Annotated in this window: 53 protein-coding genes and 1 pseudogene (2 of these 54 only partly in view); 35 read left to right on the top strand and 19 right to left on the bottom strand. The window is 74.9% G+C overall.

The window, feature by feature from the left end:
• From ACU610_RS12985 to ACU610_RS12955, 7 genes are all read left to right on the top strand, one after another.
• A protein-coding gene (locus ACU610_RS12985; protein WP_446768125.1) for a DUF6282 family protein crosses the window boundary here: on the top strand, positions 1–270 show its end. Its footprint begins 582 nt before the window's first position; only the last 270 of its 852 coding nucleotides appear in the window; its start codon lies beyond the left edge, outside the window; its stop codon occupies positions 268–270.
• A complete protein-coding gene (locus ACU610_RS12980; protein ID WP_446768124.1) occupies positions 267–2465 on the top strand; it encodes an Ldh family oxidoreductase in 2199 nt (732 codons plus the stop codon). The genes ACU610_RS12985 and ACU610_RS12980 overlap by 4 nt, the downstream gene beginning before the upstream one ends.
• Positions 2458–3792, top strand: a complete 1335-nt coding sequence (locus ACU610_RS12975; protein ID WP_446768123.1) for an MFS transporter — start codon at positions 2458–2460, stop codon at positions 3790–3792. The genes ACU610_RS12980 and ACU610_RS12975 overlap by 8 nt, the downstream gene beginning before the upstream one ends.
• Entirely contained in the window at positions 3789–4472 is a 684-nt protein-coding gene (locus ACU610_RS12970; RefSeq protein WP_446768122.1) for an RraA family protein, read from the top strand. Before ACU610_RS12975 ends, ACU610_RS12970 begins: the two co-directional genes overlap by 4 nt.
• The gene (locus ACU610_RS12965) at positions 4469–5350 is read left to right on the top strand and encodes a DUF1932 domain-containing protein (RefSeq protein WP_446768121.1); all 882 of its coding nucleotides are present in this window, start codon (positions 4469–4471) and stop codon (positions 5348–5350) included. Before ACU610_RS12970 ends, ACU610_RS12965 begins: the two co-directional genes overlap by 4 nt.
• Positions 5351–5419: 69 nt before the next feature.
• Entirely contained in the window at positions 5420–5857 is a 438-nt protein-coding gene (locus tag ACU610_RS12960) for a hypothetical protein (RefSeq protein ID WP_446768120.1), read from the top strand.
• Positions 5858–5931: 74 nt separating this feature from the next.
• Entirely contained in the window at positions 5932–6654 is a 723-nt protein-coding gene (locus ACU610_RS12955; RefSeq protein WP_446768119.1) for an MBL fold metallo-hydrolase, read from the top strand.
• A 15-nt stretch (positions 6655–6669) separates the two neighbouring features.
• Here the strand turns inward: ACU610_RS12955 and ACU610_RS12950 are convergent, their stop codons facing one another.
• Positions 6670–7896, bottom strand: coding sequence for an MFS transporter (locus tag ACU610_RS12950; RefSeq protein WP_446768118.1), 1227 nt, complete (start codon positions 7894–7896; stop codon positions 6670–6672).
• 10 nt (positions 7897–7906) lie between these two features.
• Complete coding sequence (lhgO, locus tag ACU610_RS12945; RefSeq protein ID WP_446768117.1) at positions 7907–9118, bottom strand: L-2-hydroxyglutarate oxidase; 1212 nt, start codon at positions 9116–9118, stop codon at positions 7907–7909.
• Between the two features lie 140 nt (positions 9119–9258).
• On the opposite strand from lhgO (ACU610_RS12945), the gene ACU610_RS12940 reads away from it, so the two are divergent.
• From ACU610_RS12940 to ACU610_RS12925, 4 genes are all read left to right on the top strand, one after another.
• The gene (locus ACU610_RS12940) at positions 9259–10146 is read left to right on the top strand and encodes a dihydrodipicolinate synthase family protein (RefSeq protein ID WP_446768116.1); all 888 of its coding nucleotides are present in this window, start codon (positions 9259–9261) and stop codon (positions 10144–10146) included.
• Between the two features lie 71 nt (positions 10147–10217).
• Complete coding sequence (locus ACU610_RS12935) at positions 10218–11072, top strand: fumarylacetoacetate hydrolase family protein (protein WP_446768115.1); 855 nt, start codon at positions 10218–10220, stop codon at positions 11070–11072.
• A gap of 41 nt (positions 11073–11113) precedes the next feature.
• Complete coding sequence (locus tag ACU610_RS12930; protein ID WP_446768114.1) at positions 11114–11902, top strand: SDR family oxidoreductase; 789 nt, start codon at positions 11114–11116, stop codon at positions 11900–11902.
• Entirely contained in the window at positions 11902–12678 is a 777-nt protein-coding gene (locus ACU610_RS12925; RefSeq protein ID WP_446768113.1) for a fumarylacetoacetate hydrolase family protein, read from the top strand. Before ACU610_RS12930 ends, ACU610_RS12925 begins: the two co-directional genes overlap by 1 nt.
• A 628-nt stretch (positions 12679–13306) precedes the next feature.
• On the opposite strand, the gene ACU610_RS12920 is transcribed toward ACU610_RS12925, so the two are convergent.
• Both ACU610_RS12920 and ACU610_RS12915 read right to left on the bottom strand, forming a co-directional pair.
• Complete coding sequence (locus ACU610_RS12920) at positions 13307–14623, bottom strand: citrate synthase (RefSeq protein ID WP_446768112.1); 1317 nt, start codon at positions 14621–14623, stop codon at positions 13307–13309.
• A 66-nt stretch (positions 14624–14689) separates the two neighbouring features.
• A complete protein-coding gene (locus tag ACU610_RS12915) occupies positions 14690–15526 on the bottom strand; it encodes an IclR family transcriptional regulator (protein ID WP_446768111.1) in 837 nt (278 codons plus the stop codon).
• A gap of 143 nt (positions 15527–15669) precedes the next feature.
• On the opposite strand from ACU610_RS12915, the gene ACU610_RS12910 reads away from it, so the two are divergent.
• The 9 genes from ACU610_RS12910 to lhgO (ACU610_RS12870) are packed head-to-tail and all read left to right on the top strand — an operon-like array spanning position 15670 to position 24139.
• Positions 15670–16884 (top strand): CaiB/BaiF CoA transferase family protein, encoded by a 1215-nt coding sequence (locus ACU610_RS12910; protein WP_446768110.1) that lies wholly within the window; start codon positions 15670–15672, stop codon positions 16882–16884.
• 2 nt (positions 16885–16886) lie between these two features.
• The gene (locus ACU610_RS12905) at positions 16887–17669 is read left to right on the top strand and encodes an enoyl-CoA hydratase-related protein (protein WP_446768109.1); all 783 of its coding nucleotides are present in this window, start codon (positions 16887–16889) and stop codon (positions 17667–17669) included.
• A complete protein-coding gene (locus tag ACU610_RS12900; RefSeq protein ID WP_446768108.1) occupies positions 17666–18136 on the top strand; it encodes a PaaI family thioesterase in 471 nt (156 codons plus the stop codon). The genes ACU610_RS12905 and ACU610_RS12900 overlap by 4 nt, the downstream gene beginning before the upstream one ends.
• A gap of 32 nt (positions 18137–18168) precedes the next feature.
• Positions 18169–19152 (top strand): Bug family tripartite tricarboxylate transporter substrate binding protein, encoded by a 984-nt coding sequence (locus ACU610_RS12895; RefSeq protein WP_446768107.1) that lies wholly within the window; start codon positions 18169–18171, stop codon positions 19150–19152.
• Complete coding sequence (locus ACU610_RS12890) at positions 19149–19691, top strand: tripartite tricarboxylate transporter TctB family protein (protein ID WP_446768106.1); 543 nt, start codon at positions 19149–19151, stop codon at positions 19689–19691. Before ACU610_RS12895 ends, ACU610_RS12890 begins: the two co-directional genes overlap by 4 nt.
• Before the next feature lie 17 nt (positions 19692–19708).
• The gene (locus tag ACU610_RS12885) at positions 19709–21283 is read left to right on the top strand and encodes a tripartite tricarboxylate transporter permease (RefSeq protein ID WP_446768105.1); all 1575 of its coding nucleotides are present in this window, start codon (positions 19709–19711) and stop codon (positions 21281–21283) included.
• 11 nt (positions 21284–21294) lie between these two features.
• The gene (locus ACU610_RS12880; RefSeq protein ID WP_446768104.1) at positions 21295–21780 is read left to right on the top strand and encodes an AbrB family transcriptional regulator; all 486 of its coding nucleotides are present in this window, start codon (positions 21295–21297) and stop codon (positions 21778–21780) included.
• Complete coding sequence (locus tag ACU610_RS12875; protein WP_446768103.1) at positions 21777–22913, top strand: CaiB/BaiF CoA transferase family protein; 1137 nt, start codon at positions 21777–21779, stop codon at positions 22911–22913. Before ACU610_RS12880 ends, ACU610_RS12875 begins: the two co-directional genes overlap by 4 nt.
• Positions 22910–24139: an L-2-hydroxyglutarate oxidase gene (gene lhgO, locus ACU610_RS12870; RefSeq protein WP_446768102.1), complete on the top strand. Its 1230-nt coding sequence runs from the start codon at positions 22910–22912 to the stop codon at positions 24137–24139. The genes ACU610_RS12875 and lhgO (ACU610_RS12870) overlap by 4 nt, the downstream gene beginning before the upstream one ends.
• Positions 24140–24416: 277 nt before the next feature.
• Here lhgO (ACU610_RS12870) and ACU610_RS12865 read toward each other — a convergent pair whose 3' ends face one another.
• Complete coding sequence (locus tag ACU610_RS12865) at positions 24417–25091, bottom strand: TetR/AcrR family transcriptional regulator (protein ID WP_446768101.1); 675 nt, start codon at positions 25089–25091, stop codon at positions 24417–24419.
• Between the two features lie 92 nt (positions 25092–25183).
• On the opposite strand from ACU610_RS12865, the gene ACU610_RS12860 reads away from it, so the two are divergent.
• The 7 genes and pseudogenes from ACU610_RS12860 (at position 25184) to ACU610_RS12830 (ending at position 33870) form a co-directional block, all read left to right on the top strand.
• Positions 25184–27328 (top strand): acetate--CoA ligase family protein, encoded by a 2145-nt coding sequence (locus ACU610_RS12860; protein WP_446768100.1) that lies wholly within the window; start codon positions 25184–25186, stop codon positions 27326–27328.
• A 49-nt stretch (positions 27329–27377) separates the two neighbouring features.
• Complete coding sequence (locus ACU610_RS12855) at positions 27378–28115, top strand: enoyl-CoA hydratase/isomerase family protein (protein WP_446768099.1); 738 nt, start codon at positions 27378–27380, stop codon at positions 28113–28115.
• 63 nt (positions 28116–28178) lie between these two features.
• The gene (locus tag ACU610_RS12850) at positions 28179–29312 is read left to right on the top strand and encodes an acyl-CoA dehydrogenase family protein (protein ID WP_446768098.1); all 1134 of its coding nucleotides are present in this window, start codon (positions 28179–28181) and stop codon (positions 29310–29312) included.
• Positions 29309–30373, top strand: a complete 1065-nt coding sequence (locus ACU610_RS12845; RefSeq protein WP_446768097.1) for an acyl-CoA dehydrogenase family protein — start codon at positions 29309–29311, stop codon at positions 30371–30373. The genes ACU610_RS12850 and ACU610_RS12845 overlap by 4 nt, the downstream gene beginning before the upstream one ends.
• Positions 30259–31785: pseudogene (locus ACU610_RS12840) on the top strand (UGSC family (seleno)protein). The gene ACU610_RS12845 and the pseudogene ACU610_RS12840 overlap by 115 nt, the downstream one beginning before the upstream one ends.
• Positions 31782–32843 carry a hypothetical protein gene (locus tag ACU610_RS12835; RefSeq protein ID WP_446768096.1) on the top strand — a complete coding sequence of 354 codons (1062 nt, stop codon included), beginning with the start codon at positions 31782–31784 and terminating at the stop codon, positions 32841–32843. The pseudogene ACU610_RS12840 and the gene ACU610_RS12835 overlap by 4 nt, the downstream one beginning before the upstream one ends.
• Positions 32836–33870, top strand: a complete 1035-nt coding sequence (locus ACU610_RS12830; RefSeq protein ID WP_446768095.1) for a hypothetical protein — start codon at positions 32836–32838, stop codon at positions 33868–33870. The genes ACU610_RS12835 and ACU610_RS12830 overlap by 8 nt, the downstream gene beginning before the upstream one ends.
• 163 nt (positions 33871–34033) lie before the next feature.
• Here ACU610_RS12830 and ACU610_RS12825 read toward each other — a convergent pair whose 3' ends face one another.
• Positions 34034–35134 (bottom strand): transglycosylase domain-containing protein, encoded by a 1101-nt coding sequence (locus ACU610_RS12825; protein WP_446768094.1) that lies wholly within the window; start codon positions 35132–35134, stop codon positions 34034–34036.
• 106 nt (positions 35135–35240) lie between these two features.
• On the opposite strand from ACU610_RS12825, the gene ACU610_RS12820 reads away from it, so the two are divergent.
• The gene (locus tag ACU610_RS12820; protein ID WP_446768093.1) at positions 35241–35834 is read left to right on the top strand and encodes a TIGR03086 family metal-binding protein; all 594 of its coding nucleotides are present in this window, start codon (positions 35241–35243) and stop codon (positions 35832–35834) included.
• A 34-nt stretch (positions 35835–35868) separates the two neighbouring features.
• On the opposite strand, the gene ACU610_RS12815 is transcribed toward ACU610_RS12820, so the two are convergent.
• Positions 35869–36651 (bottom strand): alpha/beta fold hydrolase, encoded by a 783-nt coding sequence (locus ACU610_RS12815; RefSeq protein ID WP_446768092.1) that lies wholly within the window; start codon positions 36649–36651, stop codon positions 35869–35871.
• Positions 36652–36778: 127 nt separating this feature from the next.
• On the opposite strand from ACU610_RS12815, the gene ACU610_RS12810 reads away from it, so the two are divergent.
• Complete coding sequence (locus tag ACU610_RS12810) at positions 36779–37138, top strand: hypothetical protein (protein ID WP_446768091.1); 360 nt, start codon at positions 36779–36781, stop codon at positions 37136–37138.
• Positions 37139–37284: 146 nt separating this feature from the next.
• Here ACU610_RS12810 and ACU610_RS12805 read toward each other — a convergent pair whose 3' ends face one another.
• Positions 37285–38412 (bottom strand): hypothetical protein, encoded by a 1128-nt coding sequence (locus tag ACU610_RS12805; protein ID WP_446768090.1) that lies wholly within the window; start codon positions 38410–38412, stop codon positions 37285–37287.
• A 187-nt stretch (positions 38413–38599) separates the two neighbouring features.
• On the opposite strand from ACU610_RS12805, the gene ACU610_RS12800 reads away from it, so the two are divergent.
• Positions 38600–40006, top strand: a complete 1407-nt coding sequence (locus ACU610_RS12800) for a DUF4407 domain-containing protein (RefSeq protein WP_446768089.1) — start codon at positions 38600–38602, stop codon at positions 40004–40006.
• Between the two features lie 247 nt (positions 40007–40253).
• Positions 40254–43547 (top strand): DEAD/DEAH box helicase, encoded by a 3294-nt coding sequence (locus tag ACU610_RS12795; protein WP_446768088.1) that lies wholly within the window; start codon positions 40254–40256, stop codon positions 43545–43547.
• A 64-nt stretch (positions 43548–43611) separates the two neighbouring features.
• Here ACU610_RS12795 and ACU610_RS12790 read toward each other — a convergent pair whose 3' ends face one another.
• Both ACU610_RS12790 and ACU610_RS12785 read right to left on the bottom strand, forming a co-directional pair.
• Complete coding sequence (locus tag ACU610_RS12790) at positions 43612–43995, bottom strand: type II toxin-antitoxin system VapC family toxin (protein ID WP_446768087.1); 384 nt, start codon at positions 43993–43995, stop codon at positions 43612–43614.
• A complete protein-coding gene (locus ACU610_RS12785) occupies positions 43992–44213 on the bottom strand; it encodes a FitA-like ribbon-helix-helix domain-containing protein (RefSeq protein ID WP_446768086.1) in 222 nt (73 codons plus the stop codon). Before ACU610_RS12785 ends, ACU610_RS12790 begins: the two co-directional genes overlap by 4 nt.
• Before the next feature lie 291 nt (positions 44214–44504).
• On the opposite strand from ACU610_RS12785, the gene ACU610_RS12780 reads away from it, so the two are divergent.
• The gene (locus tag ACU610_RS12780) at positions 44505–44951 is read left to right on the top strand and encodes a hypothetical protein (protein ID WP_446768085.1); all 447 of its coding nucleotides are present in this window, start codon (positions 44505–44507) and stop codon (positions 44949–44951) included.
• Positions 44952–44957: 6 nt separating this feature from the next.
• On the opposite strand, the gene ACU610_RS12775 is transcribed toward ACU610_RS12780, so the two are convergent.
• The 3 genes from ACU610_RS12775 to ACU610_RS12765 all read right to left on the bottom strand — a co-directional run bounded on the left by ACU610_RS12775 (position 44958) and on the right by ACU610_RS12765 (position 47525).
• Entirely contained in the window at positions 44958–45254 is a 297-nt protein-coding gene (locus ACU610_RS12775) for a hypothetical protein (protein WP_446768084.1), read from the bottom strand.
• A gap of 8 nt (positions 45255–45262) precedes the next feature.
• Entirely contained in the window at positions 45263–46096 is an 834-nt protein-coding gene (locus ACU610_RS12770) for a hypothetical protein (RefSeq protein ID WP_446768083.1), read from the bottom strand.
• A 91-nt stretch (positions 46097–46187) separates the two neighbouring features.
• Entirely contained in the window at positions 46188–47525 is a 1338-nt protein-coding gene (locus tag ACU610_RS12765; RefSeq protein ID WP_446768082.1) for an ABC1 kinase family protein, read from the bottom strand.
• A gap of 242 nt (positions 47526–47767) precedes the next feature.
• Here ACU610_RS12765 and ACU610_RS12760 point away from each other — a divergent pair, with 242 nt between their 5' ends.
• Positions 47768–48193, top strand: coding sequence for a nuclear transport factor 2 family protein (locus tag ACU610_RS12760; RefSeq protein ID WP_446768081.1), 426 nt, complete (start codon positions 47768–47770; stop codon positions 48191–48193).
• 72 nt (positions 48194–48265) lie between these two features.
• On the opposite strand, the gene ACU610_RS12755 is transcribed toward ACU610_RS12760, so the two are convergent.
• Positions 48266–48691 carry a type II toxin-antitoxin system VapC family toxin gene (locus ACU610_RS12755; protein ID WP_446768080.1) on the bottom strand — a complete coding sequence of 142 codons (426 nt, stop codon included), beginning with the start codon at positions 48689–48691 and terminating at the stop codon, positions 48266–48268.
• Positions 48688–48945, bottom strand: a complete 258-nt coding sequence (locus ACU610_RS12750; RefSeq protein ID WP_446768079.1) for a type II toxin-antitoxin system Phd/YefM family antitoxin — start codon at positions 48943–48945, stop codon at positions 48688–48690. Before ACU610_RS12750 ends, ACU610_RS12755 begins: the two co-directional genes overlap by 4 nt.
• A 273-nt stretch (positions 48946–49218) precedes the next feature.
• On the opposite strand from ACU610_RS12750, the gene ACU610_RS12745 reads away from it, so the two are divergent.
• Together ACU610_RS12745 and ACU610_RS12740 are read left to right on the top strand one after the other, a co-directional pair.
• Positions 49219–50025: an SAM-dependent methyltransferase gene (locus ACU610_RS12745; protein ID WP_446768078.1), complete on the top strand. Its 807-nt coding sequence runs from the start codon at positions 49219–49221 to the stop codon at positions 50023–50025.
• Complete coding sequence (locus ACU610_RS12740; protein ID WP_446768077.1) at positions 50022–52193, top strand: putative bifunctional diguanylate cyclase/phosphodiesterase; 2172 nt, start codon at positions 50022–50024, stop codon at positions 52191–52193. Before ACU610_RS12745 ends, ACU610_RS12740 begins: the two co-directional genes overlap by 4 nt.
• A 266-nt stretch (positions 52194–52459) precedes the next feature.
• On the opposite strand, the gene ACU610_RS12735 is transcribed toward ACU610_RS12740, so the two are convergent.
• From ACU610_RS12735 to ACU610_RS12720, 4 genes are all read right to left on the bottom strand, one after another.
• Positions 52460–54013, bottom strand: a complete 1554-nt coding sequence (locus ACU610_RS12735; RefSeq protein WP_446768076.1) for an HNH endonuclease — start codon at positions 54011–54013, stop codon at positions 52460–52462.
• A gap of 484 nt (positions 54014–54497) precedes the next feature.
• Positions 54498–54947, bottom strand: a complete 450-nt coding sequence (locus ACU610_RS12730; protein WP_446768075.1) for a nucleotidyltransferase family protein — start codon at positions 54945–54947, stop codon at positions 54498–54500.
• 38 nt (positions 54948–54985) lie between these two features.
• Positions 54986–56530, bottom strand: a complete 1545-nt coding sequence (locus tag ACU610_RS12725; protein WP_446768074.1) for a long-chain-fatty-acid--CoA ligase — start codon at positions 56528–56530, stop codon at positions 54986–54988.
• Positions 56531–56631: 101 nt separating this feature from the next.
• Positions 56632–57247, bottom strand: partial view of a polyhydroxyalkanoate depolymerase gene (locus ACU610_RS12720; RefSeq protein ID WP_446768073.1) — the 3' portion only. 629 nt of this gene lie beyond the right edge of the window; 616 of the gene's 1245 nt are visible here — the last part of the coding sequence; the start codon falls outside the window, past its right edge; its stop codon occupies positions 56632–56634.

Raw genomic sequence — 57247 nt, 5'->3', positions numbered from 1 at the left:
GCCGCCGCACCGGAGCTTGCCCGCCTCGGCGTGGTGCTGGAGCTGGGCATCCTCCCCGATCTCCTCACCCCCGACGGGCCGCGGTCGACCACGCTCGGCGAGGTCTACCCGCACGACCAGCTGGCCTTCGGTGGCGACCTCGGCCACGCCGAGCACCCGACGATGGCCGAGGCGCTGCCCGGCTGGCTGGCCGAGCTGGAGGCCTGCCTGGGCGAGGCGGACACCGAGCGGGCGCTGACGACGGTCGGCCGCGAGCTGGTGCTGCGGTGATCCGGGTCGCGCTCCTGCCGGGGGACGGCGTCGGCGCGGAGGTGCTCGACGGGCCGGCGCGGCTGCTGCACCGGCTGGCCGAGCAGGGGGTGGTCGAGGTGACCGGTCCCTGGCCGGTCGGCGCCCGGGCCGCCGCGGCGACCGGCGACGTCCTGCCCGCGGAGACGCTCGCCGCCTGCGACGCCGCCGACGCGCTCCTGCTCGGCGCGGTGGGGGAGGACCCGCGCGTGCCGGCCGAGGTGTGCCCGCGCCCGGAGGCGGCGCTGCACCGGCTGCGGGAGCGCTACGACCTGCGCGTCTCGGTCCGCGACATCCCGTTCCCCGACGGCCGGGAGCTCACCGTCGTCCGCAACCTCATCGGCGGCTCCTACGGCGGCGCCGACGACCGCCTGCTCCGGCCCGACGGCAGCGAGGCCGCCGACGTGCTGCGGCTGACCCGGGAGCGGGTGGCCGAGGTCGTGCACCTGGCCTGCGACGAGCTGGAGCGGCGGGGCGGCGGACGGCTCGTCTCGGTGGACAAGGCCAACCTCTACGCCACCGGCCGGCTCTGGCGGCAGGTCGCCACCGAGGTCGCCCGCGAGCGGGGCGTGGCCGTCGAGCACCGCTACGTCGACCGGGCGGCCTTCGAGCTGGGCTCCGGGGCCGAGGTCCCCGACGTCCTGGTGACCGAGGGGCTGCTCGGCGACGTCCTGTCCGACCTCGCCGCGGGCCGGGCCGGCTCCCCGGCGCTGTGCGGCTCGGCCTCGGTCCACCCCGGGGAGCCCGCGCGCGGCCGCTGCGTCGGGCTGTTCGAGCCGGCGCACGGCTCGGCGCCGCGGCGGGCGCTGCGCGACGAGGTCGACCCGCTCGGTGGCTTCCTCGCGCTGGCGGCCCTGCTCCGGCACTTCCCCGCGACCCGGGAGGCCGGGGACCGGGTGCGGGCCGCGGTCGACGTGGTGCTGCGCTCGGGCCCGTGGACCTACGACCTGGCGCCGGAGGGCGTGGCGGCGGCGTCGACCCGGGAGGTGGCCGACGCGGTCCTCGCCGCATTCGGGTCGGGGGAGTCGTCGACCGCCGCGTCCCCGTCCGCCGAGCCGGCCGGGGTCGAGGCCGTGGAGGTGCTCGAGGAACCGGCGGTGCGCGTGCCCGCCGACGTCCTGGAGGCGTGGACGGTCGAGGTGCTCGAGGCCGTCGGGGTCCGACCGTCCCATGCCCGCGACACCGCGCGGGTGCTCGCCTACGCCGACCTGTCGGGCATCGACTCGCACGGCATCGCCCGGCTGCCCGCCTACGTCGGCGCGATCGGCACCGGCGTCATCGCCGTCGACGGCGAGCCGAGCGTGCACTCCGACGGTGGCGCGGTCGCGCTGGTCGACGGCCACAACCTGCTCGGGCACCCGGTCACCACCCTCGCGTTCGACGAGGCGGTCCAGCGGGCGCGGCGGTACGGCGTCGGCTGGGTCAACGTGCGCGGCAGCAGCCACCACGGCGCCAGCGGCTGCTACGTGTACGACGCGGCGAGGCTCGGACTGGTGGGGCTGGCGGCGACCAACACCGGGCCGATCGTCGCGCCCACCGGCGCGATGCGGCCCTACCTCGGCACCAACCCGCTGGCGCTGGGGATGCCGGTGGCCGGCGAGGAGCCGATCGTCTTCGACATGGCGACCTCCGCGGTCGCCGGCGGCAAGTTCGAGATCGCCCTGCGCCTGGGCAAGCCGGTACCGCTCGGCTGGGGCCTCACGCCGGAGGGGCAGGACACCACCGACCCCGGCGCGGTCTACCCGGGCAAGGGCGCGCTGCTGCCCCTGGGCAGCGACCGCGAGCGGTCCAGTCACAAGGGCTACGGGCTGGGTCTGCTGGTCGAGCTGCTGACCGCGGTCCTGGCCGGCGGGCCGACCGGGCCCGGAGTCGGCAACCTGACGTTCCGGTCCGGTGCCCGGCCGCCGGACACCAGCCACCTGGTCGTGGTCCTCGACCCGGCGCGGTTGGGCGATCCGGAGGCCATCGGCGACGGCGCGGCCCGGCTGCTCGCCGGGCTGCGGGCGCTGGCCCCGGTCGACCCGGAGCTGCCGGTCCGGACGCCGGGACAGCGGGCCGCCGCCGAGCGCGCCCTGCGCCGCGCGCACGGCGTCCCGCTGGACGCCGAGACCCACCGGGCGCTGCAGGCGCTGGCGGGGCAGGTGGACCGTCCGCTGGGAGGAACCGCGCGTGGGTGACCCGGCCGGGGACGCCGACGCCGACCCGGTCGAACCCGGCCGGCGCCGCGCGGCCGGGGCCCGGCGCGCCCGGTCCCCGGCGGCGGTCCGCGCCGTCCTGCAGGCGGTGGCCGTCTCGGTGCTCGGGGTGCTGCCGGCCTTCCTCGTCGGCGCGCTCGCCGTGCAGATCCGCGCCGACCTCGACGTCGGCCTCGGGCTGTTCGGGCTCGCCGCCGCGACCCTGTTCACCGTCTCCGGCGGCCTGGCCCGCCCCGGTGGCCGGCTGGTGCAGCGGCTGGGCTCCCGGCGCGGCGCCGCCCTGGCCGCGGCGCTGGCCACCACCTCGCTCACCGTCATCGCCCTCGCCGGCTCGCCGGCCGCGCTGGTGGCCGGGCTGGCCGTCGGCGGGCTGGCCAACGCCGTGGCCCAGCCGTCGGCGAACGCCGTGGTGTCCGAGCTGGTCACCGAGCAGCGGCTCGGCGTCGCCTTCGGCGTCAAGCAGTCCTCGATCCCCGCCGCGACGCTGCTGGGCGGTCTGGCCGTGCCCGGGGTGGCGCTGGTCCTCGGCTGGCGGTGGGCGGTCGCCGGCGCCGTCGCCCTGGCCGTCGTCCTGCTGCTGGCCTCGCTGGCCGGCGGACGGGACGCCGGGCGGCGGGGCGCCGCAGCTCCCCGCCCGCCGGCCGCACCGGACCGGGGACTGCCCCGCGGCGGGCTCGTGGTGCTCACCCTCGGCGGCTTCCTCGGCTCGGCCGCGGCCACCCCGACCGGGGTCTTCCTCGTCGACTCCGCGGTCGCCGCGGGCGTGGGCGCGGGACCGGCCGGGCTGCTCTTCGCGGGCTGCTCGGCGCTCGGCCTGGTCAGCCGGGTCGGCTTCGGGTGGTGGGCCGACCGGCACCCCGGGCGCAGCGCCTACCTGTTCATCGCCAACCTGCTCACGCTCGGCACCCTCGGGTACGCCCTGCTGGCCGCGGGCCCCGTGCCGGCCGTCGTCGTCGGCGGGGCGCTGGCCTACGGCGCCGGCTGGGCGTGGACCGGGCTGTTCCACTTCGCGGTCATCCGCGACAACCGGGGTGCCGCCGCGTCGGTCACCGGGTTCGTGCAGACCGGGCTGTCGCTGGGCGCCGCCTCCGGGCCGCTGCTGTTCGGCGTCGTCGCGCAGACCGCCTCCTACGACGCCGCGTGGCTCACCGCCGCGGCGCTGAGCCTCGCCGGCGCGGTCACCGTCCGGGTCAGCCGCCAGATGGTGCGCCGCTCGCGCGGGCTGCCGGTGAGCGGGCGGCGGCCGCCGTTTCTCCCCGCCCGCACGCACCCGCCCGCCCCGTCCCCCGAGGAGGAGTTGCACCGATGAGCACCTGCCGGCTGCACCCGCGCGGCCCGAGCCCCGACCCGGCCCTGCTGGACCGGTGCCGGGCACTGCCGACGAGCATCCTGTCCGACAGCATGGCGCGCACCGGCGGCGTCTGCGGCGTGCACCCGGTGCCCGGTGGGCGCTGGCCGCGGGTCGCCGGCCCCGCGCTGACCGTGCGCACCCGCCCCGGCGACAACCTCGTCGTCCACCGGGCCCTCGACCTCGCCCGGCCGGGGGACGTGCTCGTGGTCGACGGCGGCGGTGCGCTGGACCGGGCGGTGCTCGGTGAACTCATGGCCCGGTACGCCGCCGCCCGGGGGCTGGTCGCGCTGGTCGTCGACGGTGCCGTGCGCGACGTCGAGGGGCTGGCCGCGGGCGCCCTCCCGGTCTTCGCGCGCGGCGTCAACCACGTCGGCCCGTACAAGGACGGCCCCGGGGAGATCGGCGGCCCGGTGCACGCCGGGGGCACGGTGGTGCGGGCCGGTGACGTCGTGGTCGGTGACACCGACGGCGTGGTGGTCCTGCCGCACGAGCGGGCCGCGGAGGTCGTCGCGGCCGGCGAGGAGCAGGCGCGGGCCGAGGAGGTGGCGTTCGCGCAGATCGCCGCCGGCACCTGGGACCGCTCGTGGGTGGCGGCCGCGCTGACCGAGGTGCGGGCCGGTGCGGAGGCGGCCTCGTGAGCACCCGGTGGGGGCTGGTCGGCTTCGGCGAGGCCGGCCGGGTCATCGGCGGCGCGCTGGCCGCCTCCGGAGCCGACCTGGCGGTGCACGACCGCCTGCTCGGCGACCCGGAGCGCGGCCCGGGGCTGGCCGAGGCGGTCCGCGCGGCCGGGGCACGGCCCGTCCCCGACGCGGCGGGGCTCGCCGACCGCGACGTCGTCCTGTCGCTGGTCACCCCGGCCACCGCGCTGGCCGCGGCCGAGGGGTTCGCGGCCGCCGCCCGGGACGGCGTCCTCTACGTCGACCTGAACTCCACCGCGCCGCAGGTCAAGGAGGCGGTGGCCGCCGCGCTGCCCACCGCACGGGTCGTCGACGGGGTGATGACCGGCGGCGGCATCCGGCTCGACGGCCGCCGCATCCCTATCTCGCTGGCCGGCCGGGACGCCGGCGAGACGGCCCGCCTGCTCTGCGGCGCCGGCCTGACCGCGACCGTCGTCGGCGAGCGGGTGGGCGCCGCCGCGGCGCTGAAGATGCTGCGCAGCGTCGTGGTCAAGGGCCTGGAGGGGCTCTGGACCGAGGCGCTGCTGGCGGCGGCGGAGCTCGACGTCGTGGAGCCGCTGCTGGCCATGGTCGAGGAGACACTGGACCGCTGGCCGACCCGCGACTTCGCCACGATGCTCGTCACCACCCACGTCGGGCACGCCGGTCGCCGGCAGGTGGAGGCGCGGATGGTGCGCGACACCGTCGCCGGCACCGGGGTGGAGCCGCTGATGTCGGCCGCGCTGGTGGCCCGCCAGGAGCGCACCGCGCGCGGGCTGGAACGGGCCGGACGGCGGCCGGGGGAGGTGCCTGCGACGCTGGCCGAGGCCCTGGAGGTGCTGCGCTCCCTCCCCGGCTGAGCCCGGAACCGTCGTACCCCTCCGGCAGGGTGGTGGCGACACCCGACACGGAGTCCCGGAGGGAACGCGGTGATCCTCGAGCCCCGGGCTGCCGACCTCGACCTCGCCGACCTGGAGACCGCCCTGCTGCGCGCTGCGGTCGGCGACTACTCGGCCGAGGCGGCGGTCCTCCTCCTGGCCAACGCCGGGCACTGGCTGCCGCAGCTGCAGGCAGCGGGCCTGGTCTGTCTGCTCGACGACGTCGACGGCGAGGGGCTCTGGGCGCACGTCGCCTGGCCCGAGGTCGACGCCGCGCTGCGCGCCGGCACCATCGGCGGCAGCGGGAGCCAGCTGCGCCTGCTGCGCGCCGCCGCCTCGCTCGCCGACGGTCAGCCGGTCGACCTCGGCGACCTCGCCGCCGGCCTCGACCGCGCCGCTCTCGGGCTGCTGCTGGCCGCCGTCGCCCACGCCGGGGGCAGCCACGGTGACGACCAGGCGCCGCTGGCCGCCTGGCCCGTGCGCGGCTGACCCTGCCCCGCCCGGCTGTCTCCCCTCGGCGAACACGGGCGCGGAACCCGCGTGCCGCGGTCCAGGATCAGGACGTGGACGTGGGGGTGGACGACGTGGACGTGGACATGGACGAGGTGGTCCCTGGCCTGCACCTGCTGCGGCTGCCCGTCGCCAACGCCTACCTGTGGCAGGACGGGGACGGCGCGACCCTGATCGACACGGGCCCGCCGGGCAGCGGCGCTGCCGTCGCTGCCGCCCTGGAGTTCCTCGGCCTGGCGCGGCAGGACCTGCGCCGCGTCGTGCTGACCCACTTCCACGACGACCACGCCGGCTCGGCGGCGGAGATCGCCGCGTGGGCAGGGGCACGGGTGGTCGTGGGACGCGCGGACGCCGCGTTCGTGCGCGGGGACGTCCCCGGCCCCCCGCCGGTGTTCACCGCGGCGGAGCAGGCGCTGCACGCCGTCGTCGCCGCCGGCCTGGAGCCGGCGCCCGGTTGCCGCGTGGACGAGGAGGTCGACGACGGGGACGTCCTGGACCTCGCCGGCGGTGCGGTGGTCCTCGGCGTGCCGGGCCACACCCCGGGCAGCATCGCCCTGCACCTGCCCCGGCACGGAGTGCTCATCACCGGCGACACCGTCGCCGAGCACCAGGGCCAGGTGGTGCTCGGCCCCTTCAACACCGACCGTGCCGGCGCCTGGGCGTCCCTGCAGCGGCTCGCGGCGCTCGACGTCGAGGCCGCCTGCTTCGGCCACGGCGAACCGGTCCTCGGCGACGCCGCCGCAGCTCTGCGCCGGGCCACCGACCCCTTCGCCTGAGCAGCGGGCCCGCGCTCAGGCCCGCGCGGCGGCCCGGCGCCGTCGATGGGCGGCCACGAGCGCGGGGCGCTCGCGCAGCAGCAGGTGCCGGCCGAGCACGACGACCAGCCCGGCGACGACGGCGAGGGCGGCGGTCGCGGTCCAGGCGACGGCGTAGGAGCTCACCGAGAGCAGCCCGCCGAAGGCCAGCGGCCCGAGCGCGGCACCCAGGCCCATGCCGCCCTGGGTGATCGACGTGGCCTGGGCGGCCATGCCGTGGTGCATCCGGGTGACCGCGTAGGTGGACAGCCCGGCCCACGCCCAGCCGGTGCAGTAGCCGACCACCGCGCCGACGGCGATGAGCGCCTCGACGCCGGTGCCGAGCAGTGCGTAGGACAGGCCGCCCACGGACATCTGCCCGGCGACGACGAGCAGCCAGCGGGTGCGCACGCGGTCGGCCAGCCACCCGACGAGCACGCGGGCCAGCGCGCCGGTCCCGCTGGCCACCGCGGCGAGCACGCCGGCGGTCGCGGGGGCGATGCCCCCGGCGACGGCGGTGGTGACGAAGAAGGAGCCCAGCGCGTTGCCGGTGCCGGCACCGAGCGCGATCCCGGCGGCGAGCACGTACAGCGGCGCGCGACGGAACGGCCCGGCCGCCTCCGACGGCGGCGACGACGACCCCGCCGACCCCAGCCGCCGCTGGCCCGGTACGGAGAGGACCACGAGCAGCGCCAGGACGGCGCCGATGCCGAACGCCGTCCGCCAGCCCAGCGGGATGGCGACCAGCGGGACCGCCACGCCGGCCAGCAGCGTCGAGAGCGGGATCGCCGCCTGCTTGAGGCCGTAGGCCAGGCCCTGCCGGCCGGGGGACACCGAGCGGGCGATGAGGTCGTTGCTCGCCGGCTGCCCGATGCCGTTGCCCCACCCGGCGAGGACCAGCGCGGCGACGAGGACGGCGGGATCGCGGGCGGCCAGCGCGACGACGAGCATCGCGGCCGCCGCGGTGAGCCCGGCGAGGCGCACGACCGGCACGGTGCCCAGCCGCCGCACCATCGCCCCTGCCGAGAGCGCCGCGACGGCGGAGGTTGCGAAGAACGCGGCGACCAGCAGGCCGAGCAGGGACGGGCCGACGCCGAGGTCGGCGCGCACCTGCACCCACAGCACGCCGACGAGGTAGGCCGGGAGCACGCCGGCGGTGGTCACCGTGACCGCCGCGGTCGCCGCGCGGGCCGGACCCGCGGGCCGCCCCCGGCCGCCGCTCACCGGATCCGGCTCACGGCCGGCCGTCCTCGGCCAGCAGCACGCCGACGAGGTGCTCGGCGATCGCCAGCGACGACGTGGCGGCGGGGGAGGGCGCGTTGCGCACGGCCACCACGGCGCCCCGCCGGGAGATGCGGAAGTCGTCGACCAGGCTGCCGTCGGACTCCAGTGCCTGCGCCCGGATCCCCGCGGCCGCCGGCACCATGTCCTCGACGGTCAGCTCGGGCACGTAGCGGCGGGCGGCGGCGGTGTAGGCCCGCTTGGACAGCGACCCGCGCATCTCCGCCAGGCCGGTGCGCCAGTGCTGTCGGGCGAAGCGCCGGAACCCGGGGAAGCGGGCGATCGCGGCCAGCTCGGCGGGGGAGACGTCGCGCCACCGGTAGCCCTCGCGGGCCAGCGCCAGGACGGCGTTGGGGCCGACCAGCACCTCGCCGTCCACCCGCGGGGTCAGGTGCACCCCGAGGAACGGGTACCGCGGGTCGGGCACCGGGTAGACCAGGCCGTTGACCAGCGTCCGCTTCTCCGGCGTCAGCGCGTAGTACTCCCCGCGGAAGGGGACGATCCGGGGGGAGTCGTCGTCCCCGGCCAGGCGGGCCAGCCGGTCGACCTGCAGGCCCGCGCAGAGCACCACCCGGTCGGCGACGACCTCCTCGCCGGACGTGCCGGCGACCACGACCTGCCCTCCGGTGGACCGGAAGGCGGCCACCTCGAAGCCGGTGCGCACGGTGGCCCCGGCCTTGCGGGCGTCCTCCGCGAGCTGCTCGGTGACCGCGACGTAGTCCACGATCGCGGTGGTCGGCGAGTGCAGCGCGGCGATGCCGGCGACGTGCGGCTCGAGCTCGCGCAGCTCCGCCCGGTCGATCACCCGGACGCCGGGGACGCCGTTGGCGCGGGCCCGCTCGGCGATCGCGGCCAGCCGCTCCTCCTCGGCGCCGTCGAGCGCCACGAGCACCTTGCCGATCTCGTCGTAGGGCAGCCCGCGCTCGGCGCAGAACTCCTTGAGCAGCGCGACCCCGCGGCGGCACAGCGTCGCCTTGAGCGAGCCGGGCTCGTAGTACAGGCCGGCGTGCACCACGCCCGAGTTGCGGCCGGTCTGGTGGGCGGCGAGCCGGTCCTCCTTCTCCAGGACCGTCACCTCGGCGTCGGGCCGCTCGGCGAGCAGCCGGCGGGCCACGGCCGTCCCGATGATCCCGCCTCCGACCACCGCGTATCGCTGGACCGGCATCGTCCTCCGTCCTCCTGGCCGCCCGCGACGCTGCGGGGGCGGGTGTGGTCCCGGTCATCGGCGGGCGGCTACGGTGCCGATGTGATCGCCGTCGCGCGCCGGACCCTCGGTTCCTGCTCTCCCCCGCAGAGTAGTTCCTGGTGACCGCCCTCACGGGTGTGCTGCCCATCACACTGACGCCCTTCACCGACGACGGCGAGGTCGACGAGGGCAGCATCGACAGCCTGGTCGAGGACTACCTCGGCGCCGGGGCGCACGGCCTGACCATCCTCGGCATCATGGGCGAGGCCGCCAAGCTCCTCGACGAGGAGCGCGAGCGGGTCCTGCGCCGCTACCTGCAGGCCACCGCCGGCCGGGTCCCGGTCGTCGCCGGGGTCTCGGCGCGGGCCACCAAGATGGCGCTCGACTACGCCCGCCGGGCCGAGGACGCCGGCGCCGCGGCCGTCATGCTCGCCCCGCCGGACAACACCCGGAACCTCGACCTGGTCTTCGAGCACTTCCGGATGGTCGCCGAGGCGGTGTCGGTACCGGTCGTCGTGCAGGACGAGCCGGTCAACACCGGGGTCGTCATGCCCGCGCCGTTCCTCGTCCGGCTGCTCGACGAGATCGAGGGCTGCCGCTACCTCAAGCTCGAGGAGACGCCGACGCTGCCGAAGATCACCGCGGTGACGCAGCGGGCCAAGGGGCCGGTCGGCGTCTTCGGCGGGCTCGGGGGGCTCTACCTGTACGAGGAGCTGCTCCGCGGCGCGGACGGCATCATGACCGGCTTCGGCTTCCCTCAGGTCCTGGTCGGCACCTACGAGCGGTTCGTCGCCGGCGACCGGGCCGGTGCGCAGGAGTTCTTCTTCCGGTACCTGCCGCTGATCCGCTACGAGGCCCAGCTCGGCGTCGGCGGGGTGACCATCCGCAAGCAGGTCTTCGCCCGCCGCGGCGCGATCGCCTCGCCGCACGCCCGCTTCCCGGCCCCGGCGGTCGACGAGCTCACCCTCGCCGAACTCGACGACCTCATCGCCGCCGTCGGCCTGTAGCCCCTGCTCCCACCCACTGCTCCGGCGCCGCGCTGCCGCGCGCCCGGGGCCGTCCGCGAGAGGACACGCCTGTGCGACTGACGACACTGCGACTGGACGGCGCGGAGCCGGGAGCGCTGGTGCGCCCCGGCGGTGCCGTGCCGCTGCCCACCCTCAACGAGCGCCGGGGCACCGACTGGCCGGAGACGGTGCTGGAGCTCCTCGAGCGTGGCCGGCTCGAGGAGCTGCGCGACTGGGTGGCCGGTCAGGACGCCGCCCGGCTCGACGAGCTCGTCGTGCCGCAGGAGCAGCTGGCGTACGCGCCGCTCTACCGCCGGCCGCGCAAGATCTGGGGCATCGGGCTGAACTACGTCGAGCACGCCGCGGACCTCTCGGAGAAGGCGCCCTCGACCGAGCCGGCCAGCTTCCTCAAGCCCGACACCGCCATCATCGGCCCCGGCGACCCGATCCGGATCCCGCCGCAGTCGCAGCGCACGACCGCCGAGGGCGAGCTGGGCGTGGTCATCGGCCGCGAGTGCAAGGACGTCGACGAGGCCGACGCCCCCTCGGTGGTCGCCGGCTTCACCACGATCGTCGACATGACCGCCGAGGACATCCTCGAGAAGAACCCGCGCTACCTCACCCGGTCCAAGAGCTTCGACACCTTCTTCAGCTTCGGGCCTGAGCTCGTGACCGTCGACGAGGTGGACGACGTCGACGCGCTGGAGGTGGCCACCATCCACAACGGGCAGGTGCACCGGCGCAACGTCGTCTCCAACATGACCTTCCGGCCGTGGTGGCTGGTGGCCTTCCACTCGCGGGTCATGACGCTGCTGCCCGGCGACGTCATCTCGACCGGCACGCCGGGGGCGGTGCACATCCGCTCCGGCGACACCGCCGGTGTGCAGATCACCGGCTTCCGCGAGCTCACCAACCCCGTGGCCTGAGCACTCCCACCGACCCCACAGACGACGACGGAGGACACCCGATGGACCTCGAACTGACCGGCCGGGTCGCCCTGGTCACCGCCGCTTCCAAGGGCCTGGGCCGCGCCAGCGCGATCCAGCTCGCCGCCGAGGGCGCGAGGGTGATGATCGCCAGCCGCGGTGAGGAGCAACTGGCGAAGACCGCGGCGGAGATCTCGGGGGCCACCGGCGCGCAGGTCGAGTACTGCGCCGCGGACGTCGCCGACGCCGCCGACCTGGCCCGGCTGGTGGAGGAGACGCAGCAGCGCCTCGGTCCGGTCGACGTGCTCGTGAACAACGCCGGGGGCCCGCCGCCGGGCGGGTTCGACGCGCTGGACGACGACAAGTGGTACCTGGCGCACGACCTGAACCTGATGAGCACGGTGCGTCTCTTCCGGGCGGTGCTGCCGCACATGCGCGAGCAGGGGTGGGGCCGGATCGTCACGATCGCGTCGTCGTCGATCAGGCAGCCGATCGAGAACCTGCTGCTGTCGAACACCTACCGGGTCGCGCTGCTGGGTCTGGCGAAGTCGCTCGCGATCGAGTTCGCGCCCGAGGGCGTGCTGATCAACACCGTCGGCCCCGGCCGGATCGCGACGGACCGCGTGGCCACCCTCGACGCCAACCGGGCGAAGCAGGCCGGGATCTCCGTGGAGGAGGCGCGGGCGCAGTCGGAGAAGGGCATCCCGCTGGGTCGTTACGGCACGGCCGCGGAGTTCGCGAAGGTCGTGGCCTTCCTCGCCTCCGGCGCCAACACCTACACGACCGGCCAGAACTTCCTGGTCGACGGCGGCATGGTCCGGGCCATCTGATGCGCATCGCCCGCTACACCCCGGCGGCCGGTGGCCCGGTGTCCCACGGCCTGGTGGAGGGGGAGGGGGACGACGCCCTCGTCGTTCGACTCGACGGCTCGCCCTTCGACGGGGTCCGGACGACGGGGGAGCGGACCCCGCTGTCGCAGGTGCGGCTCCTGGCCCCCGTCGAGCCCAGCAAGGTGCTGTGCCTCGGCCGCAACTACGCCGAGCACGCCAGGGAGCTGGGCAACGAGGTGCCGGAGATCCCGGTCGTGTTCGCCAAGTTTTCCACGTCGGTCGTCGGCCCGGACGCCGAGGTGCCCTATCCGCCGGACACGGAGAACCTGCACTTCGAGGGCGAGCTGGCGGTGGTCATCGGCACCGAGTGCACCCGGGTCCCGGCCGAGCGGGTGGCCGACGTCGTGCTCGGCTACACGGTCGCCAACGACCTCACGCTGCGGGACATGCAGCGGGCCGAGAAGCAGTGGACCCGCGCGAAGGGCTTCGACCGGTCCTGTCCGCTCGGCCCGTGGGTGGAGACCGACGTCGACCCGTCGGCGCTGTCCCTGCGGACCACGGTCAACGGCGAGGTGAAGCAGGACGGCACCACCGCGGACATGCTGCTCGACGTCGCCGCGTGCGTGTCGTGGGTCAGCCAGACGATGACGCTGCTGCCCGGGGACGTCGTGCTCACCGGCACCCCGGCCGGCGTCGGCCCGCTGCAGGCCGGCGACGAGGTGACCGTGAGCATCGAGGGCATCGGCTCGCTGTCGACGCGGATCGTCGGCGGCTGAGCACCGCGTCAGGACGGGCTCCCGGTCGGCGGTGGACCGTCCTCTGCGCCTGCTCTCCCCCTGCCCCGCATGGTGGGCAGGGGGAGAAGGAGGAGGGACCTCCTCACCGGCATCCTCAGCCCCTGCCCCGCATGGTGGGCAGGGGCTGAGGATCGGCGGAGCAGTGAGTGCGGGCTCGGCTCGGTCAGCCGCGTACCGGACGACCGCGGGCCCGGGCCCACAGCCGGGTCAGCGTCCCGCCCGAGCCCACCGGGCACCCCGAACGACCACCAAACCGGCGAGGGACACCGCGCACAGCGCCGCGGTGCCGGCAATGGCCGGGTTCACCCAGCCCGGCACCATGCATGCGCCTGATGGTGCCGAGGCCGACCGATGGGCAGCGGACGCCAACCAACGCTCGCAGCGGCGTTGCGGGCAGTGTCGCCCCTCGGTCCATGCGCAGACCGTCGTCCGCCGGGGAGCGGCAGGTGGCGCAGCGACACGCTCGCCGGATCCCGCGCCGCCGCTGCGAGCCGGCCGGTGCGGTCCCCTGGGGAGGTCGGCACCGGCCGGCCCGGCCGGGGTGAGAAGGGACCCCGTCCTCCCCACCCTCGGCGAGCTAGGGGCGGGAGCCGGGACGGGGCCGGGCTCAGCGCTGGTCGATGGGGACGAAGGCGCGTTCGGTGGCGCCGGTGTAGACCTGCCGCGGGCGGCCGATCTTGGTGGCCGGGTCGTTGATCATCTCCCGCCACTGGGCGATCCAGCCGGGCAGCCGGCCCAGGGCGAACAGCACGGTGAACATCCGGGTCGGAAAGCCCATCGCCCGATAGATCAGCCCGGTGTAGAAGTCCACGTTCGGATACAGCTTGCGCTCGACGAAGTAGTCATCGGACAGCGCGATCTCCTCCAGCTGCCGCGCCAGGTCCAGCAGCTCGTTGTTGCCGCCGAGCTTGGCCAGCACCTGGTCGGCGGTCTTCTTCACGATCGCCGCCCGCGGGTCGTAGTTCTTGTACACCCGGTGCCCGAAGCCCATCAGCTTCACGCCGGGCTCGCGGTTCTTCACCCGCGCCACGAACGCCGGGATGTCCCCGCCCTCGCGGGCGATGGACTCCAGCATCTCCAGCACCGACTGGTTGGCCCCGCCGTGCAGCGGCCCGAACAGCGCGTTGATCCCGGCCGACACCGAGGCGAACAGGTTGGCCTGCGAGGAGCCGACCAGCCGCACCGTGGACGTCGAGCAGTTCTGCTCGTGGTCGGCGTGCAGCACGAACAGCATGTCCAGCGCCGCGGCCAGCTCCGGGTCGACCTGGTAGGGCTCGGCGGGGAAGCCGAAGGTCATCCGCAGGAAGTTCTCCACCAGGCCCAGGGAGTTGTCCGGGTAGAGGAACGGCTGGCCGACCGACTTCTTGTAGGCGTAGGCGGCGATGGTGGGCAGCTTGGCCAGCAGCCGATGCGTGGAGATCTCCACCTGCTGGGGGTCGAAGGGGTCCAGGGAGTCCTGGTAGAAGGTGGACAGCGCGCTGACCGCGCTGGAGAGCACCGGCATCGGATGGGCATCGCGGGGAAAGCCCTTGAAGAACTGCTTGAGGTCCTCGTGCAGCAGGGTGTGCCGGCGCAGCCGGGAGTCGAAGTCGGCCAGCTGCGCGGCGGTGGGCAGCTCGCCGTAGATCAGCAGATAGCTGACCTCGACGAAGCTGGCGTGCTCGGCCAGCTGGTCGATCGGATAGCCGCGGTAGCGCAGGATGCCGGCGTCACCGTCGATGTAGGTGATCGCCGAGGTGCACGCGGCGGTGTTGACGAAGCCGATGTCCAGCGCGACCCGCCCGGTCGTCGCCAGCAGCTTGCCCGTGTCCAGTCCATCGGCCCCCTCGGTGGCCGGGACCACGGGCAGGGGCAGTTCTCCACCGGGGTGGCGCAGGGCCACCTCACCGTTGCCGGCCGCAGCCGCGCTCACACTCTCGCTCATGGTGTGGGGACGGTAGACCCCGTGGGAACCGACCGTTCGGCCGACCGGCGGTGGGCCCCCACGGGTTCACCGAGTCGTCACCCTCCCCTCGGCGCGCTCCACCGCGGTCCGGACGGCGACGGTCGTGGCCCCCATGACCTCCGAGACCTGCCAGGCGCAGTCGCGGACGCGCGCACCCAGCTGCTCGGCCCGGACGTCGTCCATGCGGACGGCCGGCACCGACAGGCCCAGTGCGCCGACGACGCTGCCCGTGTGGTCGAAGATCGGTGCGGCCACCGCCCTGATCCCCGAGGTGCGCTCGGCGTTCGAGCCCGCCCACCCGCGTGCCCGCGCCTCGGCGAGCTCGGCCCGGAGCGCCTCCGGGTCGGTGACGGTGTGCGGGGTGACCGCCTGGATCGGGCGGGACAGCCACCGCTCCTGACGGTCGAGCGGGAGCATGGAGAGGATCGCCTTGCCCGGCGCCCCGTGCGGCAGCGGGATGGGGACCCCGATGTCGGTGTAGGTGCGGCGCAGCTCCTGGTGGCTCTCCACCTGGTCGACGACGACCCGCTCCCCCGAGGGCAGCAGCTCGTGCAGGGCGACCGTCTCGTCGACCTCGTCGCGTAGCGCGGTCATCACCGGCAGGGCGGCGTCCCGCAGGGTCGTCGGGAGCGCGCCGCTGCGTGCGAGCTGGACCATCAGCGGCCCGAGCCCGTAGCGCCGGTCGCTGGTCTGCCGGACGAGGCGGTTGGCCTGCATGGCCGCCAACAGCCGGTGCGTGGTCGTGGTCGACAGGCCGGTGGCACGGGCGATCTCCGAGATGCCCAGCGTCGGGTGCCGTGCGTCGAAGCAGCGCAGGATCGCCACCGCACGGTCGATCGACTGCACGCCGCCGCGTGCGGCTCCGTTGCCCTGGTCTGTCACGTCGCTCTCCGCTCTGCTCCCCGGGCTGGGCCGCTCCGGCCGTGGCGAAACCAGCATGACGGGTGTCTTGACGCTATGGCGTCGATCACTCTACGGTCATCCCACTAAACGGAACTCTATCCCATAATGCGGGAAAGGAACACATGCTTCCCCTCGACGGATTCCGGGTGCTGGACCTGACCCGCTTCCTCTCCGGCCCCTACTGCACGATGGTGCTGGCCGAGTTCGGCGCGGACGTCATCAAGATCGAGCAGCCTGTGACCGGCGACGACTCCCGTCGCATGGCCCCGAAGGTGAACGGTGAGAGCTACCCGTTCGCCATGCCGAACCGCAGCAAGCGCAGCGTCTCGCTCGACCTGAAGACCGAGCGCGGCCGGGAGCTGTTCCTCGAGCTGGTCAAGACCGCGGACCTCGTCATCGAGAACTTCCGCCCGGGCGTGGTCAAGCGGCTGGGCATCGACCACGAGTCGCTGAAGGCCGTCAAGCCGGACATCCTGTACTGCTCGATCAGCGGCTTCGGTCAGACCGGCCCGTACCGCGACCGTCCGGGCTTCGACATCATGGCCCAGGGCGTCGTCGGCTTCATGCGGATGACCGGCGAGCCGGGTGGCAAGCCGGTCAAGGTCGGCATCGCCATCAACGACATCGCGGCCGGCGTCACCGCCGTCTACTCGATCCTGGCCGCGGAGATGAACCGCCGGGCCACGGGTGAGGGCCAGTACATCGACATCTCACTGGTCGACGCGGGGCTGGCGTGGACCGTGTGGGAGTCCGGCGCGTTCTTCGCCGACGGCGAGGTCCCGCAGGCGACCGGTACGCGGCACCGGCGCTCGACGCCGTACCAGGCCTACCGCACCGCCGACGGCTACGTGGTCATCGGCGCCAACAACGACCGGCTCTGGCTGCGCCTCCTTAACGACGTCCTGCAGAAGCCCGAGTGGGCCGAGGACCCGCGGTTCGCCACGCTGCCCGACCGCATGGCGAACATCGACGAGCTCGAGCGCGAGATCGAGGCCATCACCACCACGGCCACGACCGAGGAGTGGATCGAGCGGCTCGACCGTGCCGGCGTCGTCGGGGGGCCGGTGCTGACCTACGACGAGGCGCTGCGCGACGAGCACGTCCTCTCCCGCGACATGGTGGTCGAACTCGAGCACCCGGTCATCGGGCCGATGAAGACGATCGGGCCCCCCGCCAAGTTCTCCGGCCTGGACTTCAGCGTCCGCGGCCCGGCTCCCTGGCTCGGCCAGCACACCGCCAGCGTCCTGCAGGAGGCCGGCGTCGACGAGGGCGAGATCAAGGAACTGTTCACCGAGGGCGTCCTGTTCGACGCCCACCCCGACCTGCAGGAGCGCTGACCGTGTCCGACCACCTCCTCGTCGAACGCCAGGGCGCGATCGCCACCGTGGTGCTGAACAAGCCCGCGGCGCACAACGCGATCAGCATCGACATGTACCGCGACCTGCCCGGCCTGGTGGCGGACCTCGACGCCGACAAGGGCGTCAAGGTCGTCGTCTTCCGCGGGGCCGGCCAGAAGGCCTTCGCCTCGGGCGCCGACATCAGCGAGTTCGAGCGGGAGCGGGGCAACGCCGAGGCGGCCCGCAACTACAACGAGCACGTCGCCGCGGCCGAGCGGGCGATCGAGGGCCTGACCAAGCCGACGATCGCGATGATCCACGGCTACTGCATCGGCGGCGGTGCGGGCCTGGCGCTGTCCTGCGACATCCGGTTCGCCGACGAGCGTGCCCGCTTCGCGATCACGCCGGCGAAGCTGGGTCTCGTCTACAGCCTGGAGTCCACCAAGCGCGTGGTCGACCTCGCCGGCCCCTCGCGGGCCAAGTGGATCCTCGTGTCGGGCCAGCAGATCCAGGCCGAGCGGGCCTTCCAGCTGGGGCTGTTCGACGAGCTGTACCCGGTGGAGGAGCTCGAGAAGGCCACCTACGAGTTCGCCGAGCTGATCACCACGCGGGCGCAGTTCAGCGTCCGCATGGGCAAGGAGATGGTGCGCCGCGTCGTCTCCGGTCAGCTGCAGGACGACGAGGAGACCGTCCGCATCCGCAACTCCTCGTTCGACACCGAGGACTACGCGGAGGGCGTCCGCTCCTTCCTCGCCAAGCGTTCCCCGCGGTTCACGTGGTCGTGACCGGGGACGGGGTCCCGGTCACCGGGGCGGATCCCGTCGAGCGGGCCCGGATCGCCGCGGCCGACCCGACCGCGCAGTTCGGTTCGTTCTTCCTGTCACGGTTCCTGGACCTCCACATCAGCTACGACGACGAGGCCCAGACCTGCCAGGTCGTCCTGCCGTACGCCCCCTACCTGTGCAACCCGCAGGGCACGGTGCACGGCGGGGTCATCGCGACCGCCATGGACATCTCGATGGGCCACCTGTGCCACCGGTTCCTGTCGACGGCGGTCACGATCGAGATGCAGTTCCGGTTCTTCCGGCCGCTGGCCGGGACGGGACGCATCGAGGGCCGGCTCCTGCGGCCCGGACGGCGGCTCGTGCACCTCGAGTCACGCCTCTTCGACGAGCACGACACGTTGGCGGCGTTCGCCGTCGGCTCCTGGCACCGAATGGACTCGGGCCAGCCCACCCCTCGACGGTCCTGATCCCGGCAGAGTCGCCGGCTGGAGGTATCGCAGTGCGCATCAAGAAGATCACCGCGCTCGCCGCGGCTGCCCTGACCATCCCGCTCGCCGCGTGTGGCGCGGGGGAGGCCGGTGGCGGCGGGGGTTCGGCGGAGGACTACCCGTCGGAGACGCTCGACTGGACCATCGCCTTCGGTCCGGGCGGCGGCAACGACATCATGGCGCGGACAATCGTGGACATCCTCCAGCAGGAGGAGCTGTACCCCGGCAACATCGAGGTGCAGAACCGCGAGGGCGGCAGCGGCGCCACCGGCTGGGGCTACCTGTTCAGCCAGGCCGGCTCCGGCTACGGCGTCTCCACCACGTCGGGGTCGTTCATCACGACCCCGCTGCAGGCCGACACCGGCTGGCAGCCGACCGACTTCACGCCGGTCTGCCTCTTCGCCACCGACGACGCCCTCCTGCTGGTCCCCGGCAGCAGCCCGATCCAGACGTGGGAGGACTGGGTCGCGGCCGCCGAGGGCGAGCGGCTCGTCGTCGGCGGGATCGGGACCGTGAACGTCGACTTCATCGTCAGCTCCATGCTCGCCGAGCAGGCCGGCTACGAGGTCGAGTACGTGCCCTTCAACGAGGAGGGCCAGCTGCAGACCTCGCTGCTCTCCGGTGCCGTCGACGCAATGATCTCCAACCCCGGCTCGATCCTGGGCCAGGTGGAGGCTGGCGAGGTGCGGCCGCTGATCACGACCGCCGACCAGCGGCTCGAGGCGCTGCCGGACGTCCCGACCACCGAGGAGCTCGGCTTCGAGAACATCCCCTCGATGCCGCGCGGCATGATCCTGCCGCCGAAGGCACCGGCCCAGGCGCAGGACTGGTGGATCGAGACGATGCAGCAGGTCGTCGAGACCGAGAAGTGGCAGAGCTACGTGGAGGAGAACTACCTCACCGAGGACCTGCGCTGCGGTGAGGACTTCACCGAGTACCTGACCGAGACCCAGGGCCAGTTCCGGGAGATCCTCGAGGAGCAGGGGGCGCTGTGACCTCCGCTCCCCTGAGCGGGACACGTCCGGTGGGGCGGATCGGCTGGCGCCGCCCCACCGGCAGGTCCCTCTTCCTCGCGGTCCTGCTGGTCGTCCTGGCCGTCTACACCGAGATGGCCTTCGAGCTGGAGTGGCGCACGGCCGCGGGCCGCATCGGTCCGGGCTTCTTCCCCCGGATCATCGGCGTCCTGTCGCTGGCGATCCTCCTCTGGGCCCTCGTCCAGAGCCTGCGGCCCGGCGCCGTGGACGCCGAGGACGACTGCGGCGAGGACGAGGTCGGCGACGCCGACCTCGGCCGGCACCCGATCCCGCTGCTGCTGTTCACGGCGGCCGCGGCGGTCTTCCTGCTGGTCTTCTTCCTCCCGCTGGGGATGATCGTCAGCTGCGCCCTCTTCCTGCTGGTGACGCTCTTCCTGCTCAACCGCCGGCAGCCGCTCGTGAACGTCGTGATCGCGCTCGCCATCCCGGTGCTGGTCTACCTGCTCTTCCAGACCCTGCTCAACGCCGGGCTGCCTGCCGGCCTCCTCCCACGCTTCTGACCTGGAGTCACACCGTCGTGGACGTCTTCAACGATCTCGGCCAGGGCCTCCTGGCCCTCCTCACCGTGCAGAACGTGCTGCTGCTCGGGGCCGGCGTGCTCATGGGCATGGTGGTCGGCGTCATGCCGGGGCTCGGCCCGTCGGCCGGCCTGGCCATCCTGTTGCCGATCACCTTCACCCTGGACCCGACCGGTGCGGTGGTCATGCTGGCCGCCGTCTACTACGGCGCGATGTACGGCGGCACGATCACCTCGGTCCTGATCAACACGCCGGGTGAGTCCGCGACGGTGGCCAGCACCTTCGACGGCTACCCGCTGGCCAAGCAGGGCCGAGCGGGGCCCGCGCTCGTCATGGCGGCCGTCGCGTCGTTCGTCGCCGGCACCATCGGCGCCGTCCTGATCAGCGTCGCGGCACCGGTCACGGCGGCCGTGGCGGCGACGTTCGGCCCGCCCGAGCTGTTCCTCGTGGTGATCCTGGGCCTGCTGACCCTGATCGTCATCGTGGGCAAGAACCGCCTGCTCGGCGCGCTGTCGGCGCTGCTGGGCTTCGGCCTGGCAACCGTCGGCATCGACATCGGCGGCGGTCAGCAGCGCTACACCTTCGGCTCGACGGAGCTGATCAACGGGATCGACTTCATCCCGGTCGCCATCGGCCTGTTCGGCGTCGGCGAGGTGCTGCACACCCTGTGGCGGGGCGGCCACCTCGAGAAGCTCGGCTACTTCAGCGTGAGTGCCCGCGGCAAGGGGTTCTGGCCGACCAGGCAGGACCGGAGGGAGTCGCGCGGACCCATGCTCCGGGGCTCGCTCCTCGGCTTCGTCGTCGGCACGACACCCGGCGCCGGGGCCACCGTCGCGTCGCTCATGTCCTACAACCTGGAGAAGTCGATCTCCCGGACGCCGGAGAAGTTCGGCAAGGGTGCCATGCCCGGCCTGGTCGGGCCCGAGGCGGCCAACAACGCGGCGTCGGCCGGCGCGATGGTGCCGCTGCTGACCCTGGGCATCCCCGGCTCGGCCGCGACCGCCGTGCTCATCGGCGGCTTCCTGATGTGGGGGCTGCAGCCGGGGCCGCTGCTGATGGAGCAGAACCCCGAGTTCGCCTGGGGCCTGATCGCCAGCATGTACCTCGGCAACGTGATGCTGCTGCTGGTCAACGTCTTCTGCATCCCGGCGTTCGCGAGCATCGCCCGAGTGCCGTTCCGGATCCTGGCGCCGATCATCCTGGTGGTCTGCGTGGTCGGGACGTACACGGTCAACGGCAGCGTCATCGAGGTCGGCATCATGCTGGTCTGCGGCGTCCTCGGCTTCTTCATGCGGCGCCACGGGTTCTCCCCGGCGGCGCTGGTGATCGCCCTGGTGCTCGGTCCGATGGGCGAGGAGACGCTGCGGCAGACGCTGCTCATCTCCGACGGCAGCTGGGGCATCTTCCTCGAGCGCCCGACGTCGGTGGCGCTCATCGGCGTGATGGCGTTCCTGGTCCTCGTGCCCCTCCTGGTCCCGTACGTGCGGCGCGTGGTGCGGGCCCGGCTCGACGCCATCGGGCAGCAGCGCCGGCAGGCCCAGGCGTCGCCGGAGCGCGATCGGACGACGGTGTGAACTGGGCCTCGGTGGCGACCACCCTGGTCGCGGCGCTCGCGGGCGCCGCACTGGCCACCCTGCTGAAGCTCCCGGCGGCACCGCTGCTGGGCGCGATGGTGGGCGTCGCGGTGGTCAAGCTGTCCAGCGAGCTGACGTTCGAGATCCCGGGCGCGGGCCGCTGGGTCGTCTACGTCGCGGTCGGCTGGCTGCTCGGCCAGACGGTCACCAAGGACGCGCTGACCGTCCTGAAGGACAACGCCGGAGCCGTGCTGCTCTGCGTGGCGCTGTTCCTGCTGTTCGGCCTGGCACTGGCGTGGGGGCTGTGGCGGTTCACCGACCTCGACGTGCACACGGCGCTGCTGGCGACCGCACCCGGGGGGATCGCCCAGATGGGGGCGCTGTCGGCCGAGGCGAAGGTGAACGTGCCGCTGGTCCTGTCCGTGCACGTCCTCCGGATCACCTCGGTGATCGTGCTGATGAGTCTGGGACTGAAGATGATGGGAGGACGGTCATGACCGGCCCACTGAGCGGTGTCCGGGTGGTGGACCTCAGCCGGGCCCTGGCCGGGCCCTACGCGACCATGATGCTCGCCGACGCCGGCGCCGACGTGCTGAAGGTCGAGCCGCCGGCGGGGGACGACAGCCGCGGGTGGCTGCCGTTCGTCGACCGGGACGGGCAGCGCGAGTCGGCGTACTTCCTGGCCGCCAACCGCGGCAAGCGGTCCGTCCGGCTCGACCTCAAGACGGAGGACGGCGCGCGGCGGCTGCGTGAGCTGTGCGCCGACGCGGACGTCCTGGTGGAGAACTACCGGCCGGGGCTGATGGACCGTCTGGGCCTGGGTCTGGAGACGCTGCGAGCGGCCAACCCGCGGCTGGTCACCCTCTCCATCACGGGGTTCGGCTCCGGCGGGCCGGACGGACACCGGGCCGGGTTCGACCAGATCGTGCAGGCCGAGGCGGGACTGATGAGCCTCACCGGAGCGCCCGAGGGCGAGCCGACGCGGGTGGGCCTGCCCATCGCGGACCTGCTGGCCGGCATGTTCGGCGCCTTCGGGGTCACCGCCGCGCTCAAGGAGCGAGAGGCGACCGGGCTCGGCCGGGCGGTGGAGACCTCGCTCCTGGCCGCCGTCGTGGGGGTCCACGCCTTCCACGGTTCGGGCTGGCTGGCAGCGGGGGTCCCGCCGGTCCGTACGGGCAACCGGCACCCCTCGATCGCGCCCTACGGCGTCTTCCCGTGTGCCGACGCGTCGATCGTCGTCGCGGTCGGGTCGGAGAGCCTGTGGCGCCGGTTCGCCGTCGTGGTGGGCCTGGATCCCGACCGTCCCGACATCGCCCGGAACGACGACCGGGTGCGCAACGTGCACGCCCTGGAGGCCGAGATCGGCGAGGCGCTCTCCGGGTGGAAGGCCGACGACATGCTGGCCGAGCTCGAGACGGCCGGAGTGCCCGCCGGGCGGATCCGGACCCTGCCGGAGGTCTACGCCTGGGAACAGGTGCGCCACCTCGGACTGGTCCACGAGGTCGTCCACCCGACGCTGGGACCCGTGTCGGTCCCGGGCTCCGCGCTGCGCATCGACGGCGCACCCGCGGTGAGCCCGGTCGCGCCCCCGGCCCTCGGCCAGCACGAGAGCGAGGGAGCCGGGTGGTGACCGGTCCGCGGATCGCGGTGGTCGGCGGGGGCATCGTGGGTGCCGCCGTCGCCCGGCGGCTGGTGAGCGTGCAGCCCTCCGCGCGGGTGACCATCCTCGAGAAGGAGGAGGGCCTGGCCCGGCACCAGACCGGCCGGAACAGCGGCGTGGTCCACGCCGGGCTGTACTACACCCCCGGCTCCCTGAAGGCGCGACTGTGCCGACGCGGGGTGGGGCTGCTCCGGGAGTTCTGCGCGGAGCGCCGGATCGCCTACCAGGAGATCGGCAAGGTGCTCGTCGCCCTCGACGCGGCGGAGGAGGCGCGGCTCGGCGACATCGAGGACCGGGCCCGCGCGAACGGGGTCCCGGGGGTCCGGCGGATCGACGGGGACGAGCTGCGGGCGATCGAGCCGCACGTGCGCGGCATCGCCGGGCTGCACTCGCCGACGACGGCGATCGTGGACTTCCCCGGTGTGACCGGAGCCCTCGCTGCCGACGTGGTCGACCGCGGCGGTGAGGTCCGCCTCGGGTTCGAGGTCACCGGGTTCACCGAGCGCGGCGGCGGGGTCCGGGTGAGCGGGCGGGGTGCCGACGGCGCGCTCGTGGAGGAGCTGTTCGACACCGTGGTGGTCTGCGCCGGGCTGCAGAGCGACCGCGTCGCCGAGCTGGCCGGTGACGTCGCCGAGCCGCGTGTCGTCCCCTTCCGCGGCGAGTACTACCTGCTGCGTCCGGAGCGGCGGCACCTGGTGAGGGGGCTCGTCTACCCGGTCCCCGACCCGCGCTACCCGTTCCTGGGCGTGCACCTGACGCCGCGGGTCGACGGGGCGGTCATGGTGGGGCCGAACGCGGTCATGGCACTCGCTCGCGAGGGGTACTCCTGGACCGACGTCTCGCCGCGGGATCTCGCCGCGACGGTCGCCTACCCCGGGTTCCGGACGTTCGCCCGGCAGCACTGGCGCACCGGGATCAGGGAGATGGTGGGCTCGCTGAGCGCGCGCGCCTTCGTGGCGGCCGCCCAGCGGTACGTACCGGAGCTGCGGCTGGCCGACGTGGTCCCGGGGCCGCGGGGCATCCGGGCACAGGCCCTGGACCCGGACGGGAGTCTGGTCGACGACTTCCGGATCAGCCGGCGTGGCTCGGTCGTCGCGCTGCGGAACGCACCGTCGCCGGGAGCGACCTCCTGCCTGGCCATCGCCGAGTACGTGACGGACCTGGTGCTCGGCACCGAGACGGCGGGCGCGGCCTGAGCACGGTCCGCGCCCACCCGCGTCGCCGGCTTCTGGGCACCGCGTCAGGACGGGCTCCCGGTCGGTGGCGGACCGTCCTCTCCGCATGCTCAGCCCTTGCCCCGCACGGTGGGCAGAGGGAGAAGGAGGCGGGGCCTCCTCACCGGCATGCTCAGCCCTTGCCCCGCATGGTGGGCAGGGGGAGAAGGAGGCGGGGCCTCCTCACCGGCATGCTCAGCCCTTGCCCCGCATGGTGGGCAGGGGTCGAGGATCGGCGGAGCAGGTCAGCGGAGTCTGGTCAGCTGCGCACGGGCAGACCGAGGGCTTGGGCCCACAGCCGGGTCAGCGTGGCGACGAGCCGCTCCTCCTCGAAGTCGCCGTCGAGGACCAGCCAGTAGTGCACCGCGCCGTTGACCATGGCCACCAGCGCGTGCGCGGCGTACTCGGCGTCGAGGTCGGCGGCGACCAGGCCGTCGCGCTGGAGCTGCTCGATGCTGTGCCGGACCCGGCCGACGTTGCGCTCCCGGGCCGCCCGCCGCTGCGTGCGGACCTCCGGGTCGAAGGTGGTCACCTGCTCGAAGAGCGCCATGAGCGCGGTGTTCTGCCGGTACATGGCGACGAACCGGCGGTTGGCCTGGTCGATGCGGTGCACCGCCACCTCGGCGGGCGAGCCGTCCGGCGGGCCGGCCTCGCCGCGGGTGGCCATCGAGGCGTAGAGGTCGTCCATCGTCTCGGTCACCAGCGCCCGGAAGACGGCGGTCTTGGAGCCGAAGTAGGTGTAGAAGCTGCCGTGCGCGACGCCGGCGGCGGCCGAGATGTCGGTGACGCGGGCCTCGAGGAAGCCGTCGCGCTCGAAGACCTCGCGGGCCGCGGCGAGCAGCCGGGCGCGCATCCGGCGACCGCGCTCGGTGGTCGGCAGGGCCGGTGGCGCGGTCGTCCGGGCGTCGCCGGGGGACGGGTCGGCAGCGGGCACGGCCACCTCCGGCAGCAGTCGTTGACATTGACGTCGACGTCAACTTAGCTGCCCTGAGACCACCTGTCGTCCCCCGAGGAGGCGTACGCCCGATGACCGCGCCGACGCCGCAGCCGCACGACGACGGGCTGCAGGCGCTGCTGCGGCCGCGCGGGATCGCGCTGCTGGGCATCTCGGGGCGGTCGGAGAACCTGATGTCCCGGCCGCTGCGCTATCTGGTCGAGCACGGCTACGAGGGCGGCATCTACCCGGTCAACCCTAACTACGAGGAGCTGGTCGGGCGGCGCTGCTACCCGACGCTGGCCGACGTCCCGGGCCCGGTCGACCTGGTGCTCGTGCTCGTCGCCGCCGACCGGGTCGAGGACGCCGTCCGGCAGGCCGCCGCGGTCGGCGCGCGGGCGGCGGTCGTCTACGCCTCCGGGTTCGCCGAGGTCGGCCCCGAGGGGGTGGCGCTGCAGCAGCGGTTGGCCGCGGTGGCGCGGGAGACCGGCGTCCGCGTCGTCGGGCCGAACTGCCAGGGCTTCCTCTACGCGCCCACCGGCGTGGTGGCCACCTTCACCGCCGCCGCCGACCGGCCGCTGACCTCCGGCAGCGGCGTCGCCTACGTCGGGCAGAGCGGTGCGGTCGGCGGCTCGGTGCTCGACCTCGCCACCGACATGGGGCTGGGCCTGGCGGCGTGGTTCAGCACCGGCAACCAGGTCGACCTCGACCTGACCGAGGTCTCGCTGCACCTGCTGGCCGACCCGACGGTGCGGGTGCTCATGCTCTACGTGGAGGCCACCGGCGACGGCGCGGCCTACGCCGAGCTGGCCCGCCGCGCGCAGGAGGCCGGCAAGCACCTGGTCGTGCTGCGCTCGGGGCGCTCCAGCGCCGGGCGCCGGGCGGTGGCCAGCCACACCGGCTCGATGCTCGGCGACGACGTCGCCTTCGTGCTCACCTCGCGGCGGCACGGCGTGGTGCTGGTCGACGACATCGACGAGCTGCTCGCCGTCGCCGCGGTGCTGGCCGCCGGGAAGCCGGCGGAGGGGACGCGGGTCGCCGTCGTCACCACCTCCGGAGGGGCCGGCAGCCTGGCCGCCGACCAGTGCGAGGACGTCGGCCTGCAGCTGCCCGAGCTCTCGGCCGCCACCCAGGCGCGGCTGCGCCCGCTGATCCCGCCCTTCGGCGCGCTGGCCAACCCGGTCGACGTGACCGCGCAGCTGTTCAACCGGGGCGCGCACGCCTTCGGCGACGTCTGCCGGATCATCGCCGAGGACGACGCGGTGGACGTCGTCGCCGTCCTCGTGACCATGGTCGTCGGTGACGCCGGCGCCCGGCTGGCCGAGGACCTCGTCGCCACCGCCGCCAAGCTGCCCTGCCCGCTGCTGGTCGGCTGGATCGCCGGGCAGGAGCTCACCGTCGAGGGGCGCTGCGTGTTCCGGGAGGCCGGCGTCCCGGTGTTCGGCTCGGTCGGCGACCTGGCCCGGGTCGCCGCGCGGCTGGCGCCGCCGGTGCGCCGCGGCACCCCGCCGCCGCTGCCGCCGGTCCCCGAGGTCCCGGCCGCGGAGGTGCGTGCGCTGCTCGCCGCCCCGGTGGTCGACGGCGCCGCGCTGCTGCGGACGATCGGGATCGCGCAGCCGTCCTCCACGCTGGTGACCACGCCGGAGGCGGCGCGTGAGGCCGTCGCCGCGCTGCCCGGCCCGGGCGTGCTCAAGCTGGCGGCCGCGGACCTGGCGCACAAGAGCGAGGTCGGCGGCGTGCGGGTCGGCGTCGGCCCCGACGAGGCGGCGGGCGTCTTCACCGAGCTGCTCGACGCCGCCCGGCGGCACCACGTCCCCGAGGTCGAGGGGGTGCTGGTGCAGGAGCTGGTCCCGCCGGGCACCGAGCTCATCCTCGCGGTGACCGCCGGACGCGACGGCTTCCCGCCGGTGGTGACCGTCGGCCTCGGCGGGGTGACCACCGAGCTCTACCGCGACCTCGCCTCGGCGCTGGCGCCGGTGACGCCGGAGGAGGCGTGGGCGATGCTGCGCGGCCTGCGCGCCTGGCCGCTGCTGGCCGGCTTCCGCGGCGCCGAGCCCGCCGACGTGCCGGCCGCGGTCGACGCCGTCGTCCGGCTGTCACAGGCGGCGCTGGCCGCGGGCGACCGGCTGGCCGAGTTCGAGGTCAACCCGCTCATCGTCGCGCCGCGCGGGCGGGGCGCCACCGCCGTCGACGTCCTGGTCCGGACCACCGGCTCGCGGGAGCCGGTGGGCGAGTAGGCAAGCTCGGTCGGCAGACCAACCCCACCAGAGAGGCAGGACACCCCCCGTGGGACAGATCCAGTTGGAGCGGGACGGCGGCGTCGCCGTGTTCACGGTCGACTCTCCCGAGGTCAAGAACGGGCTCACCCCGGAGATGGGGCTGCAGCTGTCGGAGCTGTGCGACGAGGTGGACGCCGACCCGGCGATCGGCGCGGCCGTCGTCCGCGGGGCCGGCGGCACGTTCTGCTCCGGCGCCGACCGCCGGCGCTGGACGCCGGGCAGCGACCAGGCCGAGGACAAGACGTACAAGGAGCTCGGCGCGGTCTACACCGCCTTCCGCCGCGTGGGCACGCTGCAGGTGCCGACGATCGCCGCCGTCCGCGGCGCCGCGGTCGGCGCGGGCATCAACCTGGCGCTCTCCACCGACCTGCGCATCGTCGCGGAGGACGCCCGACTGCTGGCCGGCTTCCTGCGCATCGGCCTGCACCCCGGCGGCGGCTACTTCACGATCAGCTCCCGGACGGCGGGACGCGAGGCCACCGCCGCGATGGGTCTGTTCAGCGAGGAGATCGACGGCGTGCGCGCCGCGGAGATCGGGCTGGCCTGGAAGGCGGTGCCCGACGACCAGGTCGAGGACCTCGCCCTCGAGCTCGCCGGCCGCGCGGCGAAGGACCCGGAGCTGGCCCGGGAGGCGGCCCGCTCCTTCCGCACCGAGTCCGGCCCGCCCGGGATCGGCTGGGAGGCCGCCCTGCACTTCGAGCGGGCCACCCAGATGTGGTCCCAGCGGCGGCGCGAGACCGCCTGACCCGACCCCCGCCGGGTCGGCGACGTGACCCGGCCCGGCGGGGCCCACCCCAGGAGGGATGCCGTGCAGTTCGCCCCGACCGTGCTCACCCCCGCCGAGGAGGCGCTGCGCGCCGAGGTGCGCGCGTTCCTCGCCGCCGAGCTGCCGACGGACCAGAGGCCCGCGCTCGGCTTCGCCGGCCGGCACGACCCGGAGTTCTCCCGCGCGCTGGCCAAGCGCGGCTGGGTCGGCATGGCCATCCCGCCCGAGTACGGCGGGCACGGCCGCAGCGCGGTCGACCGGTTCATCGTCGCCGAGGAGCTGCTCGCCGCGGGCGCACCGATCGGCGCGCACTTCGTCGCCGACCGGCAGACCGCGCCGGCGCTGCTGCACTTCGGCACCGAGGAGCAGCGCCGGCGGTTCCTGCCCGGCATCGCGGCGGGGGAGGTCTACTTCTCCCTCGGCATGAGCGAGCCCGACTCCGGGTCCGACCTCGCCTCGGTGCGCACCCGCGCCACCCGGGTCGAGGGCGGCTGGACGGTCACCGGCACCAAGGTGTGGACCAGCGAGGCCCACCGCAACCACTTCTTCGCCGTCCTCTGCCGCACCTCCCCGATGGAGGAGGGCCGCAAGCACGCCGGCCTGTCCCAGCTGATCGTCGACCTGTCCGCGCCCGGCGTGCGCATCTCGCCGATCCCGTACCTCGACGGCAGCCACCACTTCAACGAGGTGGCGCTGGAGGAGGTGTTCGTCCCCGACGACATGGTGCTCGGCGAGCTCGGCAGCGGCTGGCAGCAGGTGACCAGCGAGCTGGCCTACGAGCGCAGCGGCCCCGACCGCTGGCTGTCGACCTTCCCGGTGCTGCGCGAGTGGCTGCGCGAGCGCCCCGGCGTCACCGACGACGAGGCCGTCGTCCTCGGCCGGCTGGCCGCCCGCTTCCGGGCCGTCCGGCACCTGTCGCTGTCGGTCGCCCGCGCGCTGGACGGCGGGGCGGCGCCGGCGGTCGAGGCCGCGCTGGTCAAGGAGGTCGGCACCCGCTTCGAGCAGGACCTCGTCGAGGCCCTGCGGGACGCCGCCGAGACCGAGCTCGACCAGGGCTCCGGCTCGCTGTTCCGGTCGCTGCTCGCCGAGGCGGTGCTGACCTCGCCGTCGTACACGCTGCGCGGCGGCACCACCGAGATCCTCCGCTCCGTCGCCGCGAAGGGACTGGCCGCATGAGTGACGACCGCACGATGCTCACCGAGGTCGCGACCGGCCTGTTCGGCGACCGGTGCACCCCCGAGGACGTCGTCGCCGCGGAGGCGACCGGCTGGAGCGAGCGGCTCTGGGGCGCGCTGAGCGAGTCCGGGTTCCCTGCGGTGTCGGTGCCCGAGGAGGCCGGCGGCTCCGGCGGGGACGTCGCCGACGCCTGCGCGCTGCTGACCGTCGCCGGCCGGTTCGCCGCTCCGGTGCCGCTGGCCGAGACCGGGCTGCTCGCCGGCTGGGCGCTGGCCGCGGCCGGGCTCGAGCTGCCCGAGGGCCCGCTGTCGGTGGCGGTCGGCCGGCCCGAGGACACCGTCCGGCTCACCGGCCGGCGCCTCACGGCGCGGCTGTCCCGGGTGCCGTGGGGCGGGCGCAGCACCCGGGTGGTCGCCTTCGCCGAGAGCGGCGGGCAGCGCGTCGTCGTCTCGGCGCCCACGGCCGCAGCGAGCGTCACGCCCGGCCGCAACCTCGCCGCCGAGCCGCGCGACACCCTCGTGTGGGACGACGTCGAGCTGCCCGAGGACGCGGTGGCGCCGGCGCCCGACGGGGTGGACCGCGCGGCGCTGCGGCTGCGCGGGGCGCTGGCCCGCTCGGCGCAGATCGCCGGCGCGCTGGCCCGGGTGACCGAGCTGAGCGTGCGCTACACCGGCGAGCGCCAGCAGTTCGGCCGCCCGGTGGCCCGCTTCCAGGCGGTGCAGGCCCACCTGGTGACGATCGCGGAGGAGGCCCAGCTGGCCGGGCTGGCGGCGCAGGTCGCCGCGATGAACGCCCGGCCGGACCCCTCGTTCGACGACGTCGCCGCGGCCAAGGCAGCGGCCGGCGAGGCGGCGACGGTCGCGGCCCGGGCCGCCCACCAGGCCCACGGCGCGATCGGCATGACCAAGGAGTACGAGCTCGGCCAGCTCACCCGGCGGCTGTGGTCGTGGCGCGACGAGTTCGGCGGCGAGCGGTACTGGAGCCGGGAGCTGGGCCGCCGGCTGGCCGCCGAGGGCGCCGACGCGCTGTGGCCGAGCATCGCGAAGGGGCTGGCGGCGTGAGTGCCGACTGGGACGTCGCCGTCGTCGGCGCCGGTCCGGCGGGCCTCGTCGCCGCCCGGGTCGCCGCCGAGCGGGGGCTGCGCGTCGTGGCCTACGAGCGGATGAGCCCCGGCGGGCAGCTGGTGAACCTGACCGCGCTGCACGGCCACCCCGGCGGAACCGGTCCCGAGCTGACCGCGGCGCTGACCGCCGCGGCCGAGGACGCCGGGGTCCGTCTGGCGTACGCCGAGGTCGGCCGGGTGCACCCCGGGACGCCGGCCCGGCTGGAGACCGGTGACGGCGAGGTGACCGCGGGCGCGGTGGTGGTCGCGACCGGGCTGTCCGCGGGGCGCCTCGGCGTGCCGGGGGAGGAGGCGCTCGTCGGCCGCGGGGTCTCCACCTGCGCCGGCTGCGACGGGCCGCTGTTCCGCGGCCGCGCGGTCGCCGTGGTGGGCGACGACGAGTGGACGGCGGAGGAGGCGCTCGAGCTGGCCGGCTCCGCGTCGGCGGTGACCGTGCTGGTGCCGGGGGAGCCGCGGTGGTCGGCGGCGCGGGCGACCCGGCTGGCGGCCGAGGAGCGGGTCGAGGTGGTGACCGGCGCGGCGGTCACCGCGCTGCGCGGCGAGGGCGTGCTGTCGGGGGTCGTCGTCCGCACGGCCGACGGCGAGCGGGAGCTGGCGGTCGCGGGGGTGTTCCCGTTCGTCGGGCGGCGCGGTCCGGTGGGCCTGGTGGCGGGGCTGGCCGCCGACGCGGACGGCCGGCTGGTCCCGGCGGACGGCGTACTCGTGGCCGGCGACGCGCGCGCCGGGGCGGAGCAGTCGCTGGCCGCCGCCGAGGCCGACGGCCGGGCCGCCGGTGAGGCCGCGGTCGCGGCACTGGCGGCGGACACCGGGTCGCTGCGCATCGTGGACCCCACGTACGGCGTGCTGCCCGAGGACGACGCCGGGCCGGTGGCGGCCGCCGCCAGCACGGCGACGTGGACCGACGTCGCGCTGTTCACCAACTCCAAGCCGAACGCGACCGAGCTGCTGCGCGGGCTGGGTGCGCGGCTGCAGGCGCACTGGGAGCTGCCGGACCTGGGCTTCGCGGCGAAGGACAGCGCCTCGGTCCCGGCCGGGAAGGACCAGATCGACTGGCTGTCGCAGCGCTTCAAGATGGTGCTGGTGGCGGTCGGCGACTAGGGCTCGTGCTCGTCGTGGAGTCTCCACGACTCGGTGGAACTGGAGCGGCGCGGCGTCGTGGCACCCCTGGTGGTGACCGAGACGTTCCTGCCGCTGGTGCAGGCGCAGGCCCAGGCGCGCCGCGTGCAGCCGCGGCTCCTGGTGGTGCCGCACCCGGTGGGCGGGCTCAACGCCGACGAGCTGGCCGGGCGGATCGAGGGCGCGGCGGCCGAGCTGATGCGGATGGCCGACGAGGCGAGGGGGAGCGCGTGAGCGAGCTCGCGAGCCCACCGGTGTGGCACGGCAGCGCCGGGGTGCTCGACCTGCCCGGGGTCACCGAGGAGAGCTGGCAGGAGGAGGCGTACCGCCGCGGCTGGGGCGACGGCCTGCCCCTGGTGGCCCCGACCGCGGCCCGGGTGGCGGCGGCCCTCACCGCGCTCGACGGCATCGACCTGGAGCTCGGGCCGCTGCCGCCGTCCGGGCTGGTGCCGACCCGCGAGAGCTTCGCGGCCAACGCGGTGATGGCCGGCTGCCGGCCGGCGGACCTGCCGGTGGTGCTCGCCGCCGTCCGCGCGCTGCAGGCACCCGAGTACAACCTGCACGGCGTGCTGGCCACGACCCACCCGTGCGCGCCCTTGGTGGTCGTGAACGGCCCGGTGCGCGGCGAGCTCGGCGTCAACTCCGGCACCAACTGCCTGGGCCAGGGCACCCGGGCCAACGCGGTCATCGGCCGGGCGGTGCAGCTGGTCACCACGCACGTCGGCGGGGCACGGCCGGGGGTCATGGACCGGGCGACGCAGGGCGGTCCGGCCAAGTACACGTTCTGCTTCGGCGAGAACGAGGAGGAGAGTCCGTTCCCGCCGTTCTCGGTGCGCCGCGGGTTCGCGCCGGGGGAGTCGGTGGTGACGGTCGCGGCGACCGAGGGGCCGCACAACGTCAACGACCACGGTGGGACGACGGCCGAGGACCTGCTGCTCACCATCGCCGGGACCATGGCCCAGCCGGGGTCGAACAACGTGTACGTGAAGGGCCCGCACTTCCTGGTGCTCGGTCCGGAGCACGCGGCCACCTTCGCCCGCGACGGGTGGACGGCGGAGGCGCTGCGGGACGCGCTGTGGGAGCGGGCGCGGATCCCGGTGTCGAAGGTGTCGGAGGCCAACCAGCGGCAGTTCGAGGACTGGGGCGTGGTGCCCGACGGGAACGCGTACACGGTGAGCACCGGCCCGGAGATGCTGCACGTGCTCGTGGCCGGGGGAGCGGGGAAGCACTCGGTGTGGATCCCGTCGTTCGGGGCGACGGCGGCGGTGTCGCGCGCCGTGCCGCGTGCCTGACCGGCCGCTGGTCGAGCCCGACTGCGACCCCGTCGCGGTGGCGGCCGAACTGCTCGCCGCCGGCCACGGCGACGGGCTGCCGGTGGTGCCGCCGACCGCCGCCCGGCTCGCGGCGATGGTGGACGGCGTCGCCGAGCCGGACGCCGTCCTCGGGCAGGTGCCGCCGCTGTTCGGCGAGCTGACCGTGCGGGCGGTCGCCTGGTACGCGGTGCTGGCCGGGTGCCGGCCGGCCGAGCTGCCGGTCGTGGTGGCCGCGGTGCGGGCGGCGCTGGAGCCGCGGTTCAACCTGCTGGGCATCGCGACGACGACCGGCGCGCCGGCCGTGGGCGTGCTGGTGCACGGCCCGGTCGCGCGCCGGATCGGGATGACGTCGGGCGCGGGCGGGCTGGGCACCGGGAACGGGGTGAACGCCGGCGTCGGGCGGGCGGTGTCGCTGGCGCTGGCCGGGATCGGCGGGGCGACGGCCGGCCTGACCGACATGGCCACGATCGGCTCGCCGGCGAAGTACACCTGCTGCACGGCGGAGGCGTCCCGCCCCCTGCCCTCGCTGGCCCAGCGGCGCGGGCTGGGGGTGGACGTCGACGCGGTGACGGTGATCGGGGTCGGTGGGCTGCTCGAGGTGCTGCCGGGCGAGGGGTACCGCGAGCCGCCGTCCGTGCTGGGGCCGGCTGCGGCGGCGATGGCGGGCGCGGCGATGGCAGGCGGGGACCCGGGGCGCTTCCGGGACGGCGAGCAGTTCCTCCTGCTGCCGCCGGAGCTGGCCGCGCTGATGGGGGAGCAGGGCTGGGGCGCCGACCGGATGGCCGGGTTCCTCTTCGAGGCGGGCAACGCGCTGCTGCAGGCGTCGGCGTCCGCGCTGGCGTTCCGCGCGGGGGTACCGGCCTACGCCGCCGGGGGCCTGCGGGTGGCCGCCTCGGCGGACGACGTCCGGGTCGTGGTCACCGGCGGGGCGGGCGTGAAGATGGCACTGCTACCGACCTGGGCGGGCGGCTCACGCTCGGTGACCGCCGCCGTCCGGCCGCTCTGACGACGAGCGCCGAGCCCGCCACTGGAGGTCCCTCCGGCAACCTCACCCCCTGCCCCGCACTGTGGGCACGGGCTGAGTTGCGTCAGCCCCTGCCCCGCAGTGTGGGCACGGGCTGAGCCGCGTCAGCCCCCGCCTCGCACTGTGGGCAGGGGGTGAGGTCGCGTCAGGCAGTGCCCTCGGTGGCGATCAGGTCGGCCACCACCTGCGGCCGGGTCGAGCAGTCGTCGCCGGAGGGCGCCTGCTCGCTGGCCAGGCCCGTCACGCCGGCGTCCTCGACCGGCTGGAAGCCCAGGCGCTCGATGTGCCGCGGCACCCGCTTCTGCGCGTTGATCACGTGCGAGCGCGAGAGCCAGCCCTGGCCGTCGGCGACGTCGAAGTCCAGGCCGCCGCCGGGCGCGCGCTGCACGTGGCCGGGGGAGGGCAGCAGCCCGACCAGCTGCACGGCCTGGTCCACCGGGAGGTCCTGCGGCGGGCGGTCGAAGTAGTACCAGCTGGCCGCGCAGACCCCATACAGCGACGGCCCGAACTGCGCGTAGTTGACGTAGAGCTCGAGCATCCGGCGGTCGTCGACCGCCAGGGCCAGCTCCGCGGACAGCCCGGCCTCGACCGCCTTGCGCCAGGCGCTCATCTCCTGGTTGAGGAAGAGGTTCTTGGCGACCTGCTGCGGGATGGTCGAGCCCGACGGGTCCTCTCCACCGGAGAGGTGCGCCTGCGCGCGGGCGAGCATCTCGTCCCAGGTGAAGGCGCCGGCGCGGTAGGGCAGCTTGGCGTCCTCGTGCGCGATGACCGCGGCGAGGAAATTGCGCGAGACGTGCTCGACCGGCACCGACTGCTGGATCGCGCCGTTCGGGTTGGCCGCCATGAACGCCGTCGTCGGCGGGTCGACCCAACGCAGCGACACCATCACCAGCGCCTGGACGACGAAGCCGACCGCGAGCACCTTGGCCACCCGCCGGGCGAGCTGCTGACGCGTGCGGGAACGGGGCCGGTCCGGGTGGTCGTCGCGGTCGCGCCGTCCGTCGGCCGGGCGCGGTTCCTCTCGGTCGCGGCGGCGCCCCCGGCGTCCGGAGCGCTCCTCCGGCGGCGGGCCGTAGCCGTCGTACCCGTACCGGTCCGCGGCGTCGTCCCACGGGGAGCGCGGCGGGACCGGGGTGGAGCCGTCGTCGTATCCGGACCAGTCCTCCGCGGGCCGGTCGGCGGTCGTGGTGCCACGGGTCCGGCGACGGCGGACGGCGGACCAGCGATCCAGTGAGCCGTGCGGCATGGGGCGGTGTTCTCCCTGGTGGACGCGAACCGTCATGGTACGGCGGCGGAACGTGAGGACCGGGGAAGAGCGCTGAGTTCTGTGCCACCGGCCGGTCTGCCCTCGCATGGGGACGACACGGCTGGACCTCGCTCCGCAGGCGGCCGAGGTGGCCCGGGTGGTGACCGGCATCCGCGACGACCAGCTCGGCGACCCGACCCCGTGCGCCGGCACCCCGGTCGCCGGGCTGCTCGCGCACGTGGTGGGCCTGACCACGGCCTTCCGCATGGCCGCGCTGAAGACGCCGGTGCCCCGGCAGGCGTCTGCGTCGCCCGACGACCTCCCGCCCGACTGGCGCACCCGCATCCCCGCGCAGCTCGACGCGCTGGTGGCCGCGTGGCAGGAGCCGTCGGCGTGGGAGGGCACCGCGGAGGCCGGCGGCGTGGTCATGCCCGCCCCGGTCGCGGCCACCGTCGCGCTCGACGAGGTGCTGGTGCACGGCTGGGACCTCGCCGTCGCCACCGGGCAGCCGTACACGGCCGATCCGGCGTCGGTGGCGGCGTGCACGGAGTTCGCCGCGCAGGCCGCCGCCCAGGGGCCGACGCCGGGGTTGTTCGGCCCGCCGGTGCCCGTGCCCGACGACGCACCGCCGCTGGACCGGCTGCTCGGCCTCACCGGCCGCGACCCGGCCTGGCGCCCGCCGGCCGGAACGACGTCCTGACGACGGCCGCTCAGGGCCGCGGCGACGGTCTCGGTCAGGGCAGCTCGAGGGCCAGGCGCTCGATCGGGGCGGACCAGGCGTCCGGCGCCGTCCACACGAAGCTGTGCGCGCCGGGCAGGACGCGGAACCGGCCGTCCGGGGCCAGGGCGGCGAGCTCGCGCGCCCACTCCTCGGTGCACAGCCGGTCCCGGTCACCCCACAGCACGAGCACCGGCACCCGCACCTGCGGGACGACGTCCTCCAGCGCGTCGGCGAGGTGGGCCGAGAGGGCGTGCCGGACCCGGCGCAGCCCGGCGCGCTGCCGCTCGGAGGTGTGCTGGGCGTCGAGGCTCGGCGGCTCCAGCGCGTGGTTGCGGCGCCAGGCCAGCAGCACCCGGCGCAGGCTGCGGTAGCGCGGGTCGACGGTGGGACTGGCCAGGACCAGCGCCCGCACGTCCCCGGGGCGGCGGACCGCGACCCGCGCCGCCACCTGCGTGCCGCTGGAGTGCCCGGCGAGCACCACCCGGTCGAGCCCGCTGCCGTCGAGCCACTGCACCACGGCGTCGGTGAACTGGGCGACGTCCAGCGGGTGCGGCGGCTCGCCGCTGCCGGAGAAGCCGGGCAGCTCGACCAGGTGGGCGCGGGTCCAGGCGCCCAGCTCGCACAGCGCCGGCTGGAGGTAGTCCGCCACGGCCAGGCCGGGGACGACGACCACCTCGGGAACGCCCTCGCGCGGCGTGCCGACCGTGCGGCTGCGCATCACGCCCCAGGTGGTGCGGCGGTGGGCGAGCTCGACGTCGGGAGGTGGGTGTGGACCCGCACCGGGGTCGGCGGCCATGGCGCGACGGTAGCCACCGGCGTCGGCTGCGAGGGGACGGCGTTGCTGGTTGACTCCGGGCAGACGGTGAGCCGAGCCGTTCGGGCCGGTCCGCAGGGGGTGCGCCATGGCGACGACGGTCGCGGGGATGTCGAAGCAGCAGCTGGCGAGGGTGCTGGGCGCCACGGGGGCGGCCTTCGGGCTGGTCAGCCTTGTCGCCCCGAGGGCGGTCGCCGGGACCTACGGCGTCCCGGTCACCCCGGCGGGGCTGCAGCTGCAGCGGCTGTTCGGCAGCCGGGCGCTGGCGATCTCGGTCCTGGCGCTGACCGCGCGCACCGACGAGGAGGTCGACCGCGGGCTGGCCGTGGTGGCCGGCATGAACGCGATCGACGCGCTGACCGCGCTGGCGGCGGCTGCGCAGGCCGGCCGGGCCACCACGCTGCGGGCGGTCGCCAGCTCGCTGGCCTACGGCGCCACCGCGCTGGTCGTCCGTTCGATGAAGGGCTGAGCCGCGCGCCTGGCGGTGCGCGCCGGCCGCCCGGACGGCGCGGAGGCCACGCCCTCACTTCCCGTTGATCATGGGGTTGTCGTCGCCGACACGCGCGGCCACGCCGGGCAGGCGGGCGACAACCCCATGATCAACACGGGGTCACGTCAGCCGACCAGGAAGGCGGTGGCCTGCGGGCCGTCGCCGTCGACGCACGAGCCGGTGACCACGAGTCCGGCGTCCCCGTCGAGCGGTGCGACGTCGCCCAGCACACCCGCACCCGCGCACAGCGACACCGCCGACACCCGCTGCCCGGCGGCCAGATCGACGGCGATCAGCTCGGCGGGGTAGGAGAGGTCGGCCTGCGGCACCCACGCCGAACCGCCGTCCGGGGAGAGGACGACGTCGAGGGCCGAGTCACCCACGCCGTCCAGCTCGACCGAGGTCGCGACCGCGCCGTCCACGACGGTGACCAGCCGGCCGAGCCGGCGGCCGTCGCTCACGTGGACGGTGGCGACCACCGTGCCGTCGGCGGTCACGTCGAGGCCGGCCGGGACGCCGACCGGGGCGTCGGGCGCGAGGTCGACCGGTCCGCCCACCGGCCGCAGGTCGGCGCCGTAGGTCGCCAGCAGGGCCCGCCCCCCGCTGTCGACGAGTGCGGCCAGACCGCCGTCCGGGCGGGTCGCGAGCGCGGTGACCGTGCCCTCGGGGACGACGGGGGCGGTGCGGGAGACGACGCCCGAGAAGAGGTCGACGGCGATCAGCTGCGCGGGACCGGCGTCGGGGAGGGTGAGCGCGACGTGCAGCGTGCGCCCGTCGGAGGAGAGGGCGGTGGCCGCCCGCTCCGGGCGCAGGCCGAGGGCGGTGACGGTGGCCCGACCGTCGGGCGGGACGGTCAGCAGCTGGTACCCGGTGGTCGGGCTGGTGTTGGCGACGAGGAACGAGCCGTCGGCCAGGACGGTGAGCCCGGCGTCGTCCCCGACCGCGGGCAGCTCGAGCAGCGTGGTCGCCGTCGGTCCGTCCTCGCCGGAGCCGACCGCGACCAGCCACGCACGCGTGCCGCCGTCCCCGAGCAGCGCGACCGGGTCGCCGCCGGGGGTGGCGGCGAGGTCGAGCAGCTGGGCGTCCTCGCCGACGGCCGCGTCGAGGTCGACGGTGCCGAGCAGGGCGGGGCCGCCGTCGGCGCCGGTGCGCGGGGCGGGGCCCGCGTTCCCGTCACTCGTGCAGGCCGCGGCCGTCAGGACGGCGGCCACGGCGACGGAGGTGACCGCGGCGGTGCGGCGGACGCGGGGCATGACGGCTCCGGGGTCGGGCGGAGGTCGAGCGTCCGCCGAGGCCGTGGGCGCGGCAACTCGGACACGCACCCCTGACGCCTCCTGGGGCGCGTGTGACTGGCTCGTCCGGCCGCGCCGGACGAGTGCCGATGAGCCGGGGGAGACGACGGACCGATCTCTACCCCCGTCGTCGCGGGAGTGGCTCGGTATGGCGGCATGGCAGGGACGACTCGGGGACGGCCTGGCGGTGCTCGGCGGCGCCCGCCCCGACGTGCTGGAGGTGGCGCCCGGTGCGCGGCCGCGGTTCGTGGCGCTCGGCGGCGTGCTGCTCAGCACCGGTGGGCTGGCCGTCGTCTCCATGGCGTTCGCCGTGGCGATGGCGCTGGGTGTGTGGTGGCCGCTGGCGCTGCTGGTCGGCCTGGGCTGGGGCGCGGTCGTGGTCAACCTCGACCGGATGCTGCTGGTCGGGATGGCGCACGACGCCTCGCTGAAGCGGAACCTGGTGCTCGCCGTCCCGCGGGTGGGGCTGGCGCTGATCCTGGGCGCGGTGATCGCGACCCCGCTGACGCTGCAGGTGTTCTCCTCGGAGATCGACACCGAGGTCAAGGCGATGCAGGCCGAGGCCGCCGACGCCTACCGGGAGTCGCTGGAGACCGACGCCCGCTTCGCCGGGCTGGCGCAGCTGCGCGAGGAGGTGGCGCTGCAGGAGTCGATCGTGGCCTCCGGCGGTGTCGCGGACCCGCAGCTGGCGGCCGTGCACGGCGACGCGACGGCGGCCCGGCAGGCGTACGACGCGGCGCTGGCGACCCAGCAGGAGCTCGAGGCGAAGGCGCAGTGCGAGCTGGACGGCACCTGCGGCACCGGGGACGCCGGGACCGGGCAGGCGTACGTCGAGGCGCGGGCGGCGGCGGACGCGCAGGCCGCGGTGGTGGCCTCGGCGCGGTCCGCGCTCGACGCGGCCACCGCGGCTGCCACGGCGGCGGAGGGGCGCGCTGCGGAGCTGGCGTCGGCGTCGCTGGAGACCGACCGGGCCGAGCTGGAGCGGCTGACCGCGGAGCAGACCCGGCTGCAGACGGCGTTCGACGCGACCAACGAGGACGCCGACGGGATCCTGGCGCGGCTGGAGGCGCTCGACCGGCTGGGTGACCGCAACGCGACGCTGGCCGCGGCGCAGCTGATGCTGTCGCTGCTGTTCATGAGCATCGAGATCCTGCCGGTGCTGATGAAGCTGCTGCTGAACTTCGGCCCGCCGTCGGCCTACGACAAGCTCGCGGCGCTGCGCGACTCCGGTGACGTGGAGATCGAGGAATTGCAGAAGGAGTCGCGGCTGAGCGTGGCGGCGGCGCGCGAGGAGATGCTGGTGATGGCCGAGAAGGAGCGGATCGACCGGCAGAAGGCCGCGATCGTCGCCCGGCGGGAGGCCGCGGAGGCAGCTGCGGCGGCCGAGCGGGCGGCCGCTGCCCGCGCGGCGGAGCGGGCCGCTGCGGCGGCCGAGGCGCCGGCGCCGTCCGCGGTGGAGACGCTGCGCCCCTGGGACACCGGCCCGATGCGCCTGGCCCGGACCGTCCTCGGTGCCCGCCGTCGCCCGACCGACCGCGTTCCGACGGCGGTCTGACGACCCGGACGCTCTGCCGGCGTCCTCCCGCGACGACTCGTGCTCTGCCCGCCACGGTGGGCAGGGCACGAGTTCGTACGGGAGGGGGCACCCGCCCGGTGATCGACGGACGCCGCCCGGTGGTCGGGCGGTCAGGTATCGCCGGCAGACGCTGCTCCGGCGCGATCGGCTGTGTCGGCATGAGCGCTGCCCGGACGGCTGTGGACGACCGGTCCCCGTGTCCCCGGCCGCCTCTAGCCTCGGACGGGTGGTGGATGAGCTGCGGTCGACGCTGACCGACTCCGTCATCCGCCGTTCGGTCGGCCATGACGCGTTCCGCCGCGGCGCGGCCTACGCCAGCGAGGGCCGTGTCTCGGACATCGCCTACTCCCGCACGCTCGGCCAGTTCGACGCCATGGTGACCGGCAGCGGGGGACGCCTGTACCAGACCATCGCGGCCTACGACGCCGGGAGCGCCCGCTGGTGGGGGGAGTGCAGCTGCCCGGTCGGCGCGGACTGCAAGCACGTCGCCGCCGTCCTGGTCACTGCCCGGGAGTCCATGGGCGGCCTCCCGCCGACGGGAGCTGCACGCGCTCCGGACTGGGAGGCGGCGCTCGCCGACCTGGTCCAGGTCGCCGCACCGTCCGGGCAGCGGACCAGCACCTCGCTCGGCCTGCAGTTCGAGGTCGAGGCGGCGCCGGGGGGCTCGCGCTCCGCCGTCCCTGCGCCGTCCATCCGCCTGCGTCCGGTCGTACGGGGCGCCAGGGGACGCTGGATCCGCACGGGGGTGTCCTGGCGGTCGCTGCAGTACGACTACTACGCGCAGCGCGACCCGGCGCAAGCCGCCGCGCTGCGCGCGCTGCACCGCGCCCACCAGGCGGCCGACGACACTCCCGGCTACTACGGCTACGGCTACGGGGACGCGCCGGTACTGCTGGAGGAGTTCGGCCCCGCGCTGTGGCCGGCCCTGCAGCAGGCGGTGGACGAGGGGGTGACCCTCGTGACCGCCCGCGGCGGTCCCGTCCGGGTGGCCGGGGAGCCGGTGTCGCTCGGCGTGGACCTGCGCCGGGACGGCGGTGCCGATGCCGATCTGCGCATCGAGCCGGTGGTCGACCTGGGCTCCGGTGTCTGCGTCCCCGCGGAGGCGGTGCGGCTGCTCGGCAGCCCGCCGCACGGCGCCGTGCTGCTCCCCGGTGACCCGGCGCTGCCCCCGGGCCTCGTGCCGGAGCGGGGGCTGCTGCTCGTACCGGTGCAGCCGGTGCCCCGTCGCGCCGAGAAGCTGCTCATCGCCGGCTCGCTGCGCGTGCCCGCGACCGACCGCGCGCGCTTCCTGACCGGGTTCTACCCCGCACTCCACCGCGCCCTGCCGGTCCGCTCCTCCGACGGGTCGGTGGAGCTGCCGGAGGTGCTGCCACCGCAGCTGTGCCTGCAGGTCGAGCACGCTCCCGGCCACCGGGCCCAGCTCACCTGGTCGGTGCGGTACCGCACGGGCGAGGACGTCCGACGGCTGCCGCTGGCAGCAGGGGACGGCGCCGCTCCGGATGCCGGCCGCGATGTCGCCGCCGAGGAGCAGCTGGTGCGGTCCCTGCCGCTGCCGTCGGACCGGTTGCCCCGGCTGTGGCAGGACGGCCCGGACCGGCGGCTGGCGCCGACCGCCGTGCTGCACGGCATGGACACCGTCGTCCTCACGACCGAGGTGCTGCCCCGGTTGGCGGACGCCGGCGTGCTGGTGGAGGTGACCGGGGAGCCCGCGGACTACCGGCACACCGAGGCGGACCCGGTCGTGCACGTGTCGGCCACCGACAGCGGGGACGCCGACTGGTTCGACCTCGGCGTGACGGTCACCGTGGACGGTGAGGACATCCCGTTCGCGCCGCTGTTCACCGCGCTGGCCGCCGGTGACTCGCACCTGGTGCTGCCCAGCGGGACATGGTTCGACATCCGCCGTCCGGAGTTCGACCGCCTGCGCCGGCTGATCGACGAGGCGCGGGCGCTGCAGGACGCCGAGCGACCGGGCCTGCGGATCAGCCGCTATCAGGCCGGGCTGTGGGACGAGCTCGTGGAGCTCGGGGTGGTGGCCGAGCAGAGCGAGCGGTGGACGCGGGACGTCCGGGCGCTGCTCGAGGTCGACGACGCCGAGCCGCCGGCGCTACCCGCCGGGCTGGCCGCGCAGCTGCGGCCCTACCAACTGCAGGGCTACCAGTGGCTCTGCGTGCTGTGGGACGCCGGTCTCGGTGGCGTGCTCGCCGACGACATGGGGCTGGGCAAGACCCTGCAGACCCTGGCGCTGGTCTGCCGGGCGCAGGAGGCCGGCGAGCTGACCGCACCGGTGCTCGTCGTGGCCCCGACGAGCGTGGTGTCGAACTGGGCGCGGGAGGCGGGCCGCTTCGCGCCCGGCCTCCGTGTGCGGACCATCGAGGCCACCGGCCGCAAGCTCGGCGTGCCCCTGGCCGAGGCGGTCGACGGCGCCGACCTGGTCGTCACCTCGTACACGCTGCTGCGGCTCGGCGAGGACGACTACCGCGCGTTGCCGTGGAGCGGGCTGGTGCTCGACGAGGCGCAGTTCGTGAAGAACCACCAGGCGAAGACGTACGCCGCCGCGCGGCGGTTGCCGGCCCGGTTCAAGCTGGCGATCACCGGCACACCGGTGGAGAACGACCTGATGGACCTGTGGTCCATGCTCTCGATCGTGGCGCCCGGGCTGTTCCCGAGCCCGCAGCGGTTCACCGAGCACTACCGGACGCCGATCGAGAGGGGCGGGGACGCCGACGTGCTGGCGGCGCTGCGCCGCCGGATCCGGCCGCTGATGCGCCGCCGCACCAAGGAGCAGGTCGCCGCCGAGCTGCCGCCCAAGCAGGAGCAGGTGCTCGAGGTGGTGCTGAACCCGAGGCACCGCAAGGTGTACGACACGCACCTGCAGCGGGAGCGGCGCAAGGTGCTCGGCCTCGTCGACGACCTGCAGCGGAACCGGTTCACCATCTTCCGGTCGCTGACCCTGCTGCGGCAGCTGGCCCTCGACGCGGCGCTGGTGGATGACGCCTACGCCGGTATCCGGTCGAGCAAGGCCGACGCGTTCCTCGAGCACCTGCAGGAGGTGGTCGCCGAGGGGCACCGCGCGCTGGTGTTCAGCTCGTTCACCGGCTTCCTGGCCACGGTACGCGCGCGGCTGGACGCCCACGGCCTGCCCTACGCCTACCTCGACGGGCGCACGCGGGACCGGCAGCGGCGGATCGACGAGTTCCGCAGCGGGCGCGCCCCGGTCTTCCTGATCAGCCTGAAGGCCGGCGGGTTCGGGCTGACCCTGACCGAGGCCGACTACGTGTTCGTGCTCGACCCGTGGTGGAACCCGGCGGTGGAGGCGCAGGCGGTCGACCGCACGCACCGGATCGGCCAGGACAAGACGGTGATGGTCTACCGGCTGGTGGCCGCAGGGACCATCGAGGAGAAGGTCGTGGCGCTGCAGGAGCGCAAGCGGGACCTGGTCGCCCGCGTGATGGACGATGACGGCGGCGCACTGTCCGGGGCGCTGACGGCCGAGGACATCCGCGGCCTGTTCGCCTGATCCCGCGCGTGCTCGTATCGGCCGTCCGGTCCGGGTTCCTCCCGCCAGCCGCGGGGGGTGGCGATCAGCGCGGGACGACGGTCACCGCGCAGCGGAGTCCCGGCACCCGGCTGAGCCGTCCGTCCGCGGTGAGGAGGGCGCAGCCGAGCGCCTCGGCCAGCGCGAGGTAGGAGGCGTCGTAGGCGGAGACGTTCTCCCGCAGCTCCCAGACCCGGTCCAGCAGCCCGCCCATCGGATGCCGCACGACGCCCAGTCGCCGCCAGGTGTCCAACGCGGCCCATCCGTCGTCCGCGCCGAGCGATCGGCTGAGCACCTGGCGCCGGAGGGCATGTGCGATCTCGGCGTCGATGAGGTGCGGGACGTGCGCCGCCTCGTCGGCGAGGGACCTCCGGGCTTCGCCCGCGTTGAGCAGCGCGGACACGGCTGCCGACGCGTCGAGGACGATCACCGTGAGGCGCGCTCGGCGGCCAGACCGTCGACGATGTCGGGCGGAGCGATGCCGTGGTCCGGGAGCGCGGCGAGCAGTCGGGGGTTGTCCGCGCGACGGGAGGCCTCGGTCAGTTCGCGGAGGGCTACGGCGCTCACCGACATCCCCTCGCGGGCCGCGAGCCGTTCGAGGCCTTCCACGACCTCGTCGGGCACGTTGCGCAGGTACAGCGTCCGCATGTCAAGACGCTAGCAGGCTGCTAGCAAGTTGCGACAGCTCGTGGACTTGAAGGTACCGGGGTCGAGGCTCGCCCGGACCTCGACTCACCGGTCGGTCTGCCACACCGAGCGCTGGCAGGGCAGGTCACACGCGCCCCGCCCACACCGTGCTCGGCGCTCCGCGGACGCCGCTCCGGCGTGCGGCGGGCAGACGTCGTTCGAGCGCCTCGCTCAAGCGGAGCGGGGAAGCGGCCGATACTCGTCGTACGCCCGTCCTGACCTGCAGTGCGGATCCAGGGGAGGGGGAGAGCGGTGAGCGCAGCCGTCTGGGCCTTCATCGGCGTGGTGGCCGGCGGGCTGCTCACGGTCGCCGCCCAGGCCACCGCCGAGTCCCTCAAGGCCCGTGCCGCGGCGCGGGCACGGCAGGAGCAGCGCGCACGCGCGTGGCGCGAGTTCGAACGCGAGACCCTGATCGAGCTGCAGACCGCGATGGCCGACTACCGGGCGGCCCTGGAGCGGGACCGGAGCCAGCTCCTGCCCCTGCGCGGCACGGAGCAGCAGCTCTCGGCCGCCCGGTCGAGGTACCAGATGCTCGTGCACCGCGTCTCGTCGTCCGCCGCACGCGAGGCCGCGCTGGCGTGGGAGGCCGCCGCGCTGCCCTGGTTCCAGGGTGACGACTCCGGCACCGCCGCGGCGGAGGCGGAGACGTGGGAGACGGCGATGCGGGTCACGGGCGAGGCCGTCCGCACCACGGACTGACGGCGGTCAGGCGGTGTGCAGGCGCTCGGCGACCCCGTGGTCCCGGGCCGCCTCGAGCAGGTACTCGCCGAACTCCCGGCTGACGTGTTCCGCGCGGAGCTCCGCGGCGCCACCGTCGACGAGCACGCGGGTGATGAGCTCGTCGGCGAAGGACGGGGTGCCGGCGACCATGCGGCGGAAGTCGACCACGATGGTGGCGCCGGGCATGCGGTCCGCGAGGCCGTCGATCAGTGCACGGGCGCGCTCGCGGCCGCCGCTCAGCTGCGGGACCTCGATCGGTGGGAGGACAGCAGGCACGGTCATCGACCTCCTCACAGGCTCAGGCGCACGTGGGCGAGCGTACCGGGATAGGACGCGGGCAGATCCGACAGTTCGGGTTCCGGGTGACCGCGCCGGAAGGTGCCGCTGGCCTTCCCGCTGATCAGCGTCACGCTCCCGCGGTGCTCTCCGGTGATGCCGATGACCCGGCTGATGCCGCGGCCGCGCCCGGGGCGGCCGATCGAGGTCACGTGCACCTGCGCCGCCCGCACGATCGCCGTCCGGTCGTCGGGCACGGGGATCGCGGTGGAGAGCCGCTCCCGCAGGCCGATGCCGCTGTCACCGACGGCGAAGGAGATGTCCCCCCTGTTGTCGTACCGCTGGAGCGCCACGTAGCCGTGCGACCGGGTGCTGTGCTCCAGGACGTTCCGGGCCATCTCGTCGAGCGCCGCGTACAGCGGCTGGATGAGCTCGGGGTGGTCGTCGACGTAGGTCTGCACCAGGGCGGCGGCGACGGTGTCCAGCCCGGCCTCCCCGTCGAACCGGCGCAGCTCGACCAGGCGGTGGCCGAGCCGGCGCTCCCGCACCTGGGGCAGGTCGTGGACGACGTCCAGCCCGGCGAGCTGCTCGCCGAGCCGCATGCGGGTGAGGTAGTTGGCGACGTCCCCACCCTCCGGCTTGCGGAAGCGGACGGGACGGCGCAGGAGCCGCGCCCGCTCGGCGATGACCGCGAGGCTCACCAGTCCGGCCGGGTCGATGAACTGGAGCCTGGTCAGGTCGATCTCGACGGATCCGGTGCCCGCAGGGCGCAGGTGTCCACCGATCTCGTCGTACGTCAACACGCCGTTCGTGCAGACCGTGATGTCGACGCAATCGGTCCTGGTCATCTCCGTTACATCATCGGCGAGGGTCTGACATTCAGCGAGTGACGGCGCGGTCCTCGTGCGTGACCGGGGCGCGGTCGCCCGGCCGCTCCCCTCAGGACCGGGAGTCGTGCGGCGCGTCGTAGCCGGGCAGCCACCGCCGGAGCTCGGCGTCGACGGCCACGGTGGCGTCCAGCGAGCAGAGGACGCCGGCCAGCCCCGCGGCCACGCGTTGGAGCAGCAGGTGGCGCGGCGGGACGGTCAGCCGGCGCTGGGTGCGGGCGGCGGCGCTGAACGGGTCCGAGGCGATCCGGGTCTGCTCCTGCACCCAGGCCCGGGTGAACCGGTACGCCGGGCTGCGCAGCGGCTGCAGGTAGGGGTCGAGCAGGGCCAGCAGGGCTCGAGCGGTGACCTGGTCCGGCCGCAGCAGCGCGGCGGAGGCGGCGATGCGGTGCAGGGACGCGGCGTCGCCGTCCCGACCGGCGGTGAGGAGCGGTCCGAGCCGGGCCGGCCAGCCGTGCGGCAGAGCCTCGGTCGCGCCGAAGTCGAGGACGCCGAGCCGGCCGTCGGGCAGCAGCCGGAAGTTGCCGGGGTGCGGGTCGCCGTGCAGCCGGCGGGCGCGCACCGGCGCGGAGGCGAGCAGGCGGACCAGCAGCCGGCCGGCGTGGTCCCGGTCGTCCCGGCTGCCGTCGGTGATGACCCGCGACAGGGGGGTGCCGTCCAGCCAGCGGGTGACCAGGACCCGGCCCTCGACGGCCAGCACGTCCGGGACGGCGATGTCCGGGTCGCCGCGGTAGGCGTCGGCGAACGCCGTCTGGGCGTCGGCCTCCCGGACGTAGTCGACCTCCTCGACGAGCCGGTCGCGCAGCTCCGCGAGCAACCGACGGGCGTCGAGACCGGGCACGGCCGCCTGCAGGAGCGGCGCCGCCCTCTGCAGCACGCCCAGGTCGGCGACGAGCGCCTCGCCGGCGCCCGGGTACTGGACCTTCACCGCCACCGGGGTGCCGTCGGACCAGGTGGCGTGGTGCACCTGTCCCACGCTGGCCGCCGCGACCGGCCGGTCGTCGAAGTCGCGGAACAGCCGCCGCCAGTCGTGGCCGAAGGACGCCTCGAGCTGCCGGTGCACCAGGTCGGCCGGCATGGCCGGCGCCGCCTCCTGCAGCCGGACCAGCGTCTCGCGGTAGGGACCGACCAGCTGCTCGGGCAGCGCGGCCTCCATCGCCGACATCGCCTGGCCGACCTTCATCGCCCCGCCCTTGAGCTGCCCGAGGACGGCGAACAGCTGCTCGGCGGTGCGCTGCTGCACCTGCGCGGCGACCACCTCGGCCGGGCGGCCGCCGATCCGCTTGCCGATCCCCAGGGCGGTGCGCCCGGCGTACGCCGCGGGCAGGGCGGCGAGCCGCGCCGTCCGCGTGAGGCGGCCCCGCGGCGGCCCGCCGTCCTCGGAGGTCACCGGCGGACGGTAGCGCTGACCGGCGCCTCGGCGACCACGGCGTCGTCCGCGCCGGGGCAGGCGGTCGACGTCGGGAGCGGGACTGAGGAGCACGAGACGGGTCCTCCCCACCCGAACCCGAGTGGGGAGGTCTCGGCGTGGTCGGTGCAGGTCCGTACGCGGTGAGGACGGGCGAGGATGGCGCCCGTGTCGGAGGCGGGGTCGTGCCAGGCCGGCGCCACGGTCCGAGGAGGTGCTGACGGGTGAGGACGAACCGGGAGATCGTGGCCGACGCCTTCGAGGCGTGGTCACACGGGAAGGGCTACGTGGCGAGCATCTTCGCCGACGACATGACCTGGGAGATCGTCGGTCGGTCGCGGGCGTCGGGGACGTACGGCACTGCGAAGGAGTTCACCGACGAGGTCCTGCACCCCTTCGGTGCCCGGTTCGGAGCGGACACGCCGTTCCGCCCGGTCGACATCCGCGGGATCTACGCCGACGGGGACACGGTCATCGTCCTGTGGGACGGCGAGGGCACCACCACGGCGGGGACGACCTACCGCAACACGTACGCCTGGTTCCTGACCCTGCGCGACGGCAAGGTCGTCGACGGCACCGCCTTCTACGACAGCATCGCGTTCGACGAGCTCTGGGAGAACGTGTCTCCGGACGGTCCCCGCGCGACGTAGACCCGCTCTCCGTGAGCCTGACGTCGCACCGATCCACGACCCGACGAGCCCAGGTGGACAGCGACATCCGGGTCAGGACTGCGCGTCGAGGACCTGCAGACCTTCCCGCTGCCAGGCCGCGAGCAGGTCTTGGTCTCCGGCCAGTGCAACGGTCGTCGTGCTGTGAACCCGCAGTGCTGCGGCGCAGTGGACGGCGTCGTACCCGCGAAGGGCGTGATCGCGCGCCAGAGCCCCTGCCGCGCGGACGAGGTCGTCGTCCACCTCGAGGACGTCCACCTGGGCCCAGACGGACTCGAGTTCGACCAGTGCCCTGTCGTGCGCGTCGGCCGTCAGGCGATCGAGCCGGGACGCGCGGGCGAGCGCAGCAGAGACCTCGGCGAACGTCATCCGGACCGTCGCCACGCTCTCGGCTTGCAGGAAGACCCGGAGAGCGACGTCGGACCCGGGCTCCTCGACGAGCAGCGGCACCAGCGCCGACGTGTCGAAGTAGGCGATCACCTGCGCTGCTCTACGACCAGGTCGCTGACCGTCCCGGAGGCCTCGACACGCTGGGGCGCCGATCGCCTGCGCTGGCGGGCCGGCTGCACGAGTCCCTCGGCGATCAGCCGCTCCAACGGGCTGGGCTCGTCGACCGGGACGATCCGGGCGACGGGGCGGCCGTGGTCGGTGACGGTGACGGTGCGCCCGGCGCGCACCTCGGCCAGGTACCGACTCAGCCCATCGCGCAACTCTCGAATGCCGACAGAGTCCACTCCGACCCCCCTCGTGGCCACATCTCGACGCCGAACTATAGCCACATCCTCGAGGACGCGAGGACATCCGCGGACGGGCTCGGCGCCGCAGCGGTGAGCCCGTCCGATGGTCGGTGCGGCCGGCATCGACGGCCGATCCGGCGTGTCGCCCGACACCGGGACGATCGGGCACCGGGACGGCGGGATCTCGGGTACAGATGCGGGTGGAACCGAGGCCGGTCGCCATCGGGCCGCGGGGTGTCAGCAGTGGGCACTGGATGAGGAGCACGGAACATGCACCGTCCGAGCTGGGTCCCGGCCGAGGTCGACCTGACCCGTCCGAGTGCGGCCCGGGTGTACGACTACTACCTCGGGGGATCGCACAACCTGGAGGTCGACCGGCGCATGGCGCGGGAGGCCATCTCCCTGTGGCCGGACCTCCCCGCGATCATGCAGGCCAACCGCGCGTTCCTCCGCCGGGCGGTCCACCACCTGGCGGAGGAGGGCATCACCCAGTTCCTCGACATCGGGTCCGGCATCCCCACCGTGGGCAACGTGCACGAGGCCGCCCAGCAGACCCATCCGGGGGCCCGGGTCGTGTACGTCGACAGCGACCCGGTGGCGGTGGCCCACAGCCACGCGATCCTCGCCGGCGACGAGCACACCGCCGTGGTCCACGCCGACCTGCGCGCCCCGGAGACCATCCTGGAGCACCCGACGGTCCGGGCGACGCTCGACCTGGACCAGCCCATCGCGCTGCTCGTGGTCGCCGTCCTGCACTTCGTGAGCGACGAGGACGACCCCTTCGGGGCGGTGGCCCGGATCCGCGACCGGCTGGCCCCGGGCAGCCACCTCGTCCTGTCCCACGCCAGCGCCGACGGGCGTCCCGAGGCGGCCGCCTCCCACCGCGAGCTCTACAGCCGCACCCCGACGCCGATGACGATGCGCAGCCGGGAGGAGATCGCAGGGTTCTTCGACGGCTTCGACCTCCTCGACCCCGGGCTGGTGTGGTTGCCGCTCTGGCGGCCGGACGACCCCGACGCGGCGGCCCGGCACCCGGAGCGGACCACCGGCTTCGCCGGGGTCGGGCGCCGCCTGTGAGCACGGCGGTGGCGGGCTCCCGGGACGACGGGGACCGGGCGGGTGCCGCCGTCCCCCCGGACCCCGTCGGTGCCCTCGCCGCGCGGTGGGCCGACGCCGTCGCCGGGACCAGCTACGTGCCCCTGCAGCCGGACGAGCTCCAGGAGCTCCTGCGGGGGCTGCTGCGCCGGCTCCTCGCCGCGCTCGACGAGCCGCCGGTCCGCCAGGGGTCCCTCGGCAGGCAGGTGGGGGCCGCCCTGGTCGACGCCCACTTCACCAACCCGCAGTCCCTCTCCCAGACGCTGTGCGTGCTGCTGGACTGCGGGCCGGGCGGGGGCGGGGCGGCACCGTCGCGCGAGGGTGCCCCTGCCGACCGCCGGTGGCAGGCGCTCGTGGCCGCGGTCGCCGAGGGCTTCAGTGCGGCATTGCAGGAGCGGGCGCTGCGCGAGCAGGAGGAGATCCTGGCCGCGGCCACAGCGGCTCGGGAGCAGGCGCGGGAGGCGCTGCACGTCAGCCAGGAGCGCTTCCGCGCGGTCTTCGAGGGAGCCACGATCGGGATCGGGATCGGCGACCTGGAAGGCCGGATCCTGGACGTCAACCCGGCCCTGGTGCGGCTCCTGGGGCATCCGGTCGAGGAGTTCCGCCGCCGTTCCGTGCAGGAGTTCATGCACCCTGCCGACGTCGAGCAGGTCTGGCGGCTCTACGGGGAGCTGATCCGCGGGGAACGGGACCACTTCCGGCTGGAGAAGCAGTTCCTCAAGTCCGACGGCGAGTCGGTGTGGACCGACCTCACGGTGTCGTTGCTCCGCGACGGCGACGGCCGGCCGCGGTACCAGCTGGCGCTGATCCACGACGTCACGGCGCTGCGCCACCTGCGACGGCAGCTCGAGTTCGAGGCCCAGCACGACGCGCTGACCGGACTGCCCAACCGCAGGACGTTCCTCGCCCACCTGGAGGCCGTCTTCGCCCGCGCGGCACCGGATGCCCGGGCGGGGCTGTGCTACCTCGACCTCGACGGGTTCAAGGCGGTCAACGACACGCTGGGGCACGAGGTCGGCGACCAGCTGCTCGTGGCGGTCGCCCAGCGCCTCCAGTCCGTGGTGCGCGACCGTGGGCTGTCGGTCGCCCGGCTCGGCGGGGACGAGTTCGTCGTCCTCGTCCCGGGGACGTCGGACAGCGCGCAGCTGGTCGCGCTGGCCGAGGAGGTCCTCGCCGCGGTGGCGCAGCCGGTGCAGCTGGGCGGTCGCCGGGTCGAGATCACCGCCAGCGTCGGTGTGGTGGAGCGGTCGATCGCCGACATCGACCCGGCGGAGCTGCTGCGCGCCGCCGACATGACGCTCTACTGGGCCAAGGCGGACGGCAGGAGCCAGTGGGCGCTGTTCGAGCCGGAGCGCGACGCCCGGGAGATGACCCGGTACCGGCTCTCCTCCGCGCTGCCCGCCGCGGTGGCGGGGGAGGGCCTCCTGGTCCACTACCAGCCCCTGAGGCGGCTGGCCGACGGCCGGCTGCACGGCGTGGAGGCGCTGGTCCGGTGGGAGCACCCGCGCATGGGGCTCCTCGGCCCCGAGAGTTTCGTCGGCCTGGCGGAGGAGTCGGGGATGATCGTCCCCCTCGGCCGGCACGTGCTCCGGGCCGCTTGCCGGCAGGCGTTCTCCTGGTTCGGAGCCAGCAGGAGCGGCCCGTTCGTCAGCGTGAACCTCGCCAGCCGGCAGCTGCGGGACGAGCACCTGGTCGACGACGTCCGCGCCGCGCTCTCCGACAGCGGGCTGCACCCGCAGCAGCTGCAGCTCGAGATCACCGAGAGCGCCGTCATCGGCACCGACCCGCTCACCGGTCACACCCTCGACGCGCTCGCCGGGATGGGCGTGCGCCTGGCCATCGACGACTTCGGTACCGGCTACTCCAACCTCGCCTACCTGCGGCGGCTGCCGCTCGACGAGCTCAAGCTCGACGGTTCCTTCCTCCGCGGACTGCGCTCCGACGACGCGGCCGACCCCGTCGACGTCCAGCTCGTCGGGTCGATCGTCTCGCTGGCCCACCTGCTCGGCCTCACGGTCACCGCCGAGGGCGTGGAGACGCCGGCCCAGGTCACCATCCTGCGGGAGCTGGAGTGCGACGCCGGGCAGGGCACGTACCTCGGTTCCCCTGCCGATCCGGCTGACCTCGGCCAGCTCCTCGACCCGGTCTGAGGAACCGGCCGAACGACCGGACCTCCCGGCGGGGGATCGGCCGTCCCCGTCGTCGTGCCCTCCCAGCCGTCCCCGGCCAGCGCGAGGTCGGCGCGGTCGACTCGAGGACGCAGTCCTCGGTCATGGCGGCCATCACCGCGTCGACGTCGTGCCGGGCGAACGCCTCGTCGAAGCGCTCGACGCGGCCAGGGTCTCGCGGGCGTGACGTCGAGCACTGCAGCGGCCGGCTCGCTCATCGCCATCGCCTCCTCCCGTCGTGACGGCCCTCACGTGCGCAGCGGGTCGGGTGGCGCGAGGTCGTCGAGCCAGGGCGGGTCCGGTTCGGGGTCGTGGCACCAGCCAGGCGGGCGGGTGGACCGGGAGACCCCCGACGGCGTGCGGACGACCAGCCGGCCGTCGGCGAGCAGGGTGAAGGACCAGCCGCGGGCGAACGTCTTGATCCGGTGGTGCCGCCGGCACAGGCAACACAGGTTCCAGCAGGCGGTGAACCCACCGGCGGCGAACGCGTGCCCGTGGTCGATGTCGTGGCGCCCGGGTCTCCGGCGGCAGCCGGACATGCGGCAGTGCCGGTCGCGGGCGGTGACGAGGCGGCGCTGGGCCGCGGTGGGCCGGTAGCGGCGGGTCGACGGAGGGGGCCGCAGGCCGGGCCCCTCGTCCGCCCCGCCGGTTCCGTCGGCCCCACCGGTGTCCTGCTGCTGTCCCTGGGTGGGACAGCCGCCGGTGCTCGGCCGGGTCCGCCGGCGGACGCGGCGACCCCGACCTGCGGCGCGGCGCAGCTCGGCGCGGGTGGCCACCGCAACGGTCTCGCCGGAGGCCGGGTCGTCGATCGCGACGAGCACCGCCCCGCCCGCCGGAGCCGACCCGAGGCCCAGCAGGTCGAGCGAGGCGAGCAGGTCGCGGCACTGGGCGGCGGAGATCAACTGCCCGTCCAGCTCCGCCGGGGCCGCGCCGGCCCGCGCATCGGGCCGCAGCGAGGACAGCGGGGCGTGCACGTGCAGCAGCGCGGTCACCGGTGGGCGGCTGGTGTCCCAGGGCCGCAGGATCAGGTCGAGTGCGGCGGCTGAGCGCAGCACGCCCATCGGCCGGTCGTCGCCGTCGGCGCGCATCCACCGCGCGTACCGGTCGACCGCGTCGCGAGCCGCGTGCACGGCGGGCAAGGGCCCCTCGACGACCAGCCGGCCCAGGTCGTCGGCGGTGCGCTCGACGTGCACGTCGGCCTTCCGCTCGGACTCCGTGCGGCGGCGCTCCTTCGCGTCGGCGTCCAGCCGGTACAGGTGGTAGCGGGTGCGGTCGCCGAGCCGGCCCGGCGGGCAGCTCTCGGCGCCGGGGAGCACCCGTGCCTGCACCCCGGCGGCGACGGCGTCGTCGGTGTCACCGAGCAGGTCGAGCAGGATGCGCGCCTTGCGCACGGTCAGCCGCCCGGCGTACAGCTCCGACCAGGTGGCGGCGAGCTTGGTGGTGAGCAGCATCGACTCGGCCGCCAGCCGGCCGGCCTCGGCCTCGGAGCAGGAGCGGATGATCGCGAGTTCGCTGACGAAGTCGTCGGACACGTCGACGAGCGCGGCCGGGCGCATCGCCCGGGAGTCCGGCCCCGGCCCGCCCCGGGGACCGAAGGCGGCGTCGCGCTCGACCGCGCGCCGGCGGGCCAGCTCGGCGATCGTGGCCGCCTGCCGGGCGTGCTCGCGGGCCATGTGCGCGTCGGCCGACCAGATGTCGCAGACCAGCTCGAACTCGGCCAGCTCCGGCGACACCACCTCCGACGGCACGACGGGCATCGGTTCGCCGTCCTCCGGCGGCCGCGGCACCCCTCCGTCCTCCATGACCGCACGCTAACCGGGAGGTCCGACAGTTCCGGCAGGTCAGCGCGGCGGTCCGAGGTGCTCGTCGTCCTCGTCCAGCCGGCGCACGGCCGCGCTGAGGGCGGCGGCGGATGCGTCGACCACGGCCAGCGCACCGTCCGTGAGTTCCCGGCGGAGGCCGCGCTCGCCGTGCTCGTGGCGGACAGGTCGCGGAGCAGCTCCGGTGCGCGATCGAGGTGCCGCGTCGAGGGTCGAGGTGCAAGAGGCGCGGATCGAGCAGCCGTCGCACGTTGCGCCGGCTCCAGACGAGCGGATCCCCGATGCTGTTGGCGCTGCCCGCCACCGGCACCTCCTCGAGGAGCGGACGCAGGTCGCAGGCCGACCACGGTGGACCCCCGCGAGGAAGCGGTCGACGATCTCGTCCTCCGTCAGGTCCCGCAGCACGCAGTGTGCTCGAGCGACCGGAGCTTCCCCTGCACCGATGCGACGTCGACCGGGCGGGGTGTCACGAGGTGGCCATCCGCTGCAGATCGAGGTCGCGCAGCCACGCCGTCTCGTAGAACTCGAGGGCCGCGGCCATCTGGGTCCGGGCGAACAGGCCGGGCGATGCCTCGTACAGGGGTTGCGCGCCGACCAGTCCGGAGAACCGCGCCGTCGGGGAGGCGCCGTCGAGGACCAGCACGTCGACGTCGTCGCTGGCGGTCAGGTCGGCGAGTTCCCCGACGAGCGCCAGCAGCCCGTGCGGTCCAGCGGGGAGGGACACGGCGACGTCGAGGTCGCGGGCCCGCTCCGGGGTCCGGACGGCGCTGCCGAAGACGGTGATCAGCGCGACGCCGTACCGACGTGCCACCTCGTCGAGCCGCCCGTCGTCTGCGGCGGCGCGCAGACGGTCGAGCGACTCGGCGACGGACACGGCCCGCGAGTAGGAGACGGGTGCGTCACCGGGGAGCCGCATGGAGTGAGCTCACCCGAACGGCCACCGAGCAGTCGGAGTCAGTGGACGGCGCGCTCCTGCCCGGCCCAGTAGGGCTTCCGCAGCTCGCGCTTGAGCACCTTGCCGGCGGGGGAGAGCGGCAACGCGTCGACGACGTCCATGGACCTCGGCTGCTTGTAACTGGCGAGCCGGTCGGCGCAGAAGGCGCGCAGCTCCTCGAGGGTCACGGCGGCGCCGGCCGCCGGGACGACGACGGCGTGGACGCGCTCGCCCCAGGTGTCGTCGGGCACGCCGATGACCGCGCAGGTGGCCACCGCCGGGTGCTGAGCGAGGACGCTCTCCACCTCGACCGAGTACACATTCTCGCCGCCGGAGACGATCATGTCCTTGAGGCGGTCGGTGAGGTACACGTAGCCCTCGTCGTCCATCCAGCCGGCGTCGCCGGTGTGCATCCAGCCGCCGCGCAGCGCCTCGGCGGTCTCCTCCGGCCGGTTCCAGTAGCCGAGCATCACGTGGCCGCCGCGGACGACGATCTCGCCGACCTCGCCGCGGGGCAGCTCGGCGTCGTCCGCACCGACGATGCGCACCTCGGCGTGCGGCGCGGCGCGGCCGACCGAGCGCCGGTGCGTCGGGTCCTGGTGGTCGTCCGCCGTGAGGAGGGTGGCCACGGGGGCGAGCTCGGTCATGCCGTAGGCCTGCAGGAAGCGGGCGTTGGGCAGCGCCTTCATCGTCCGGCCGAGCAGGGCGTCGGACATGGGAGAGGCGCCGTACATCAAGCGCCGGACGCTGGTCAGGTCGAACTCGCCGACCCGGGGGGAGTCGACCACCAGCTGGATCATCGTGGGGACCAGCAGCACGTCGGTCACGCCGTGCTCCTGGACGGCGGTGAGGACGGCGACCGGGTCGAACACCGGGACCATCACCTGCGTGCCGCCGACCACGCCGTTGCCGACCCAGCCCGAGAAGGCCGCGGCGTGGAACATCGGCGCGGCGTGCAGGAACACGCGGTCGGGCGCGACGTGGTCGGTGGCCAGCGCGCCCATGGCCGACGTCAGCAGGTTGTCGTGGCTGAGCAGCACGCCCTTGGACCGGCCGGTGGTGCCGCCGGTGTAGAAGACACCGGCGAGCCGGTCGCCGCCGCGGCGGGCGTCCTCGACCGGGTCGGACGTCTCCACCAGCTCCTCGAAGGGGAGCATGCCGTCGGGGGGAGGGCCGTCGCCGGCGTGGACGACGTGCCGGAGCCAGGGGTGGCCCGCCCGGATGCCGTCGACGCAGGTTGCGAAGGCGTCGTCGACGACGAGGACCCGGGCGTCGACCTCGGCGAGCGAGTCGGCGATCTCCGGGACGCTCCACCGGATGTTGACCGGGACGACGACGCCGCCGGCCCACAGCGTCGCGGCGAGGAACTCGTGGTAGCGGTCGGAGTTCAGGGACAGGATGGCCGCGCGCTCACCGTCCCGGATCCCGAGCGACCGGAGGGCGGCCGCGAGCCGGGCGATCCGGTCGACCGACTCGGCGTGGGTCCGGGTGCGGCCGGCGCAGACGGTGGCGATCCCGTCCGGGCGTTGCTGGACGGAGCGGTGCAGCCCCTGGGTGAGGTACACGGCGACCTCCCGATCCGGTGGCGGTCCGGATCGTGGCTGCGGTGACGCCCGCGTCGCCAGAGGCGGACGGCTCTGCGGCCGGCCGCCCCTGGCGGTGCGGGTCAGCCCAAGGAGGTTGCCTGCTCCCGATCGCGGGCGGAGGCGATGAACTCCCGGACGACGGGGTAGACCTCGGCCTCCCAGCGGGAGCCGCTGAAGACGCCGTAGTGGCCCACCCCGGCCTGCAGGTGGTGGCGCTTGCGCTCCGCCGGGATCCCGGTGCAGAGCTGGTGAGCCGCCTCCGTCTGGCCGGGGGAGCAGATGTCGTCGTTCGCGCCCTCGACGGTGAGCAGCGCGGTGTTCCGGATGGCGCCGGGGTTGACGCGCCGTCCCCGCCAGGTGAAGCGCCCGCGGGGGAGGTCGTGCTGCTGGAAGACGCGGCCGACCGTCTCCAGGTAGAACTCCGCGGGCACGTCCATGACCGCGCCGTACTCGTCGTAGAAGGCGCGGGTGGTGGCGGCCTTGGCCGCGTTGCCGGTGACCAGGTCGCGGTACAGCCGCGCGTGCGCGGTGAGGTGCCGCCGGGGGTTCATCGACATGAACGCGGTCAGCTGCACGACGCCGGGGTAGACCCGCCGTCCCGCGCCCGCGTACCGGCTCGGCACGGTGTCGACGACCCGGCGCTCGAACCAGGAGAGCGGCTTGTCGGCAGCCGACGTGTTGACCCGGTTGGGGTTG

It is taken from the genome of Geodermatophilus sp. URMC 61 (assembly GCF_052931555.1).
Note: the sequence above shows the minus strand (reverse complement) of the source record. Positions and strands in the feature narration are given on the sequence as shown.

Excerpts from the sequence above, each read along its gene's own strand:
- ACU610_RS12845 (WP_446768097.1), top strand. The coding sequence starts at position 29,309 with ATGAGTGACGACCGCACGATGCTCACCGAGGTCGCGACCGGCCTGTTC.
- ACU610_RS12770 (WP_446768083.1), bottom strand. The coding sequence starts at position 46,096 with ATGACCAGGACCGATTGCGTCGACATCACGGTCTGCACGAACGGCGTG.
- ACU610_RS12735 (WP_446768076.1), bottom strand. The coding sequence starts at position 54,013 with ATGGAGGACGGAGGGGTGCCGCGGCCGCCGGAGGACGGCGAACCGATG.
- ACU610_RS12820 (WP_446768093.1), top strand. The coding sequence starts at position 35,241 with ATGGGGACGACACGGCTGGACCTCGCTCCGCAGGCGGCCGAGGTGGCC.
- ACU610_RS12860 (WP_446768100.1), top strand. The coding sequence starts at position 25,184 with ATGACCGCGCCGACGCCGCAGCCGCACGACGACGGGCTGCAGGCGCTG.
- ACU610_RS12825 (WP_446768094.1), bottom strand. The coding sequence starts at position 35,134 with ATGCCGCACGGCTCACTGGATCGCTGGTCCGCCGTCCGCCGTCGCCGG.
- ACU610_RS12920 (WP_446768112.1), bottom strand. The coding sequence starts at position 14,623 with ATGAGCGAGAGTGTGAGCGCGGCTGCGGCCGGCAACGGTGAGGTGGCC.
- ACU610_RS12930 (WP_446768114.1), top strand. The coding sequence starts at position 11,114 with ATGGACCTCGAACTGACCGGCCGGGTCGCCCTGGTCACCGCCGCTTCC.
- ACU610_RS12910 (WP_446768110.1), top strand. The coding sequence starts at position 15,670 with ATGCTTCCCCTCGACGGATTCCGGGTGCTGGACCTGACCCGCTTCCTC.
- ACU610_RS12970 (WP_446768122.1), top strand. The coding sequence starts at position 3,789 with ATGAGCACCTGCCGGCTGCACCCGCGCGGCCCGAGCCCCGACCCGGCC.
- ACU610_RS12730 (WP_446768075.1), bottom strand. The coding sequence starts at position 54,947 with ATGCGGCTCCCCGGTGACGCACCCGTCTCCTACTCGCGGGCCGTGTCC.
- ACU610_RS12925 (WP_446768113.1), top strand. The coding sequence starts at position 11,902 with ATGCGCATCGCCCGCTACACCCCGGCGGCCGGTGGCCCGGTGTCCCAC.
- ACU610_RS12745 (WP_446768078.1), top strand. The coding sequence starts at position 49,219 with ATGCACCGTCCGAGCTGGGTCCCGGCCGAGGTCGACCTGACCCGTCCG.
- ACU610_RS12875 (WP_446768103.1), top strand. The coding sequence starts at position 21,777 with ATGACCGGCCCACTGAGCGGTGTCCGGGTGGTGGACCTCAGCCGGGCC.
- ACU610_RS12805 (WP_446768090.1), bottom strand. The coding sequence starts at position 38,412 with ATGCCCCGCGTCCGCCGCACCGCCGCGGTCACCTCCGTCGCCGTGGCC.
- ACU610_RS12775 (WP_446768084.1), bottom strand. The coding sequence starts at position 45,254 with ATGACCGTGCCTGCTGTCCTCCCACCGATCGAGGTCCCGCAGCTGAGC.
- ACU610_RS12800 (WP_446768089.1), top strand. The coding sequence starts at position 38,600 with ATGGCGGCATGGCAGGGACGACTCGGGGACGGCCTGGCGGTGCTCGGC.
- ACU610_RS12810 (WP_446768091.1), top strand. The coding sequence starts at position 36,779 with ATGTCGAAGCAGCAGCTGGCGAGGGTGCTGGGCGCCACGGGGGCGGCC.
- ACU610_RS12785 (WP_446768086.1), bottom strand. The coding sequence starts at position 44,213 with ATGCGGACGCTGTACCTGCGCAACGTGCCCGACGAGGTCGTGGAAGGC.
- lhgO (WP_446768117.1), bottom strand. The coding sequence starts at position 9,118 with ATGCCGGTCCAGCGATACGCGGTGGTCGGAGGCGGGATCATCGGGACG.
- ACU610_RS12815 (WP_446768092.1), bottom strand. The coding sequence starts at position 36,651 with ATGGCCGCCGACCCCGGTGCGGGTCCACACCCACCTCCCGACGTCGAG.